Below are 57671 nucleotides of genomic sequence, written 5' to 3'. Positions count from 1 at the left end.
ACCGATCTGCAGGCCACTCTGAACCAGAAGCCGTTCTCGACCCGACGCGCGTGCCCGGGCTGCGGCCAGAGCTTCCCGGAACCTGATCCACGGATGTTCTCCTACAATTCCAAGCACGGCTGGTGTCAGAGCTGCTTCGGGACAGGTGTCCGACTCAGTGGCTTCGATGCGGACCAATCGGGTGAGGAGACCATCTGGAACGAAAGACAGAGCGACGAACTGCAAATCTGCGACAGCTGTCATGGCACCCGGCTCAACCCGGTCTCCCGGGCGGTGCGATGGCGCGATTATTCAATCGCGCAGCTGGCACAAATGTCAGTTCGCGAGGCTCAAGTCTTCTTCACGGGCCTGGGGCTAACGGGCAGAGACGCGCAGATCGCACGTGACATTCTGAGCGAGATCCAGGCACGGCTGAGTTTCATGCATGAGGTGGGGCTTGGATATCTGGCGCTAGACCGGGCCGCCCCCACGTTATCCGGCGGTGAGGCCCAGCGCATCAGGCTGGCGGCCCAGCTCGGCTCCAACTTGCAGGGCGTCTGCTATGTGCTCGATGAACCCACCATCGGGCTGCATCCACGTGACAACCGTATCCTGCTCAACGCCCTGCAGCGCCTGCAGAACAATGGCAACACGCTAGTGGTGGTCGAACACGACGACGACACGATCAGTCGCGCTGAACACATCATCGACATCGGACCCGGTGCGGGCGTGCGAGGCGGACAGGTCGTAGCGCAGGGCACCCTGGAGGACATCAAGGCGAGCCCGGACTCAGTCACAGGCCGTTATCTTCGAGATCCCCTGCGTCATCCGATCGAACCCAGACGCCCAGTCGATAACGCCGCTTCGTGGATCGAAATCCAGGGAGCCTGTCTACACAACCTGCGTCATGTGAATGCCAGGGTGCCACTTGGACGACTGACCGTCGTGACCGGCGTCTCCGGTTCAGGCAAGTCCACTTTGGCACGTGACGTGCTGCTGACCAATCTGTCTCGCGCACTCGGCGCACCGGACGGCAAGCCGCAATGGACGGGTTGTGAGCGAGTCAGTGGCTGGGATGCGGTCGAGCGGGTTCTCGAGGTTGACCAGACCCCCATCGGCAAAACACCGCGCTCATGCCCAGCCACCTATATCGGTTTCTGGGACGAGATCCGCAAGCAGTTTTCAGAGACACAGGAAGCTCGTATGCGGGGCTGGAAATCCAGCCGTTTCTCGTTTAATTCCGGAGACGGACGTTGTCCGGTCTGCGAGGGCCAGGGAATGAGAACTGTCGAGATGAGCTTTCTGCCGGACGTCAAAGTTCCTTGTGATGCCTGTGACTCCGCGCGCTTTAACCCCGACACACTGAGTGTTCAGCTACGCGGCAAGAACGTGGGCGAAGTCCTCAACATGGAGGTCGATGACGCGTTGAATTACTTCACCGTACATCCCAAAGTCCTCAACCCGTTACAGCTGATGCAGGACGTGGGCCTAGGGTATCTCACGCTCGGTCAGCCCTCCCCCACCTTGTCTGGAGGCGAAGCGCAACGAATCAAGCTAGTCACCGAACTGGCCAAGGCACGTGTGAACAAGGCATCGAGGCAGCCAGTGCGGGCCAGCCGTGCGCCGAACACGCTCTACGTGCTCGACGAGCCGACGGTCGGGCTTTCGATGGCCGATGTTGAAAAGCTGATACACGTCCTGCACCGCCTGGTCGAGGCCGGGCACACGGTTGTGGTCATCGAACACAATCTTGATGTCATCGCCGAGGCGGACTGGGTGCTGGATCTTGGCCCGGAAGGTGGAACCGAGGGCGGTCAGCTGGTTGCACAAGGATCGCCCGAAACACTTGTTCGCGACTATTCGGACTCACACACTTCACATGCCCTCAGACCGCTGCTGGAGAAGGTTACGTGATCTGCTGGTTTGAAGACAGGGCGAACGGCTCGCGAATCGCCCTGGAAGGATTTGTCGAGCGTATCGGCATTACCCGCGCCGAAGACATTCAGGACTCACTGGCTCGTATCGAACATGCTCAGGCCAGCGGGCACTGGGTCGCGCTGGTCATCGAATACGAGTTTGGGCAATGGCTGGAACCATCCATCAGAGAGGGCGAGTCAGATCTTGATGGCAGTCAGCCTGCGGACGTTAATGCAGAGCGACTGACTGCCCTGGTATTCAAGCGTTCCCGCACAGGGTCGATTGCAGCCATGAATGATCGGGCGGGCACCCTGAAAACCCCGGTAGCCACCACTGCAGCGGATCAGACCACCCGGGCAAGGCCTGTGTCCGGGCAGATTGTTCGTGCCAGAACCGGTATCGCCGAAACGGATTATCTCGGTATGGTTCAAGAGATCCGTGCACTGATCGCAGCCGGCGAGGTTTACCAGATCAACGCAACGTTCCCGATTCATGTCGAGACAATCGGGTCGACGCTCGATTTGTACAACTGTCTCGCTGCGACCAGCCAGGCCAGGCATTGTGCCTACATCGAAGACCCGCAACGAGGCAGAACCATTCTGTCGCTTTCCCCGGAGCTGTTCGTGTATCGGGAAGGGAATATGCTTGTCACTCGACCGATGAAAGGAACGGCTCCGCGTGTGCAAGGTGATGTGAAAGCGGATCAGGCAATGGGTGAGAGTCTGCGCAACAGTAGCAAGGACAGAGCAGAAAACCTGATGATCGTGGATCTGTTGCGCAACGATCTGGGCCGTCTGGCGGTAACCGGCAGTGTCACAGTCGATCCGCTGTTTGAGCTTGAAGCGTATCCGAGTGTCTGGACGCTGACATCCACCATCAGCGCGCAACTCAAACCTGGGTGCAGTCTGCTGGAGACTCTGCAAGCTCTGTTTCCCTGCGGGTCCATCACCGGCGCCCCCAAGATTGCTGCCATGCGCCACATCAAACGACTTGAAAGGCGAGATCGCGGGGTCTATTGTGGCAGTGTCGGCTGGCTCGCACCGGATGGCCGGATGTCACTGAACGTAGCCATTCGCACGCTGGTGATTGATCGCGACGGCCAGGGTGTCTACGGAGTCGGAGGCGGTATCGTCTACGACTCTATCCCCGAGAACGAATGGCAGGAATGTTTCTGGAAGGCAAGAATCCTGGGCGTGAATTGTGAAACCTGAACTGATTGAGACCATGCTTGCGGACCCGCAAGGACGTATTGCCTTGTGGGATCTGCACATGCAACGGCTTGAGGGGTCAGCCCGGGTACTGGGGTATGTCTGTCCCGACCCGTCTGCGCTATGCAGCATCGCCAGAAAAGCTATCGACCAGGCACAGACCAGTGACGCCAATACCCGAGGCTCAACCGATGCAGATGCCGGTTGGCGAGTACGGCTTTTAATGAGCAGCACAGGGAGCGCCACCGTCACCGTCACGCCCCAGCCAGCCCTGACCTCCAAACCGGGGGTTGTCCTGTCCGCATATGCGCTCGACAGTTCGCAGGGCTGGTTGCGTCACAAAACTACACATCGTCCCTGGTACACCAGCGCAACCGCCTGGCTGCAACGCAGACCGGACTACTTCGATGTACTGTTCTGCAACGAACGGGGCGAACTCTGTGAAGGCAGTCGCAGCAATGTCTACCTGAGAATCGATGGTCAATGGCTGACTCCTCCTCTTTCAAGTGGCCTGCTGCCCGGGGTCTGGCGCCGCAAGCTGCTCGACGAGGGCCAGGTCAGGCAAGCCATCCTGCCGGTTTCATACCTGACGGCAGATGCCACGGTACGTCTGTCAAACGGTCTTCGTGGCTGGTTTGATGTCCGACCCGACCTGACTCTGAAGGCATCCTGAACCATGCTGGCCGCCATTCTCGGTATTGGACAGATTTGTTCCTGGGGAACGCTTTACTACAGTTTTCCGCTGATCGTGCTCGGCATGGAGCAGGACCTGGGCTGGACCAAGGCACAACTCTATGCTGGCGCAACACTGGGCTTGCTGGTCACAGCCATGCTGAGTTACCCGGTCGGGGTTGGTATTGATCGCGGCTGGGGGAAATGGATCATGGGAGGCGCCTCGCTTGCCGCCATGGCCGTACTTGGCTGGTGGTCTGTCACGGAAAGCCTGCTCGCCTTTTATGTCATCTGCGCCCTGTCTGGTGCGGTTCAGGCCGCCATCCTGTATGAGCCCGCGTTTGCCGTGCTCGCTCGTCGGGTCGGACCTGCCAACGCCCGCGGTGGCATCACTCATATCACCTTGTGGGGCGGATTTGCGTCAACCGTATTCGTTCCTGTCACCGGTACTCTCATCACCCATTTCGACTGGCGCACAACCCTGCTGTTGCTGGGTCTGGTCAACGTTGTGTACGGGCTGATCTACCTGGCCACTATCCGGCCCGACAAGGACATCGAACACGCACAGAACGCGCAGATGCGACACGAGCATGCCATGCGTGACCGGCAGATCGTCAGAGACAATCTGCGCAGCCGGTTGTTCTGGATCCTGCTCATCGCGCTGACCGTTTACGCCGGAAGCTTCTCGGCTTTCACCTTTCACATGTATCCCATGCTTCAGGAGAAAGGACTGTCTGAGTCCGATGTGGTGCTGGCGATCGCCGTCATCGGTCCCGCCCAGGTCGTGGGACGGATTCTGATTACGGTCTTTGCCAGGGAGATGCCCTTGCGTATCGTGGGTGCGATTCTGATCGGCGTGTTCCCCGTGACCTTTGCACTTCTCTACCCTGCCATCCTTAGTGTCTGGACAGTAGCTATCTTGTTCGCAGTCTACGGTCTGGTCAACGGGATCTTCACGATCGTACGCAGCTTTATGGTGCCGGAAATGCTTAGCAAGCACGCTTACGGTGCATTGAACGGCATCATCAACGTCTGTGCCACGATCGCGCGCGCGATCATGCCCCTGGCTGCCGCCTGGATCTGGGAGGCTGGCCAGTCGTATCAGCCCGTCATTGCAGCCATAGCAGGCCTGAGCGTGTTGCTGGCCGCCACTTTCTGGCTGGCAGTATGGTGGTCCAGACCAGCCCGGATCAGTCAGTCCCAGCCGCGCCAGCCCACATAAGCCTTGGGCAAAGGTCTGGCATAATCGCCACGCTTGGACGTCCCCACTTTGAGGGTGGCGAGCGCCTGCGCAAAAGTCACGGCTGCAGCCACCCCGTCAATGACTGGAACGCCGAGCCGCTGCTGCATAGTCTGGCAGGCACTGGCCATGCCCGCACACCCCAGAACAATCGCACCACTTCGGTCTCGCTCAAGCGCCTGCTCGGCCACCTGCACCATCTGTTCAAAAGTCTCGCCATTGCAGTCTTCCAGCTCCAGCACTGGAATGTCGGTTCCGTGAATGCCACGGCAGGCACGTCCAAAACCGTAACGCTGGACCAGATGTTCGGCAATGATGCAGGTTCGCGACATCGTCGTCACAACCGAGAATCCTGTAGCGACCATGCTTGCCGCATGAAACGCTGCCTCGGCAATGCCCAGAACCGGTGCATCACTCGCCTCGCGCGCACCATCAAGGCCCGGGTCACCGAAACACGCGATCACGATGCCATCGGGTGACCAGTCCCGGGCATCACGTACTTGTTCAACCACGGCTGCCGCAGCAATCACCTCATCAAAATGTCCTTCGATTGATAGCGGTCCGAACGCGCCGGACACTGTCCGGATCTCGGTACCTGCCGCAGCAATCGCGCGTGCAGCGACATCAATCGAGTGGGTCATTTCGACCGATGTGTTGGGGTTAATGACAAGCAATTTCAAGTTGGACTCCAGTCAGAAAGGTCAGGGGCACTCCGGTCATTGGCACGGTTCTTGCTGCATCGCAAACGCCACGGGGGATTTATTCATGCAGGCTGCACTATGCATCAACCCTGGTGAAGCGTAAAGAGGTGAATGCAAGCCTGCCCAGCCTCTGCAATCTGTTCCATCCAATCAATCTGGAGAGCTCATGAAATCGACATCACCCACTCACCGCCGCACATTCGGACCACTGCGACTGGCTGCGATTTGCGCCGCACTCATGGCCGTTACGGCGGGCCCGGTCGCCGCACAGGAGAAAGTACTGCGTATCGGCATGACTGCAGCAGACATTCCCCGCACACTGGGTCAGCCCGATCAAGGCTTTGAAGGCAACCGGTTTAGCGGCATCCCGATGTACGACGCGCTGACTCACTGGGATCTGTCGAGTTACGACAACCCGAGTGTACTGATTCCGGGCCTGGCGACCTCCTGGCAAGTTGATCCGCAGGATCAGACCAAGTGGATCTTCAAATTGCGCGACGGCATTAAATTCCACGATGGATCGCCGTTCAACGCCGATGCGGTCGTCTGGAACGTACAGAAAGTGCTGGACCAGAACGCACCACATTTTGATGCAAGTCAGGTGGGTGTCACTGCTTCGCGCATGCCCACACTACGCAGTGCGCGCAAGATTGATGACTTCACTGTTGAACTCACCACGAGTGAACCAGACTCGTTCCTGCCGATCAACCTGACCAATCTGTTCATGGCATCACCGACGCACTGGCAGGCCAAGTACGACGCGGTACCCGCTAATGTGACCGACCCATCCGAACGTGCCAAGCAGGCCTGGATCGCTTTTGCCTCAGATGCATCCGGAACAGGCCCATTCAAAATGGATCGTTTTGTCCCGCGTGAACGCCTGGAGGTTGTCGCCAACAAGGATTACTGGGACCCCAAGCGCACGCCCACCCTTGACCGGGTGATCATGATCCCGATGCCTGAAGCCAACGCGAGAACAGCTGCGCTGCTCTCCGGGCAGGTCGACTGGATCGAGGCCCCCTCCCCAGACGCCATTCCGCAAATGGAATCACGCGGGTTCAAGATCTACAGCAACCCCCAGCCACACGTCTGGCCCTGGCAACTGTCGTTTGTCGAAGGCTCACCCTGGAACGACAAGCGTGTCAGGCACGCAGCCAATCTGTGCGTGGATCGCGAAGGGCTGAAGACACTGCTCGGCGGACAGATGGGCATCCCCAAAGGAACGGTACCGCCCGGACACCCATGGTGGGGTAATCCGACGTTTGACATCCGTTACGACCCGGACGCCGCCAAGAAACTGATGCAGGAAGCTGGCTACTCGGCGGACAAACCGATGAAGACCAAGGTACAGATCTCGGCATCCGGTTCAGGTCAGATGCAGCCTCTGCCCATGAACGAATACGTCCAGCAGTCCCTGAAGGAGTGCTTCATCGACATCGAGTTCGATGTCATCGAATGGAACACCCTCTTTACCAACTGGCGCAAAGGTGCCAAGGATCCGTCGGCCAACGGTGCCACGGCCACCAACGTGAGCTTCGCGGCCATGGATCCATTCTTTGCAATGGTACGTTTTTCCAGTAGTGGTGCCTTGCCTCCAGTGTCGAATAACTGGGGCTACTTCACCAGCCCGGAGCTTGACGAACTGATCGCCAACGCCCGGACGACCTTCGAGGACGAGGCCCGTGACGCGGCACTGGCCAAGCTACACGCCAAGATCGTCGAGGAAGCCCCCTTTGTCTGGATTGCACACGACACTGGACCTCGCGTCATGAGCCCGAAAGTGCAAGGTGTAGTCCAGCCCAAGAGCTGGTTCATCGATATCGCACCAATGTCGATGCAGTAGTAGTGACCGGAACAGGGCACTCGCCCTGTCCGCCCTGGCGGGCACTTGCCCGTCAGGGCTCTGCAGGACGTCATGGTCCTGCCTGACTTGTCAATTCGAGGTACCCCATGCTGAATTTCCTGATCAGAAGAATCATCTACACCGTGCCCATCATGCTCGGTGTCGCACTGGTCTGCTTTGCGCTGGTTCACCTGTCACCCGGTGACCCCCTGGTTTCTATCCTGCCTGCCGACGCGTCTGTTGAGTTGCAAAACCAGTTGCGCCAGCTCTACGGTTTCGATCGCCCCCTGTATGAACAGTTCATCTCCTGGATCGGACGAGCATTGCAAGGAGACCTGGGAACCTCGATCGCTACCGGACGCCCAGTCACACAGGAAGTGATGACGGCCGTGGTCAACACCTTGCGACTGGCATGGGTCGCAACCCTGATCGGCTTTGTGCTCGGCTGTCTGTTCGGGTTTGTAGCGGGCTACTTCCAGAACTCATGGATCGACAAAGCCGCCTCGGCTACTTCGGTTCTAGGTGTGAGTGTTCCACACTACTGGCTGGGTATGGTTCTCGTGATCATCTTCAGCTCCACCCTGATGTGGCTGCCACCCAGTGGTGCGGGTCCAGGCGGATCAAGCGACTGGCAATGGAACTGGGTACACATCCAACACATCATCCTGCCCGCCATCACCATGAGCGTGATCCCCATGGGAATCATCGCCCGCACCGTTCGCGCACTGGTCGCTGAAATCCTGAACCAGGAATTCATTGTTGGTCTGCGCGCCAAAGGACTGACAGATCTGGGTATCTTCTGGCACGTCGTCAAGAACGCAGCTCCCACCGCACTGGCCGTGATGGGCTTGCAACTCGGCTATCTGCTGGGAGGCTCCATCCTCATCGAGACCGTGTTCTCCTGGCCGGGAACAGGCCTGCTGCTCAATTCAGCCATCTTCCAGCGTGATCTGCCTCTGCTCCAGGGAACGATTCTGGTGCTCGCAACGTTCTTCGTTGTGCTGAACCTAATCGTGGACACCATGCAGAGCATTCTTGATCCGCGCATCGCGCGTACCTGACCCAGATTCACGGAGAAACTGAAATGAACTCACTCAGTGTGACGGTCAATCCGTCCAAGGTTCCCGAGCTGGTCTTCGAACGATCTGCCGGCTACTGGGAAAACGTCGTCAAACGACTTCTGCGCGACCCGGTCGCTATGGGTGCCGCTCTGGTGATTCTGGCGCTGATCACCATGGGCATATTTGGCCCCTGGCTAGCTCCTGATGATCCGTATCAGAGCTCGATCATGAAACGCCTCAAGCCGATCGGCTTTGAAGGTCACCCACTGGGCACAGACGAACTGGGTCGCGACATGCTGTCACGACTCATCGTGGGGGCACGACTGTCGCTTTTCATGGGAATCACCCCGGTAATCTTCGCATTCGTGATCGGGTCAGTGATCGGCATCATTGCAGGCTACGCCGGTGGCTGGATCAACAGCCTCATCATGCGCACGATCGATGTGTTCTACGCGTTCCCGTCGGTGCTGCTGGCCATCGCACTCTCGGGCGTACTCGGGGCAGGCATCACCAACTCACTGATCTCGCTCACGCTGGTGTTCATCGCACCGATTGCGCGGGTGGCAGAAAGCGTAACCACGCAGATCCGAAGTCGCGACTTTGTGGAGGCAGCCAGAGCGTCTGGTGCCAACGCCATGACGATTGTGCGGGTCCACGTGCTGGGCAATGTACTCGGACCTATCTTCGTATATTCCACCAGTCTGATCGCAGTGTCCATGATTCTCGCATCAGGACTGAGCTTCCTTGGGCTTGGTGTCAAACCGCCAGAGCCGGAGTGGGGCCTGATGCTCAACACGTTGCGCACGGCCATCTACGTACAGCCATGGATCGCTGCACTGCCCGGCGTGATGATCTTCATCACCTCAATCGCCTTCAATCTGCTGTCTGACGGGCTCAGAAGCGCCATGGAAATCAAGGACTGATCATGAAACCAAAACATCCGGATTATGGTGGACCAGGACAGCCACTGCTGCACGTCAAGAACCTGGTCAAGCACTTTGCGCTCAACAAAGATTTTCTGGGGCGTCCAACCGGCGCTGTCAGAGCGGTCGATGATGTGTCATTCGATGTCCTCAAGGGCGAAACGCTTGGCGTAGTGGGTGAATCGGGCTGCGGCAAATCCACCACAGCCAGACTGCTGATGAACCTGATCGACCGGGACCGGGGGGACATTGTGTTCGATGGTCTGACAGTCGGACGTGACCTGAACCTTAAAACATTCAGACGTCAGGCGCAGATGGTGTTTCAGGACAGCTATGCGTCTCTTAATCCGCGTCTCACCATTGAAGACTCGATCGCATTTGCACCCCAGGTCCATGGTGTCGGCCGCAAGGAATCCATCCAGCGAGCCCATGACCTGCTCGCGCGCGTCGGCCTCGAACCCAGACGGTTTGCGGCACGCTATACGCACGAACTGTCAGGCGGTCAGCGTCAGCGGGTCAATATTGCCCGGGCGCTGGCCTTGCAACCGCGACTGATCGTGCTCGATGAAGCAGTATCAGCGCTGGACAAGTCGGTTGAAGCGCAGGTCCTTAACTTGCTGCTGGACCTGAAGGAAGAGTTTGGGCTGACCTACGTCTTCATCAGTCATGACCTCAATGTCGTGCGGTACATCTCTGACCGGGTCATGGTGATGTATCTCGGCCAGATCATCGAGATCGGTGATTGCGAAACGATGTTCGAGTCGCCAATGCATCCGTATACCAACGCTCTGCTGTCGTCTATCCCGTCACTGGATCCAGATAACCGGACTGAGGAGCCACCACTCACTGGCGACCCACCAAATCCGATCAACCCGCCAGCCGGGTGTCGCTTTCATACGCGCTGCATCCACGCCCAGCCCGCCTGCCAGCAGGCGCAGCCCGAACTGCGAATGCATAAGAACCGCCAGTCTGTTGCGTGTCTGATGTACGAACCCGATAGTGATTTCGTGCATAAACGCAAACCTGAACGCATCAAGGAGCCAGCATGACAACGGATCTCGCCTTCATCAAGATCGAAAACCTGAACATCACTTTCAATGCGGGCAAGAAGCCAGTCAAAGCCGTTGACGGCGTCAACCTCAGCGTCAAGCGTGGCGAAGTCATCGCACTGATCGGTGAGTCAGGTTCTGGTAAAAGTGTCACATTGCGATCGGTCCTCAAGCTGCACCCGCCGCGGCGCACGCAGATGCAAGGACGCATCCTGGTGGACGGGCAGGATGTCATGACGCTCTCGGGCAAGGCGCTGGCTGACTTTCGTGGCAGCAAGGTGTCAATGATCTTCCAGGAGCCTTTGCTGGCACTGGATCCCGTTTACACAGTCGGCGAGCAGATCACCGAAGCCATTCGCCGCCATGACAACGTAACCCGTGAAGAAGCCCTTCAGCGGGCACTGGATCTGTTCGAACGGGTCCGGATCCCGAGTCCGCAACGCCGACTCAATGCTTATCCGCACGAGATGTCCGGGGGCATGCGCCAACGCGCCATGATCTCGCTAGCGCTTGCGAGCCGACCCAAGCTTCTGCTTGCGGACGAGCCCACAACTGCACTTGACGCGACTGTCCAGATCCAGATCTTGCTGCTGTTACGGGAACTCCAGCGTGAGCTCGGCCTGTCGGTCATCTTTGTGACCCATGACATCGGCGCGGCGGTCGAAGTAGCTGACCGAATCGCCGTAATGTATGCGGGACGAATCGTAGAGGAAGGCCCGGTTCGGGAGATCATCCGGCATCCGGCGCACCCCTATACCCAGGCATTGCTCAGGAGCGCATCGCATGGCGGGTTCGCCAAAGGCGAACGACTTGAAACGATCGCCGGATCCCCTCCCGATCTGGCTAACCTGCCAGAGGGCTGTTCGTTTGCTCCTCGCTGTCCCAGGGCAACTGAACAATGTCGTCAGATTGATCCGCAGGAAACCTGGATCGATGACACTCACCGGGCACGCTGCATCCGCATCGAATCGGTATCAGAGGCAACCACAGCAGCCGTCTGAAAATGCCGCACTACCAGTACGTACCAAGCAGCACGACAGGCCGGATGGGCTCACTTTGCGCCCATCCGGCCCATCTAACGCGCGACACTCTGCGAGGATCCGGACTGCGCCCGCACCGGAAGCATCAAGGTGATAAGCCAGCACAGACAAAGCATGATGGCTGACCCCGATAGCGACAGGACCAGTCCGCCCCACTGATAGAGCAGACCGGATAACAGCGTCCCCATCAGTCGTCCTGCTGCGTTGGCAGCGTAGTAGAACCCCACATCTTCAGCGGCCTTCTCTGAACCCGCATACGCAAGAATCAGATAGGAATGCACCGACGAATTGACTGCAAACGCAAACCCGAATATTCCGAGACCCGCCACCACCCACCACTCAAGATGTGCAACGTTCTGACTGACCAGGACTGCAAGTGCGATCGGCACAATGGCCAGCAAGCCCGACCAGAGCCTGGCAGCTGGCACTTCTGCTGACAGGCCGTCCTGACTACGCCGCACCAACTGCGGTGCAACAGCCTGCACCATTCCGTATCCGATCGTCCAGACAGCAAGAAAGGCACCGACCATGGTGAATGTCCAGCCAGATGCATACAAGAATACCGGCACACCGACCACAAACCAGACATCTCTTGCGCCAAACAGGAACACCCTGGCAGCAGCAAGCAGATTGATGGCGCGATTCTTGGCAAACAGTTCACGGGCAGTCGATGAAGCCTTGCTGCGCCCCATCAACGGCGGCAGTTGCCAGATCACGCCAGCCAGCACGACAAGCAGTCCTGCAGCCATCGCCCATAACGCACCAGAAAACCCGAGCACCTGGAGCAGCAATCCACCCAGAAAGAACCCAATTCCCTTCATGGCGTTCTTGCTGCCCGTAAACCACGCTACCCAGCGAAACAGCTGACCTTGTGCCTGACTGGCCGTGATCTTGATTGCTGATTTGGAGGCTGTCTTGGTCAGGTCTTTGGCCACACCGCAGATGCCTTGTGACATCACCACCCAAACAACTGAAAGCGTCACTGACCACTGAGGCGACAGCGCGGACAGACATAGAAAGCCGGCAATCTGCAAAGACAGGCCAATCTTGAGCATGCGTGTGATGCCGTACCGGGTCGCCAGCCAGCCACCAATCAAGTTTGCCAGCACCCCGGCAAACTCGTACAACAGGAACAGAAAGGCCAGCGTGAACGGAGAATAGCCAAGCTGGTAGAAATGCAACAAAACCAGCATGCGCAACGCGCCGTCCGTCAAGGTGAATCCCCAGTAGGCACCCGTCACGACCGCATACTGCCGGACCGCGCCGCGGTCTGGCCCAAGCTCGGACTGGCTCATGACAGGCCCTGCTCGCGGATATAGCCTGCCAGGTCGACCATTCTGCAGGAGAATCCCATCTCGTTGTCATACCAGGCATAGACCTTGAGCAGGGTGCCGTCCGTGACCATGGTGGACAGGGCGTCCACAATCGAACTCCGGGTGTCGCCAGCGTAGTCTGCGCTGACCAGTGGCCGCTGCTCATAGCCCAGAATGCCGGCAAGCGCCCCTTCTCTGGACGCGCTCATAAACAGTGCGTTGACCTCCTCGACCGTGACATCCCTGCGCATCTCGAAGACACAGTCCGTGAGCGAAGCGTTCAGTACAGGGGCACGGACCGCATGTCCGTTGAGTTTTCCTTTGAGATCGGGATAAATCAAGGCAATAGCCGTCGCGCTCCCGGTCGTGGTCGGTGACAGGCTCTGCATGGCACTACGTGCTCTGCGCAGATCCTTGTGCAATGCATCGACCACCACATTGGTATTGGTCGGATCATGAATGGTCGTGATCTGCCCGTGACGAATCCCGATCGAGTCGTGAAGCACCTTGACCACGGGCGCGAGGCAGTTGGTGGTGCACGAAGCAGCCGTCACGATCCTGTCATGGCCCGGCTGATACAAATCGTGATTGACGCCGTACACGATGTTCAGAACGCTTCCTGTCTTGACCGGGGCGGCAACGATGACCTGCTTTGCACCTCGATCCAGGTGCCCCTGCAGATCTTCCGGGGACAGGAACTTCCCGGTGCACTCCAGCACCAGATCGACCCCAAGGTCGCCCCACGGAATCCGGGAGGGATGGGCAAAGGATGAATAACCAATGTGTCGCCCTCCGAGTTCAATCAGATCTGGTTGCGGGGCGTGGATGTCTTCACGCCAGCGACCTTGAGTCGTGTCGAACTCAAGCAGATGAGCGACTGCCTCGGCACCGCCCTTGATCTCGTTGACATGGACGACATCCAGACGCTGCGTCAACCGTGGATCCTCAGCAGGACGGTTCACACCACCGAGAGCGGCCCGCAATGCGAGCCGTCCGATTCGTCCCATACCATTTATTCCTACGCGCATCCTGGAACCTCCGTTTCGATTCATGATCGGGTATGCCTTGCCAGATTCGATTCAGTCCGGACGATGAATAGTGATCGCCACGACCTCTCTTCGACATTTCGATAAAAGTAGAAGTTTATACAAATCCGCTTGAATTCTTGTGACATTTGCATGACAACGAAAGCAATGAGCCCCCTTCCGGTTCGTGTCGCCAGCCGCATCAGGCGCGTCCACCCACTCTGGTAATCTTTCCATCAAGCAAAACTGATACGAAAAGAACACGTCACGGGTCACGCGAAGCAGAGCGTCATGGCCATGTGCCCATTAAAATGCGCACATGAACAGCGAACCCACCCGCCACACACAACAACCCTTACTTGCGATCGCCATGATCGTCAGGAACGAAGCCTCCAATCTGGCTGCCTGCCTGGAGAGCTGCCAGGATCTTGCCGACGAGATCGTGATTGTGGATTCGGGTAGCGAGGACAACACAGCCGAGATCGCCCATCGTTTCCCGAAGGTTCGGTTTTTTGAGCACAACGCCTGGCGGGGGTTTGGTCTGCAGCGCCGGACCGCGCAGGAACATATCCAGGCGAAGTGGGTGTTCTGGATTGACGCAGATGAGCGCGTCACTCCGGCGCTTGCTGCATCTATCCGCCAAGTCATCCATGAACACAGCACGAATGATTCCGACACAAACCAGACGAGTCCATCTGGCCCGCGCCTGTTCAGTGTCAACCGGCTTTCCTGGGTGTTCGGACGGTTCATCCGGCATAGCGGGTGGCACCCGGACTGGGTGGTGCGACTCTACCAGACTGACGCTACACAATATTCGGATGACACTGTGCATGAGCATGTTATGAAACCAGCGAATGCGACCATCATCAAACTGGATGGAAACCTGCTGCACTATACCTACCGGGATCTGCAGCACTATCTGGTCAAGTCTGCACAGTATGCCAGCCTGTGGGCGCAACAGCGGGCATCGCATGGCAAGAAGGCGAGCCTGGGACAGGGCGTGATCCATGCGCTCGGATGTTTCCTGAAAATGTACGTCTTCAAGGCTGGCTTCCTGGACGGCAGGCAAGGACTGCTCCTGGCGCTACTCTCTTCGCATTCCACATTCGCAAAATACGCCGATTTATGGATTTGCCAACAACCAGACTCAGAGAAACCAGGCTCGGCAAAGCCAGGCAAACCGCACTGACAGGCTGAACCGTCCGAACGCTCTGTCAGTAGTCATTTCGGTGAAGCAGGAACGGCGCTGAGCCACTGAACGATGTTCTGCGCAACAGACGGCATATCCAGACCGGCGAACGAGTCAGGGCCTTTGTCCTGTTCCGCCTGAACCGAAAAATGACGTCCCCGGGAGTTGAGTGGCTGCCAGCGCAGTGCCGTTCCTGAACGACGCGCAGGGAAAAAACCCACTGTCGGCACATCGAGCGCACCGGCAATATGTAGTGGGCCTGTGGATCCAGATATAAAACAGTCGGCGTTGGACAAAGCCAGCACCAGCCCTCTGAGCCCCTGATCCGAAGGCAGCACGGATACGGGGACGTGGCGGGCAAGCAAAGCGCTGTTCAGACCGCCAACGGCCGCCTGCTCTTGCGGTCCGGCAGACAGAAGAATCTGCCAGCCAGGCAGCTTGAACGAGATTTCAGCAACCAGTACCTCATACTGGGCTATGGACAGATTGACGGCCGAACCTCCAGAACCTGCATGCACGACCATCCATCGATCCTGCATGGAGAACCCCAGCTGATCGGCAATCTGCTGACGGGCTGCGCTGCGCTCATCAAACGCCACCTTCATATACGGGGGACGAAGCGATCTGAGCGGCAACTCGTGATCCTGCAAAAATCTGGTGGCCAGCTCCAGGTTGTACTCCCACTCTGGTTTGAGCGAGCGCGAACGACGCTGAACCAGACGATGCGTGTAGAGAAACTGTGCCAGCTTGGTCGCAGGCGCCAGACGATACGGGATCTGGGCATGTCTGAGCGTGACACCATTGCGCCAGTTCGAAAACAGTGCAATGGCAGCATCCAGATTCAGCGCCTTGAGCGCATCGACCATTTCCTGCTGCCTGGCCAAAGGCGCTTTAGGCCCAGGATCAATCACAACGTGTGATACCCAGGGGCACATTCTGGCCAAATCAGCCGTGTACTCGGGAACCAGCACTGATATCTCGCACTGCCCTGACTGCGCAAGCAAGGCCATGGCTGGCCAGGCAAGCATGAAGTCGCCAATCTTGTCATTGCGAACCACCAGCACCCGTTTCATCGGCAAATTTTTCTCATCCAGTGCTCTTTAAATAAAGACAACCTGCTATCGTCAAGTCTGATCATAGCGAACTTCCGGGGCTTGCACAGCGCACAGACTTGTACGGCGACAGGGCATGTCAGCATTGATCATCCTTGCTAACGGAGTACGCGCAAGGACTTGACCTCGATTTCTTTCAGACGCCCGTCATCAAAATCGATTTCGCCCCATATTTCGACCAGAGTGTTCTCGTCTACCGACTGAGCGCCAAAGACATCATCATCGATCTCCACCCGTAACTCACCAGATTCGTCAGCAAAGGTGTAGTTATCGTCCCCGATACGATTGACCACACGCCCCCGCAAAAGTACCTTCTGATCATCGCGCCCGGTGTCTTTAACCCACTGGACGGTGCGGACCGTCTCCTGGGCGGCGGGAGAGCGGCTTGCGGCGCGACTCTCTGATGCACTGGGGCCCTGGTACTGCGCCATGACGCCTGAACTGAAGGCGATGATCGTCGCTGCTGCACTACCGGTCAGGACGGTTCGGAATGATATTCGCTTCATGGAATTCTCCTTAAAATCAATCAATCGAACAGATACCAGAGAGTCTGACCACTCGCATCTGGTGCGCTAAACCTGCTCTCTTTGCCTGTTCGGTCACACAGTGTTTAGCCTGGCATGCCACGTACCGTGATCTCGTCCAAAGACAGGCAAGCGAGGCGACGCCAGGGTAGTAGTCAGGTAACTTTTAGAGAAGACATCGGGACGCGAGTTCCATGCAAATTCTCCGGGAGGTCGGGATGGATGTCAGGATTGATTTCGCTATTTGCAGAACACATCAGCGAACTCATGCCCAGTCAGACCTCGCTTTCCCAGTCGCATACACGGTTACGGCCCAACTGCTTGGCCTTGTAGAGCGCCTTGTCGGCACGCTTTAACAACTCGTCCGGACTCTCAGCAGTCACAACAGCCAGTCCGATACTAATCGTGATGCGAATAACTGCATTGCTTGTCACCACTTGTGAAACCTGAACCGCTTGACGGATCCGCTCGGCAACCAGCCTGCCGTCTGCCTCGTCAACCGCCGTAAGCAAGATCGCGAATTCCTCGCCCCCTAGCCTGCCAGCCAGATCATGCGCCCGGATCTGCGCTTTGAACGTCGAGGCGAGGTGCTTGAGCACCTGGTCTCCGTCCGCATGCCCGTAAGTATCGTTGACTTTCTTGAAATGATCGATATCAAGCATCAGAATCACCCCGCGGCTGGCATGTCCATCCTTGCCAAGGGTCTGCACATGGCGAGTCAGTGCTTGCATGAAACTGCGGCGATTGGCCAGTCCGGTCAGCGGATCGGTCATTGCCAACTGGTTAAGCCTGTTCTCGTGCTGCTTACGTTCGGTGATGTCCCAGACGAACCACACGGTTCCGAGATTCGTGTGTTGCTCGTCCTTGGCAATTTCCAGATGCTCCAGCTCCATAAAACTGCCATTGCCATCGTTGACCTCGATGGTGTTGTTCTCGCCCCGTCGTGCAACACGAAGACTCTCGTGATGCCACTGAGCCCGATCAGACCCGATCAGATCCTCAAGCCCTTCGTGCGAAAGACCGACCATACTTTGAGGAGAAATGCTCAAGCCCATCAGATCACACCAGCGCTCATTCGCAAACACGATGCGCTCGTCCGCATCCTCGATCAACACCCCGCCAGGAAACCGTTGCAACAGCATTCTGAGACGCTGTCGCTCTGTACTCAACGCCTGATCGGCAGCATGGCGTGCCGTAATGTCGGTCATGGTCCAGATGATCGGACTATGTGGATCTGACGTATCCTGCAAGACGCCGTGCATGTCGAACCAGCGGATGGTTCCCTCGACATCACGCAACGGAAAATCCATCCGCAAGGCTTTGCTTTCGCCCAGTTGTACGTAAGCCTGTGCCATCATGCGCTCATGATCGTCGTCAATATGCAGCGAACGCAAATCAAGCCCGGTAATGCTCACTTCTTGCGGGAGAAACAACGCCTTGAACTGCTCGTTGGTCTCAATCACTTCACGGCGGTGATTTATAAGTGCGATTGCGGCAGGGCTTCGATTCAGGAGCGCCTGACGCAACTGCTCCCCGGCGACGCGCTCGGAGATATCGCTCAATATGCCGACAGTCTTGCGGGGTGAACCATCATCGTTCCACTCGACGACCCGCCCCCTGGCCTGCACCCAGAGCCAGCGCTGATCGAGTGTCTGCAATCTGAAATCCATCCAGATCACATCATGACTATGCCTGGAGAACAGTTCCACCGCTTCTCTGGACAGTCTCTCTACATCCTGCGGATGAATAATCGTCAATAGATCGTCAAGTGCTGGTTGCTGCCAGCGGGCTCCCACATGACCAAGCAACTCCCGGATCCGCTCATCCCAGGTCGCCACATCCGCATCATGATCGTAGGACCACAAACCGTCATGCACCGCTTGCAGCGTAAATCGCAAATGCGCTTCGTTGGCTTTGAGTGCTTCTGCCACTTCCCGATCTGTTGTGACGTCCTGGAGATAGCCGTGCCAGATCACCGACCCGTCTTCGAGTCGCTCCGGTCTCGAATGTCCCGAGATCCATCGCACCTGTCCATCTGGCCGCACCACCCGGTATTCGGTGTGCCATTCATAAAGCGTCCTGGCCGATTCTTCGATGGAGTCCCTGACACGTGCCACGTCCAGAGGATGGATGGCCTTGAAAACCTCATCAGCCGTCATGACCACCTGATCAGGCGAGACACCATAGATTTGCCTGATAGCGGGACTGGCAAACGGAAAGCTGAACTGACCCTGCGGGTCGCGCCTGAACTGGATGACCGCCCCCGGTATTTCCGCCACCAGTTTACTGAGTTGATGACGGATCGACTCTTCGGCTTGCTGGGCATTCTTGCGCTGGGTAATGTCCTGTTTGACACCCACCATCCGGACAGGACTGCCTTGCTCATCCCGTTCAACCACCTCGCCCCGGTCAGAGATCCAGACGGTCGATCCGTCGTCCCCGATGACACGATATTCGGCGTCATACAACCCGGCCGGATCCGCCAGACTAAAATGCAGTGAGGCGACAGCCCTGCTCCTGTCCTCCGGATGCAGACGGTCCATCCAGTCCCTGGAGGACTTCACTCTGGATGCATTATCAAACCCGAACATCACCGCCCAGGCACCATCGACAGTGAGTTCGTCGTCCGTGACCTGCCAGTCCCAGGCTGCAAGCCGTCCCCCTGACAAAGCGAGTTTGAGCCGCAACTCTGCTTCCTTCAGGCTCGCCGTCTGACGACTTCGCTGAATCCACATCCACAACACAATCCCGATCGCCAGAACGAGTGTTGCGCTGCCAATTGCATTTTGTTCGATACTCTCGCTGATCGCCTGCTCAGTCACATCCAGTGACTTGTCAGTTCCGTAACCGACGGCCAGTACAAACGGATAATCCTGACCACGCCACCAGGCGTACAGACGTTTAACGCCATCGACAGCGGCCACCACTTCATACGCACCTTCCCGGGATTCGGGATCCGTCAGGAAAGGTCTATCCGGTGGTAATCGTGTTCCGAACACGCCCTCAAGCTCACGCGACCTGGCGATATAGGTACCGTCGCTACGCACGATCAGCGCAACATCATCCTCATCCGGGAACGTGGACGCCAGTGCGGCTGAAAGGTGGCTGGCCGAAACAGCCAGGACCAGCACGCCGCCAAACACGCCATCCTTCCATAAGCCACGGGTGAACTGGACTGTCCAGGTATTCGAGATGCGCCCCAGTATCGGTTCGCTAATGTAAAAGGTGCTTTCATCGCCACCCAGGTGAACCTGAAAATGCTCTCGGTCTGCAATGTTCACCGGACGCTGGCGGTCAAGTTGGACCGGACCATCCGTTAGTTGCGAATAGACCACTTCACCTTGCGCATCAGCAACAGCAATCTGAACGAGCGCATCCTGAGGCAGCGTTCGCATGGCAACCCGAACAGACCGGTCAAAGAATGCCGGATTATCCGACAGCCACGCTTCGGTGAGTTGAAGCGAGAAATAATCCAGCTTGCGAAATAGTGTGTTGGCCTGCAAGGACAGAGCGTGCGCTGTCTGACTGGCAAGGCGCAGCGTGTCATGTCGAACCTGACTGCGCATCGTGTCGTAGGACGCAAACAGATGCGCCCAGTACGCGATCAGCAGAATCAGGAGCACGGCCGCCACCAAGACTGGATAGAGGGCAAGCTTCTGTCGTTGCGTCTCGAGTTTGTTCATTTGCCTCAGGCGTGAGATAGCTGGCTGACAGCCGATGCGTGTGAACGTACCGTGTCGGCCTGATTACAACTGAATGCTCTCTGCAGCAAGAAGCGCGTGTCTGTCATCAACTAGTGAATACGTAGCCTTTACATAAGTATACGTTAATGCAAACACAAAACACCGGCATTATCTCGACGAGTGATGGCTAAGCCCCTTTGGCTTGTGCGAATCCGTGAGGGTCATGGATCACTGCAATCACACCGTCAATGACGAACTGCACGGCCATGCAGACGAGCAGAAATCCCATAATTCGTGAGATTGCTTCCACGCCGTCCTGACCAATCAGCGCCACAATCCGGTCAGCAGAACCCAGACATACATAGAAAAGCAGCCCCAGTAGCAGCGCAATGATGATGGGTACGACCATCAACATCCACCCGGGGTAAATCGACTCGACCGAGTGAACCTTCGAGGCCGCGCTCATGATCATGGCCATCGTGCCGGGTCCCGCAGTTCCTGGCATTGCCAGAGGCACAAAAGCCAGATTGGGAACTGTCTTGCCTTCAACTGAATCCATTGCGCTATTCGCTTCTGGAATCTCGGCAACAGACACTGAGGGAAAGAGCATCCGGAACCCGATATAGGCAACAATCAGACCACCCGCAATTCGCATTCCAGGCAGTGAGATCGAAAACGCAGAGAGAATGAATGTCCCGGCGTAATAGGTCACCAACATGATCGCGACAACATATATCGCTGCCTGGCGAACCTGCCGTGCACGCTCGAAGTGCGAGAGGTCCTTGCCCAGAGCCAGCAGCAAGGACATGGATGTCAGCGGGTTGGACAACGGCAGCATCATCACCAGACCCAGGACGATCAAATGGGAAAACATCCCTATCGATTCCATGGCGATCCCTTCTAAATCAAATTTGGACCCACCCATTTTACGGAGATAACGGCAGCTGAACAGGGATCACTGCAGATCAGCGTGGATGGGGCGTTCAGAATCGCTCACGCACCCTCATGCCCTGGCGAGTGACCGGGAGGAAACGCACTCTGCCATCGCCTGGCAATGTCGCTGCGGGTTGCGAGCCAGAACACCGACTCATCCGCCAGATAATCCAGAATCTGTGTCAAAGCTTGAATCCGGGCAGATCGACCAATAATCCGAGTATGCAGACCAATCGTGATCATGGAGGACCGGCCATAGTGCTGCGCTTCGTACTTGAGTCGCGCCAGTGAATCGATCACGTACCCTGAAAAATCCTGCGCTCGTACAAAAGCCGGTGCCTCGCCAAAGAACCGCATGTCGTTGGTATCGAACTGGTAGGGAACAATCAGTAGCGGGCCCGATTGAGTCCGAACCGAGTACGGTAGTTCATCGTTGTACGCGTCACTACTGTAGAGCAGTCCTAGCTCACGCGTCAGATCGACAGTTCTGGGCGTGGCACTTGATTTGCAATGCCAGCCCAGCGGCCGAGCCCCACAGGCGCTCTCGATTGCGTTCAACGTTGCCACCATCCAGTCACGCTCGCTCGCCTGATCCATGCCGGCAGGTGACTTCCATAGCCAGCCATGACCGCACAAGTCATGCCCGCGCCCCACTGCGTCGCGCAAGATCTCGGGACAACGTTGCGCAAATCGACCACAGACATTCAGTGTTGCCCTGACAGACCGGCGTTCAAACTCCTGCATCACCCGCCAGTATCCAACCCGGCTGCCAAACTCGAAGCTGGACTCCCGACACAAATCCGGATGATCGACAATCTTGCTTTGCACTTCATGTCCGGGCTCGTTGGCAGAATCACCATCGGCAAGGCTCAACTCCGCACCTTCCTCCAGGTTGACCACGAAGTTCACGGCAATCTTGCTTTGACCTGACCACAGGATCTGTGGCCGACTCCCGGCATACCCGAGAAAGTTACGACGATCCATTATGTCCTCCAACCCACAGGACCCTAAGAGCACGCGTCACTTTAGAGAGTCCGGGCTTCACGTTGAAGCTTGACATCGACGCATGCTCATTCAAGACCCAGATAACGCGAGTCATCTGTTGTATCGACTCTCGCCGGGAACGTATCCGGCCCAATCGTGCATCTTAGCGAGCGCTTGTATATCTTCTCGACCGCATTGAGAACGGGCCGCATTTCGTGCTCTGCTTGATCAAACTGGCTCACAAGCAGCTGATACTCTCGCTCAATCTCGGAAAGAATCTTTGCCTCATTGATCTGTGCCAGACGACCGGCATGCATGACGATGCGGCCATCAACCATCGAGAACGCAACACCCGCTCCCCGCTCAGCGTAGACGAGCTGCCTGATCGGGTTAGAGAGCGGTGTGAATGCAATCGTGTCAATCCTACAAGCGAACAGATCTGCCCGAGCACCGGGTTCAATCACACCAAGCGAATCACCAAATCCCAATGCTTTGGCCCCTCCCTGAGTGGCTGCAACAAGTGCTTCCCGGGCCGAAAGCCATCGACCAGGATCGTGTCCTCGCAACTTGGATATCCCTGCTGCAGTGCCCAGAACATTGAGCATGTTTGAGGTCACGGTCGAACATGAACCATCCGAACCAAGACTGACATTGACGCCAGCCTTCAGCAGCTCACGGACAGGCTGTATTCCGGAGCCAAGCAGCAAGTTGCTCCAGGGGTTATGCTGTGCTGTCGCGCCATGCTCGGCAAGCAGATCGATCTCTCGCGGATTCAGCCAGACGGCATGTATGAGGCTGGTCGAAGGCTTCAGAAACCCAATGCTTGCCAGATACTCCACCATGGGCATACCGTATAGCAACTCGCCTGTCACGACTTGAAGTCGGGTTTCCTGGACGTGTGTGATCACGGGAAGATCGTATTCATCGGCCATCTGGCGAATTCGAAGCAGAAAGTCCTGCGAACAACGTTGTGGCGCTGATGGTGCCAGCAACAACGCAACTCTTGACTCCTTTGGATGATGGCCAGCCTTGACCCGACGTGTGATGAGATCGAGATAGTCATCACTTGCAGGGCGTCGGGCCGAACGCAGTTCGCTCAGGAGTTCTGCATCAAAGGCATCCTCCACGAACGGAAAACTGTCGACGACCGGCTTGTCCATCATGGAGAAGCCTACCAGGGCACGCACCCCTGAATCTTCGTATGCTTGAAGCACCGCATCGAGTCTTTCCTCGTCCAGCGCTGGCCCCACGGCGAGATCGTCAACCAGCGTCGTACATCCACTGCGGATCGACTCGATCGCACCGATCATCGTGCGCAGATAGATCTGCTGTGGAGTCAACGTAACCGGTGTACGGGTTCTCACCAGATTCATCCAGAGTTCCAGCGGCAGGTTTTCTGAGCGACCACGCTGAAAATGCTCATGCGAATGCTGATGACCATTGATAAGCCCAGGGCAAAGGATATGTCCCTCCAAATCCACCACCTCGTCTGCCATCACGGAAGAACCGGCTGGAACAATGCTTTCAATCCGGTCACCACGAATCAGCACATCGTGCCGCCCCCCCTCATCAACAAGCCCTTTTCCCTGCAGCACTCTCGCGCCTCGCAGCAGGGTTGTCCGGTTTGATTTCGTCATATGTCACTCTCCAGAAACTCTCATCGAATATGGCGTGAAACGCCGATCAGACGCTCCATCACCAACATTAGGACCACCGTGGCACCGATCAGGACACCGGAAACGGCCGCTGCGCGCACATCCAGGTTTGACTCAATGATGTGCCACATACGAATCGGGAGAACCTCGCTGCGAGCGTCCGAGAGAAACAGCGAGACCGCTACGTTGTCAAACGAGTACATGAATGCGATGAACGCGCCGGCGGCAATCCCAGGCAGGATCAACGGCAAAGTCACGGTCCGGAATGTGAAGCCGCTGCTCGCGCCAAGACTACGCGCGCTCTCAAGGAGCGATTTGTCCAACTGGACCAGACTCGCCGAAGTTGTTCTCACAATATACGGTGCGGTAATAGCGACGTGACCGATGATAAGTGTCCAGAATGACAGCCCGAATCCGGCCAGATTGAACAGCATCAGTAGTGCAAGACCAAGCGCGAGCGTTGGAAGCATCAGCGGAGAGAGAAACATGGCTTCCACCGCTCTGGCCCACTGCTCGCGGCGACGCGCTAGGGCCAACGTGGCTGCAACAGCAAGAACGATCGATATACCAGTTGAGATGGAAGCCACCTTCAGGGATAGCACAATCGCATTCAGGATCTCAGGAGATTGCGTCCACAGCGCCTCATACCAGCGCGTGGAATATCCGGGAGGTGGGAATCGGAGAGAGTACGAACTCGTGAAAGATGCCACGATGACCACGACAGTGGGCGCCAGCAATAAGACGAGCGAAAATACCGCCAGTATGCCAAATACCCACACAAACGAATGCCGCTCAAAGCAAGATACCCATGAACCTGTGGCAACTCTGGATTGTGTGCTTGTAATGTCAACCATTAACGAACCCCTTGCTACGACGACCAAATGAATTGACCAGAACGACAATCGCCATCACGGAGATCAGCAGCACCACGGCAATGGCAGCAGCAAATGGATATTGATTCGCCTGAATCGCCTGCTGATAGATATAGAACGGCATAAATATCTGTTGCCCACCGCCCACCAGCGTCTGGGTGACAAATGCACTGACCGAGGATGCGAACACCAGCAGACTACCTGCCAGCAAGCCTGGCACAGATAGCGGAATAGTGACCTGCATGAAGGTTCTCCAGTGCCCTGCCCCTAGCGCCAGTGAGGCTTGCCGTAGGTTGGAATCGACACTCATCAAAGCAGTGATCAGCGGGAGCACCATTAGGGGAAGCTCGATCTGCGCCAGTGCCACGGTCACTGCACCCGGTGTGTAGAGCAGTCGTAGTGGTTCCGTAATAATCCCCAGGTCCATGAGAGACGTGTTAATGATCCCCTGACGACCAAGAATCACGACCCATGCAAACGTCCTGACCACCGAACTCGTGAGCAGCGGCAACAAGATCATCAACATCAACAACCCCTGAAAACGTCGGGGAGCGCTGACATAGGCGTAGGCAAGCGGGTAACCGATCAGGATCGTCAGCAAAGTGACCTTCAAGCCGAGCAGAAGCGTATTGCCGAGAACAGAGAGGTTGAAACCATCGCTAAAGAAAGCGATGTACTGACCGATTCCCATTACATCCAGCGAATTGTCATTGTGAAGGCTGACAAAAGTCAGCAATACAAACGGGGCAATCACGAAAACCACAAAAAAAAGAGCGAGTGGGATAATGAATGAAACCGGTGCATCCAGACGTATTGCATGTGCTGGTCGATCAGTATCAGTGGATAAGGTAGCCATGATGTCCCTCAATCGGCGAAGACACTAACGGGAGAACCGTCTCGAACCCGTGCGACGACCTGGTCGCCAACCGCGATTCTTGGAACGCCATGTGTACGGGGAACAACGACCTTGATACCGGGCGCGTCCTGTCTGGACAGTTCATACACCAGAGAGGGTCCAAGTGGCAAAACCATCTCGACCCTGGCCATCAGACCATCCACGCGGTAGACACCGCCCGCTTCAACGGGCTCGATCGCCAGATGTTCCGGCCGTGCAGCAAACAACACTGACCCTGGACGCGAGCAGGGGCCAGGGTGACGAATGGCCAGCCGGGCTTGTCCTTCACTTTCCTGAAACTCGTACATCCCGTCGGCGCGTGGAACAAGCAGACCCTCAATCATGTTGGCGGTGCCAACAAAGCCCGCCACAAACCGGGTCGCTGGCCGGTCGTAGACAGCCTCCGGCGAATCAAATTGTTCAAGTACCCCGGCATTCATGACCGCGATCCTGTCAGCCATCGACATAGCCTCATCCTGATCATGCGTCACGATCAAGGTGGTGATACCCAGTTCTCGCTGGATTCGACGAATTTCGATTTGCATGTCGAGACGCAGATTTTTGTCTAACGCCGCAAATGGCTCATCCAGCAGTAGCACACGAGGATGCACTGCAAGTGTGCGTGCAAGCGCCACCCGCTGTTGCTGACCGCCTGACAGCTCTCTTGGGTAGCGCCGAGCATAAGCATCCATTTGCACCATTTCGAGCATTTCATGCACCGTTTGATTGACCTCGCGCTCCGAAGCTCCTCTGGCTCGTAGCCCATAGCCAACGTTCTTTTCAACGGTCATGTGCGGAAATAGTGCATAGCTCTGAAACACAATGCCCGCACCTCGCTCGTTTGGTGCAAGCCTGTCAACTTGCTGTCCACCGATCCTGACGGTGCCACCTGTCTGCGTAATCAGACCAGCAACAATTCTCAGAAGAGTCGTCTTGCCGCAACCGCTCGGCCCAAGCAGAGCGACCAGCTCTCCAGGGTTGATTTGCAAATCAACGCGATCCACAGCAATCGACTCACCATAGCGGTGCAGCACGCTTTCAAGTTCGACCGAGACACCGCTCAAAGACTGTTGGCCTAGTTTAGACATCCGGGATTCCATTTCATGTTCTGAGAACTCACAGATCAGTCCAAAGCAAATGGTGTGCCACCTTCCCGCTATTTACCGGTCCTGTCTCGGATCCGAGGATGTGGCGACCCACAGTCAGAATCGGCCACCACATAAAGCCAAGGTAGACATGTTCAATCCGGAATCAATGTCAGCGGGTGGAGTTGGCACGACTTTTGCATGAAACACACGTGACGAGTGCAGCCAGTCACTCCAACTCAATTCTTTAAACGGAGTCGTTCATGAACCGAAATACATTTAATCGACGAGATTTTCTGAAGCTTTCATCGGCAGGGATCGTATCGATAGGACTACCCGGTAAATTCGCTTTCGCACAGCCGGCAACAATTTCTGCGACAACGTTCCCGGGTGCCTGGGAAACTGCGCACAGGAGCATTCTCGTTCCCGCCTATACCAAAGCGACCGGTGGTTCCACCAACCTGGTCGCGTCGTTGGCGGTCGATACCGTTTCAAAGCTTGTTGCTGCCCGTAATAATCCGCCATATGACGTCATCATTCTGGATGAAGGTCCTTATCTTGCCGCACTGGAACACGACATCTTCGCGACAATCCCGACTGACAAGCTCCCAAATCTCAACGACATTCCAGAGAAATTCATCGACCCACGAGGCACCGGTGTGTTTGTGTCTGGACAGATCATCGGCATTGCCTACAACACAGAGAAACTCAAAGAGCCACCCACCTCCTGGAACGATCTTCTCAAACCCGAGTACAAGGGGCGTGTCGGCCTGGCTGGGATGGGATCCACATTGATGACAGCCTGGATGGTCGAAATGGCGAGACTAAACGGTGGAAGCGAATCAAACATGGAGCCAGCATTCGAGTTTGTGAAGCGGCTTCTACCCAACGTCGGTGCGGTGGCCGCCAACCCTGGCGCACTCGCCAGTTTGTTTCAGCAGGACGAAATTGACATCTCGATCCACTACAACAATAACGTTGGTGACCTACAAAGCAAAGGCGTTCCGGTTGCCCTAGCAAAACCCGATACAGGATGGGTTCACATCAAGAGCACCATGCATATTCCGAAAAACTCGAGAAATGTGGATCTCGCTGCGGCCTACATCAATGAAGCGATTAGCCCGGCAGTTCAGAATCAGATGGCGGCCGCACCATACATGCTCGTTCCCACCAGCACCAAAGCCACATTTAGCCCTGAGCTCGAGATGTACGCCACCAGCATGGAGGATGTCGAGAACATGAACGGTGTTGACTGGGAAACATTGAACCCTAGACGAGCCGAGTATATTCAGCGGTTCAACCGAGAGATCAGTAACTGAACAGGAAATTGTAGGTGAGGGTTCCTGCATGCATCTGGACGAGCACGCGGGAACCCTGTCCAGCCTTCTTCTCTACTTCGACGCGCCGTTGGAATCGACGAGCGTCGCTTAGGTGATTAAACACGATAATTCCAGACGGAAATGAAGTTAAACCTGACTCAGTGCAGGTGAAAGTGGTGTCACTGACTACATTGAGTGGTCATCCCGTTTACTGCGAAGAGACGCGCCGTCAGTTTGAGGGTCAGAAAAAATCCTAGTTTGCCCCTGCTTTGCCTCCATACACCCCTGAAAGCACAAAGGGCTACAGCTTCTATACTGTAACCCTTTGAATTATTTGGTCGGGGCGGTGGGATTCGAACTCACGACCCTCTGCTCCCAAAGCAGATGCGCTACCAGGCTGCGCTACGCCCCGAAGACGTGAATCATAGCAGAAAACAGAAAACTTGCCCGACAGAGCGCGTCACTAATCCCGTATCACCTTGAATTATGCACGACAGCCTCCAACTATGTCGCCAAAATCCAACAATCACCACATGACTTCACAAGAACCTGACCGGCTTATTTATCCTGCAACAAGGTCACGAGCTGGTCCTGCATCACGTGCGGTTCACGCCGACTTCGTACCTTGCTGTAAGTTCCATCACTTTGCTGCACCCAGGCGCGAACGTTGTCACGCAAGGCTAGCGTGAAGGCCTCGTTGATCACGCGCTTCTTCAAAGCAGGGTTGAGGACTGGAAATGCCAGTTCGACTCGTCTGAAGAAGTTTCGGTCCATCCAGTCTGCAGAGGAAAGGTAGACGCGCTCCTTACCTCCCGCGTAGAAATAAAACACTCTGGAGTGCTCCAGAAACCTTCCAATGATCGATCGCACCCGAATGTTCTCGGACAGACCGGGAACCCCGGAGCGCAAGGCACATGCGCCCCGCACAATAAGGTCAATCTTTACACCTGCCTGACTGGCACGATAAAGCTCGGAGATGACCTGAGGTTCGAGCAAAGAGTTCATCTTGGCCTTGATGGACGCACGCTTTCCGGCCCTGGCGGCATCAGCTTCGGCGCGAATCATATCCACAATCGATCCGTGCATGTTGAACGGCGACTGAAGCAGAAGACTCAGCTCGCGTCGCGCCCCGAGACCTGTCAACTGGGCAAACACCTTGTCCATGTCTTCACACATGGCGGGATTCGCAGTCATCAGTCCAAAATCGGTATACAGCCGAGCTGTCCTCGAATGATAGTTACCCGTTCCAAGATGGCCATACCGCTTGATGCCACCCTTCTCTCTTCGCAGCACCAGCAACATCTTGGCATGTGTCTTGTGCCCGACAACACCATATGACACATGCGCACCGACCTCCTCCAGACGCGCCGCCCAGTTGATATTAGTCTGTTCGTCAAACCGGGCCATCAACTCCACAATGACCGTGACCTCTTTGCCGGCCCTGGCTGCTGCGATCAAAAGCTGCATCAACTCTGAGTCCTCACCCGTCCGATAGATCGTCTGCTTGATCGCGACGACATTCGGATCACGCGCGGCGGCTGTCAGCAAATCAATCACTGGCCGGAACGACTGATACGGGTGGTGCAAAAGTTGATCACCCCTGGTCAACAAATCAAAGATCGCGCCGTCCCGGACCGTGAGTCCTGAAAATGCCTTGGGAATGGCCCCGCGACTATCGGGAAAAAGCAAATCAGGTCGATCAACCTCCTGACAAATCTGCATCAGACGCGCAAAGTTTGCCGGGCCTGACACGCGATAGGTATCTTCCTGCTTCAAGCCAAATTCTTCGTGCAACAGTCCCTCAATCTCGGGAGGTGTACCTTGGTCGATCTCGAGTCTGACGGCAGAGCCAAAGTTTCTCTGCGAAAGCTCGCCCTGAAGGGCAAGTCGCAGATTGGTCACTTCTTCTTCATCGACAAACAGATCACTGTTACGGGTGACCCGCCATTGATAGACACCCCGGGAAGTCATACCAGGAAACAACTCACCCGCAAACGCCCGGATCAACGATGTCAACAAAATAAAACCGTGAGGCAATCCGGAGATCTCAGGCGGCATTCTCACCACCCTGGGCAATGCCCGAGGGGCTTGCACGACCGCAACGCTCGCCTTGCGGCCAAAAGCATCTTCACCAGACAACGGCACAAGGAAGTTCAGGCTTTTGTTATAGACCCGAGGAAACGGATGAGCCGGGTCGAGTCCGATTGGCGTGAGCAGTGGCATCATGTCTCGCACAAACAGATCGTGCGCCCACTCCCGCTGGGTTTCATCCCACTCGTGAGCGTGGTGAAGATAAACCCCTTCCTTTCTGAGATTCGGCAAAACTTCTTCGTTGAAAAGCCCGTACAGACGCGCAACCAGCGAGTGCACATCTTTCTGAACCAGATCGAACGCCTGCCCGGCAGTCAACCCGTCGGGCCCCCTCATCGTGGGGTGCAATCGCATCTGCTCCTTGAGGCTCGAGACTCGAATCTCAAAGAACTCATCCAGATTGGAGCCCACGATACACAGGTAACGCAATCGCTCCAGCAAGGGGGTGCCCGGATCATGTGCCATGGCCAGCACCCGCTCGTTGAACTGAAGCAACGAGAGTTCGCGATTGAGGAACTCGACTGAAGTCACTGGCATCTGCGCCATCTTGCGGGCTTGCTGGGAGGCTGTTTTGCGGGAGTTTGAGACCATATTAAAACCATCATTCAATTACATTCCTTTTACCCGAAATCCTGCGACATGGACAGTCAGCATGCGGTGTTCAAGCCACCTCTGCCTGATTCTCACCAAGTGCGCCAGCAGGACGTCATCTGATGCATCTATAATCGGCTCATCTTGAATACCGGGGTTCTTATGGAACACCTTCTGGCCGCCGTAGATATTGGTTCCAACAGTTTCAGGCTATCAATCGGGCGCGTGCACGAAGAGCACGGGGTTCGACAGATTTACCAGATCGACCGCATGAAGGAGACGGTGCGTCTGGCAGCCGGTCTCGACCAGAACAAGATTCTGAGCGAAGACGCCATTCAACGGGCAGTTGCCGTCCTCGAACGATTTGGTGAACGACTGCGCAGCTTTCATCCAGACAGAGTGCGTGCGGTTGCCACCAACACTTTCAGGGTCGCCCGCAACACACCTGAGTTTCTCCCGCGCGCAGAAGCCGCACTCGGATTTCCGATCGAGGTCATTGCGGGGCGCGAGGAAGCGCGACTGATCTATGCAGGCGTGAGTCACACGCTCCCCCTTTCCGACCATCGCAGACTGGTGATTGACATTGGCGGGGGATCTACCGAAGTGGTTATTGGCAAGCATGACGAACCCCTGCTGATGACTTCACTCTACATGGGTTGCGTCAGCTACAGTCGACGTTTCTTTCCGGATGGTTATATTGATGATCAGACCATGCGTATGGCGATCACGGCTGCACGTCGAGAAATAGAGGTCATCACCAAGCCATACCGAAAGCTTGGCTGGCAGCAGAGTTTTGGGTCCTCCGGTACCGCCAAAGCACTGTTTGCAATCCTGACAGAAGGTGGCATGTCCACAGATGGCATCACGCGCGATGGACTCGCCAAACTGCGACAAAAGCTGGTCAAGGCAGGTAAGGTCATTGCGCAGGAACTGCCTGGCATCAAGCTTGAACGCTCGGACGTGCTCCCAGGTGGCCTGGCCATCATGAGTGCGTTCTTTGAAGAGCTCGGTATCGATGACATGAAGACGGGTGACGGAGCCCTCAGGCTCGGCGTACTCGTCGATCTGGCTGGACGCGAAGGTCTCCATGACCGTCGTGACGAAACTGTCAAAGTGTTCATGAAGCGGTATCACGTTGATAGTCGACAAGCTGCAAGGGTGAAACAAACAGCCCTGAGCCTGTTCGACAGTCTGTTCCCTGATCTGCCCGCGCAAAGTGAGCTGCGCCACTGTCTGAGCTGGGCTTGTGATCTGCATGAGGCAGGAATGTCCATCGCCCAGGCGGGTTACCACAAGCATGGCGCCTACATTCTGACCAATGCGGACATGCCAGGATTTTCCAGGGTCGATCAGGGTCTGCTGGCCATGCTTGTGATGGCTCATACCGGCAAACTCTCGAAGGTTCAACCTCAGGTCCGGACCCGCGACCAATGGGTCGCCATCCTCGCACTGCGCCTGGCCGTGCTTTTGTGCCGTAGGCGCGAAGAGTTGAACCGACTCGCCTTATCCGTGAGCGTCAGCAACACATCCATTGTCACCAAAGTCGACAAGACCTGGCTGGATGAGCACCCCTTGACAGATTATTCTCTGCACGGCGAGGAGGACGAATGGGATAAAGTTGGATTTCAGTTTCAACTGATTCCGGTTTGACCACCACACCCTGGCGCCCCACATTCCCGTGGCAAAGCGCGTCACTCGAATCCGAAGTGCTTGCGATAGCGCACACCCATCTGGCTGACTGATAGCAGCATTGGAAAGTCTGCTGTATTGAAATCAGGATCCCAGGCAGGCTGACCACACACCCGCGCACCCAGTTTCAGATAGCCGCTCAGCAGAGCAGGAATAACACCCGGCAAGTCGTCATCAATCTGCTCCACCGGATAGCGATGATGGGGCACAACCACCGGTTCTTCATCTGCACCACCAAGATGTTCACGAACACTGCGCCAGACTTGTGCAGCACTGACACCGTCATCTCGCAAACTCACGCTCGCACACCCAAAAACGTGCTCGTAACGTCCCTGTTTCAGAATTTCCGCCAGCCCGGACCAGAGCATCATCAACACCGCGCCATTTCGATACTGCTCATGGATGCAGGCACGGCCGAACTCGACTAGGTGGCCCTTTACGATGCCAAGTCCAGACAGGTCAAACTCCTGCTCGCTGTAGTAACCACCCGCACGTTTGGCTTGATGGGGCGTCAAGATCCGGTACGTCCCCACAACCTCATCTGATAACAAGTCCTTCACCATCAAATGGTCGCACCACACGTCAAACGTGTCCCTGTCGAGACCGGATTGATTCAACGACGCCCCATACTCTGAAGAAAAGACGTTATATCTCAACCGTCCGATCGCATCGAGCTCACGGTCAGACTGGGCCAGACCTACCACCAGATCACCAGGCCGCTCCCCTCCGTGGCGTTTGCGTTGCGCTGCAGAAGGCAGGGTAAAGATGCTGGCACGACTGTTTACAAGTTCAAGCATACGGTCCTCACTCGTTCAATGAACGAAGTGTGGACGATGCTCGTGTCACCCTCTTTACAAAGCCGTTACATCTCCATGACAGTCAACTGCCTGATACGGCTTGTGCAACATCCGGGAGAAATACCCGTCCGCCAACGCGATGTCAGCAAACAGACAAAAGGTTACGCCAGACTGTCCGCGAGTTCCCGCGCACAGCGATGGGCCATTCCATCATCAACGGCTTCGACCATCAGACGCAACTTGGGCTCCGTACCCGAGGCCCTGATCAGCACTCTTCCATTAGCACCGAGACGCTGTTCTACATCAGCCGTTGCCTGCCTCAAGCCTGCGTGGGACTTCCAGTCCAGCCCTGGCTGAATCGGAACATTGATCAAAACCTGGGGCAACATGGTGAGATCAGATACCCAGTCCGACAGATCTGACTGATAGCGGCATAACGCTGCAAGCACCTGCAAACTGGCAATGATTCCATCGCCAGTGGAGTGCGCATCCAGACACAGCAGGTGACCAGAACTTTCTCCACCGTACAACCAACCACGCTCGCCAAGCTTCTCCATCACATAGCGATCGCCAACGGCCGCACGCTCAAACGGGATGTCCATGGTTTTAAGGGAAAGTTCCAGACCGAGGTTGCTCATGAGTGTGCCAACCACACCCGCCACCGGCTGTCGCATGGCCCGCTCTCTGACCATTGCAAAGAGCAGTTCGTCGCCGTTATATACACGGCCGGAAGCGTCCACCATCTGAACCCGGTCTGCATCGCCATCAAGCGCAATACCGTAGTGGGCCCCTTTTTCTCGTACTTCCTTTACCAGCCTTTCCGGGTGCATGGCACCAACATCGCGATTGATATTGAATCCATCCGGTTCGACTCCGATGGCATGCACGGATGCACCCAGCTCTTCGAATACGTGTGGGGCAATATGGTAGGCGGCTCCATGAGCAGCATCCACAACCAGCTTGAGTCCATTCAAATCAAGATCGGACCCAAAAGTACCTTTACAAAACTCGATATACCGTCCGGATGCATCAGGAATACGGCGTGCCCGTCCCAGCTTATCGGACGATACGCACTGCATCGGCTCCTCAAGCGCAGCCTCGATACTGAGTTCGAATGAATCTGGCAGTTTGGTTCCTTTTGAAGAAAAGAACTTGATGCCATTGTCCTGGTAGGGATTATGCGATGCACTGATCACGACACCTGCGGACAAGCGCCATGCGCGAGTCAGGTAGGCGACAGCTGGCGTGGGAATCGGGCCAGCAAGCAACACATCGACGCCCGCCGAGGCAAACCCGGCCTCCAGGGAGGATTCAAGCATGTACCCGCTTATTCGGGTGTCCTTGCCGATCAGTACCGCTGGTCTGCCTTCGCCCTTGTAAGAACGACAAAGCACCTTTCCCGCCGCGTAACCCAGGCGAAGCGCAAACTGCGGATTGATCACGTCGCTGCCAACTGTGCCTCGCACCCCGTCCGTCCCAAAATACTTTCGACTCATCTCGTTTCCCCGATACCCTTCTCAATCGCTTCCCATACCCTGATCGCATCAATCGTCTGTTGCACGTCGTGCACCCGGATAATCTGCGCACCTCTGGCAACTGCAGCAAGCGCAGCAGCCAGGCTACCCGCCAGTCGCTGATCGACCGGACGCCCCGTCACTGCCCCAATCATGGACTTTCTCGACACCCCGATCAACACCGGATACCCCAGATCCACCAGTTGTTCCAGATCTCGCATCAGGTCGTAATTGTGCGCGACTGATTTTCCGAACCCAAACCCTGGATCCAGTGAAATGCGATCACTTGCAATGCCGAGCGACTCCAGCGCACGTGCAGAATCCTGCAAGGAACGAACCACATCCCGGGTCACATCATCGTAATGTGGTGATTGTTGCATAGTACGAGGCTCGCCCTGCATGTGCATCACGCACACGCCACACCGGGGATGAGCTGCAACGATCTCCCGCGCAGACGCTTGCCTGAAGCCGGAAATGTCGTTAATGATGTCTGCGCCTGCTTCGAGCACCGCGCGCATGACCGCCGGCTTGCAGGTGTCAACTGAAATGGGAATGTTCGAATCTCGCAGAGCCTCCACAACGGGGAGTACGCGAGCAAGCTCTTGCTCGACCGATACGGGTTGCGCACCGGGTCGGGTCGACTCACCGCCGATGTCGATGATGTCCGCACCCTGCTCGATCAAATTGAGCGCATGCTCAATGGCTGCCTCGACAGCACCGTGCTGTCCACCATCAGAAAAAGAATCGGGGGTGACATTGAGCACCCCCATCACGACCACCCGATCCAGTTCAAGATCGAAGCGGCCACATCGCCAGACAATACGACTCATGCAGTGTGTTCCGGTCAGACAGCCTCGGCAGGATTCTCACCGCTTGAAGGCTTGGGAGCCGGTGGAGGCACATTGCTGGATGAGTCCACGGTCTGAGCCGGCTCTTTGGGCGGTCTCGGAGGACGGCCTTCCATGATGTCGCCGATCTGGTCGGAGTCAATGGTTTCCCATTCGAGCAACGCCTTGGCCATCGCTTCCACCTTTTCGCGATTCTCTTCGAGAATCCGACGGGCCACGTTGTACTGTTCGTCAATAATCCGGCGAATCTCAGCATCCACTTTTTGCATGGTTGCCTCAGAAACGTGAGTCGTCTTGGTCACGCTGCGACCCAGAAAGACTTCTCCTTCATTCTCGGCATACACCATTGGACCGAGCTCTTCGGTCATACCGTATCGAGTCACAATGTCACGGGCGATTGCCGTCGCACGCTCAAAGTCGTTCGATGCACCAGTTGTCATCTGGTTCATGAAGATTTCTTCTGCAATCCTGCCACCAAAAAGCACTGCGATCATGGAGAGCAGACGGATCTTGTCCATGCTGTAACGATCCGATTCAGGCAATTGCATAGTCACGCCTAACGCCCGTCCGCGAGGAATAATGGTGACCTTGTGTACCGGATCTGTCTTGGGCATCAGATGCGCAACAATGGCATGCCCCGACTCGTGGTAGGCAGTGTTACGACGCTCCTCTTCAGGCATAACGATCGAGCGACGTTCAGCGCCCATGATGATCTTGTCTTTGGCGCGTTCGAAGTCCGACATATCAACCAGACGACCGCTTCGACGGGCAGCAAACAACGCTGCCTCATTGACCAGGTTTGCCAGATCGGCACCCGAGAAACCGGGTGTTCCTCGCGCGAGCACCATCGCTTCCACGTTCTGAGCGATCGGAACCTTGCGCATATGAACCTTGAGAATTTGCTCGCGACCACGGATATCTGGCAGCGGCACCACCACCTGACGGTCAAAACGACCTGGACGCAACAAAGCAGGGTCAAGCACATCGGGACGGTTGGTTGCAGCGATCACAATCACGCCCTGACCTGATTCGAAGCCGTCCATCTCGACCAGCATCTGGTTCAGTGTCTGTTCACGCTCATCGTTACCGCCACCGAGTCCGGCTCCACGCTGACGACCCACCGCATCGATTTCGTCAATAAAAATGATGCAAGGCGCGTGCTTCTTGGCGTTTTCGAACATGTCGCGTACGCGAGCAGCACCCACGCCAACAAACATCTCGACAAAATCTGAACCCGAGATACTAAAGAACGGCACCTTTGCCTCGCCAGCGATGGCTTTAGCCAGCAGCGTCTTACCCGTACCCGGAGAGCCAACCATCAGCACACCACGCGGAATGTGGCCACCGAGCTTCTGGAATTTGGTCGGATCGCGCAAGAAATCAACCAGTTCCTGGACGTCTTCCTTGGCCTCATCGCAACCGGCCACGTCAGCAAAAGTGATCGAATTCGTGCTTTCGTCAAGCATGCGGGCACGCGACTTTCCGAAGCTGAAAGCACCGCCTTTACCGCCACCCTGCATCTGCCGCATGAAAAAGATCCACACCGCAATCAGCAGCAACATGGGGAACCAGGACACAAAGATGCTCATCAGTAAAGATGGTTCTTCACGCGCCGAACCCGAAACCTGTACGCCCGCTTTCATCAGATCCGACACCATCCACAGGTCACCCGGAGAGGTAATCGTGTAAGGCGCACCGCTCTCGGGAGTGACATGCAGCACATCTCCCTGAACGTCAACCTTGCGGATCATGCCCGACTGGGCATCCTGCATAAACTGGGTGTAACTCACTGTCTGCTGAGCTGCCGGGCGCCCATCGAACTGCTTGAAGACGGTGAAAAGCACAAGCGCTATCACCATCCACACGGCTATTTTTGAGAACGAATTGTTCACGTTCCTATCTCCTGCTCAACACGCCCAGCCTGACGCCAAATGGCCAGGAATTTTCAAGTCTAACTTTTTGATACTTCATTCTACCCGCTTTGGCAAGATTAATTGCCGATCAACCATCTCGTCGGCCCAACTAAACCGGACCGACACCATCTTTCAAACCTCTCGCCACGATGAACGTCTCGGACGATTTATCCCGGGACGCCTTGGGCTTGCGTTCGACCACACGCTTGAAACGACGCTTGAGATCTTCGACTGTCTGAGAGAATCCGCTTCCATGAAACGCTTTCATGATCAGCGCACCATCGGACTTCAAATGTGAGACAGCGAAATCAGCTGCCAGTTCGCATACATGCTGAATTCTTGCCGAGTCTGCACTGGCCACCCCCGTCAAGTTGGGGGCCATATCGGAAATAACAAGGTCAACCTGTCGCTCACCCACTTCTCTGGCTAGCTGCTCAAGCACCTCGTCCTCGCGAAAATCACCTTGAATGAACTGCACACCCGGAACAGGCTCCATCGGCAGAATATCCAGTGCGATGATCGCGCCGCGAATCTGGTCGCCCTTCCCTGACAGGCGCTCGCGTGCGACCTGGGACCAGCTGCCGGGTGTCGAACCCAGATCCACCACCAGGTCCCCCGGACGCATCAGCTTTTCCTGATCCAGGATCTCAAGCAACTTGAATGCAGCACGTGCCCGATAGCCTTTCTGTTGCGCCATCTTGACATAAGGATCATTGATATGCTGCATGACCCATTCTTTTGAGAACTTTTTCTTTGCCATCCCTTACAATTCATCCATGAATATCACCACGCTAACAAGCCGGGCACGACGAGAACTCCGTGCTGCTGCCCACCCTCTTCGCCCTGTTGTCCTGATCGGCGATCAGGGACTGACCTTACCCGTTCTCAAGGAAATCGATCTCGCGCTAAAGGCACACGAGCTCATCAAGATTCGCGCGTCCGGTCAGGAACGCGACGAGCGTGAAGAAATGCTTGCCAGGATCTGCGCCGAGCTCGCATGTGAAGCCGTTCACCATCTTGGCAAAACGCTAATCGTATACCGAGTTGGACCGCAGCAACGCTACGCAGTAGAGGCAGGTGAACCGGCCAGGGCCGAGAAACGCAAAAAAGAAGGTCCGCACACACCCAAGAAACTGGCAGCACAAGGCATTGTTCTCAAAAAAACAGCAGCCGGAAGACGTCCTCGCAAGACGCAGGAAGCAGAAGAAGTCCGGGTTTTTTCTTCTGAAAGAACCCCGCGGCCAACTAGTCGTGTCGGCCGTAGCGTAAAAAAGACCGCCTCAAGGACGATCCGTAAAAGTGCGCTAAGCCTTCGATCCGGCGCTAGACGCAGGGGCTGAGACAGTTCACTGCCAGCACTGACGAGGCCTTCGCTCCGTTTGCGTTGCCCTCATGACATTCGTCAGAGCTCAGAGATTTCCTCTCTGAGCTCACTTTCAAGCATCCCCATGAAACGCAGATGAACTGATCACTTATAGCTCAGGCCGACGATCTCGTACTCTTTCACTCCAGAAGGCGTTTGAACCTCTGCAACGTCACCCGCCCTGCGACCGATCAGTGCCCTGGCAACTGGACTCGAGACAGAAATCATGTTCTTTCGAATATCAGCCTCAAGGTCACCCACGATCTGATAGGTCACTCTGACCTCGGTATCAAGGTCTTCGATTTCGACCGTAGCACCAAACACAACGGCTCCATCCGCATTGAGCTCCGATGGCTCGATGATCTGGGCATTGGATAAAGCCCCCTCGAGCTCACTGATCCGCGCCTCCACAAAGCCTTGACGCTCCCGGGCCGCATCGTATTCCGCGTTCTCCGACAGATCGCCCTGGGCCCGAGCCTCGGCGATCGCATCGATCACGGCTGGACGCTCCACATGCTTCAAACGATGTAGTTCTTCACGCAAACGTTCCGCACCGCTGGCGGTAATAGGTATGGCTGACATGGCAAAAAATCCTAAAAACCAAATCCTGAAATCCAAAACAAAACCCCGGTCGTCAAAATGAACCGGGGCCAACTAATTGAGTTGAACTTTCAGACAATTAATGCAATCGAACGGTGAACCGGTCCTGACGTGCATTTAACTGCCAGTCGTCCAGCATCAAATCTCGCGTATGTAGAATCGCACACGACAATCGAGTGACTCTATTGTGGTCAAAACTGCGACAAATAGCAAGTCCGTCCAGTGGCGACCCGTTTCCGGCGTCAAACACTCAGGGCTTGCCGGTTTCAAGTCATCGCTCGCTGCTGGTGGACGAGATGAATATTTCGGATGACCCGTATAAAAATCTGTGCAGACCTGTTTCAGATGGAGACTGCCCACAGGCCTGGAGCGCCAGGTCCATCGTTAGCCGCAAAGCATCAACACCGCCTGGGCGCCGCACCATGCGACAGCACGCACTGACCAGCCTCCTGTGAGGCAAACTGTCACGCCGTGGATCACGAAAGCGCTTGCGCTTCATCAAGAGAAGCCAAGCACATCCAGCTGGGTTTGCCTTTTATTGGGCGATGATACGGGTCACAGGCTTAACAGTGTCGAGCAAATGCATTTGCACCCCGAATGGCGCAATTCACAGAGCACTGACCGCCCCGAGTCTGTGAACGCAAGCATGCTACGTCTTTTACCAGGAAATATGTTTATGCCTGTGATGAGTTGTTCCACAAAACGTTTAGCGATCGCTGAAATACAATTCAGGACATATCAACATTTGCCGACCGGTTCATTGAGAACAGACTCCGGTCACACGGCCCTTGATTTATAAAAATTTTCAAACTCTTGAAGCCCCTCTTTACGGGGATCAGACATGGATAACCAATGAGCGCTTTTAATCACGAGAAGGTTTTGACCGTCCATCACTGGACTGACAAGCTGTTTTCTTTTACAACTACTCGCGACGCTTCACTGCGATTCAGCAACGGCCATTTCACAATGATAGGCCTTCAGGTCAATGGCAAGCCGCTTCTGAGAGCGTACAGTATTGTCAGTGCAAATTACGAAGAACATCTCGAGTTTCTGAGCATCAAGGTTCAGGATGGTCCGCTGACCTCACGTCTGCAGCACATTCAGCCCGGAGACGAAATCATCGTCGGTCGCAAGCCAACTGGAACGCTCCTGATCGATTACCTGCTTCCAGGCAAACGGCTGTACCTGCTGAGTTCGGGAACCGGTCTGGCACCCTTTCTGAGCATCATCCGTGATCCGGCCACTTTTGAGAAGTACGAACAGGTTGTACTGGTGCACAGCGTTCGCGAAGTTGCTGAACTGGCCTATCATCAGTACCTGACAGAAGAGCTACCACAGCACGAGTTGCTGGGAGAAATGATTCAGGAACACCTGCTGTATTATCCGACCGTCACCCGGGAACCATTTCACAATCAGGGACGGATCACTGACCTGATCGAAAACGGCAAGCTGTTCCAGGACCTCGGGATCCCGGCGTTTGACCCCGAGATCGATCGAGCCATGATTTGCGGCAGCCCGGCAATGCTGCGTGACTTGAAAGAGATGCTCGAGCAACGCGGGTTCAAGGAAGGCAACACGTCCAGGCCGGGTGACTTCGTGATTGAACGCGCTTTCGTTGAACAATAGACGCCTATGGGACGCACAGCCAGCACAGTGAACAACCCTTCCTCCTCTGCGAGCGAGAAGGTGTCCACTCGCGACCGAATACTACAGGCCGCAGTCGACGTATTCGCCAAGTATGGCTTGGCGGGCGGCAGTGTTGACAAGATATCCAAAGCGGCCAACTCCCATGACAGGATGATCTACTACTATTTCGGTAACAAGGAAGGCCTGTTTGTTGCTGTTCTCGAAGAGATCTATCGCAGGTTCAACGTGGCAGAGTGTCAGATCGAGATCATTCCGGATGATCCCCTGGCCAGCCTGAAGCGCATGATCCACTTCATCATTCACTATTTCCGGGATCACCCTGAATTTGTGACTATTCTTAACAGTGAGAACTTGCAACGCGGGAAGCACGTCAGCAAGGCACGGTCCACACAGCGGTATTCGATCATCGCAGTCGGTGCGATCGATACCGTCATCCGGCAGGGCCAGCAACAAGGGCTGTTTCGACCAGAGATCAGGGCGCGCGATGTGTACCTGATGATTTCCTCGCTTGGCTACTTTTACCAGTCAAACCGGTTCACGCTATCCGAGTTTCTCGGCGAACGACTCGAAGCAGACAGTGCCTTTGCTCAGTGGGAGGATTTTGTGACCGACGCGGTCTTGCGCACTGTGCTAAAAAAAGAAACTTGACCTACCAGCATCCTGTCACAGTCCTTCCGGAAGCATGACCGGAAGGACACACCACCAACAGTTTCCATTTTTCGACTCAATTAACAGGAGTTGAGAAGAAATGGTCGCATTAAAGCTACAATATCGATATGACTGAAATTCTGATCATCCGGCACGGCGAGACACCCTGGAACGTGGAGCGACGCGTACAAGGCTGGCATGACGTGGCGTTAAACGACAACGGACGTGCCCAGGCTACAGCGCTTGGCCGCCACCTTGCACACTTGCAACAGAAGCAAGAGCATGTTCTTGATGCGCTTTACAGTAGCGACCTGACACGTGCGCGAGAGACGGCCGTCTTGCTCGACGAAGCTCTCGGCATTGGCATGGCCCTTGTTCAAGGCGTGAGGGAGCGACGCTACGGGGTACTGGAAGGCCTGCCGTTTGACCGTCTGCACGATCACAACCCGGATGCTGCAAAGATCTGGGCGTCACGGGATCCCGACGGCATGATCGAAGGCGCAGAAACGCTGCGGGAATTTCAAGACCGGGTAGTGACTTCGCTCAATGATCTTGCCAGGAAGCACATCAATCAGAGAATTGCGGTTGTGACACACGGCGGCGCAATGGACATCATCTGGAGACAGGCTAGTGGCATTTCACTGCAGGATCCGCAGCGCGCCAAGTTGTTGAACGCCAGTATCAACCGGATTAGCATTGAAAACGATCAATGGCAGGTGATACAGTGGGGCGACGTCGGTCACCTGTCCCAGCAGTCTGGCCACGACGTCACAGTCTGACCTGACGGAAGTTCCTGCGATCTCTGGCAACCATAGCAAGACGCTCGTGAGATTCCCAGCCTCATTTCCTGACTTTATCCGAGAAGTTCTTGACTGCAGCTGACAAGCGAGGCTTACGCGGTGCGTTTCTCGCCAGGCGATCATAAACCCAGTCCGGCAAAACAGCCATCAGGCGTGACACAATCGCCATCTGCCAGGGAATGACTGCATAGCGCTTCCTGTTACCGATCGCGCGTGCACAGCGTTTTGCAAACTCATCGGCCGACAGAAGAAATGGCATGGAATACGGGTTGTGCGCGGTCATTTCTGACTCCACATATCCAGGCGCGACAGTCACCACATCCACGCCAGTGCCAGCCAACTCGACCCGCAGGCTCTCGCAATAGGTCTTGACGGCAGATTTTGAAGCGCTGTACGCACCCGCCCCTGGCAAACCACGCACGCCTGCAACACTGGCAATCCCTACCAATGTGCCACATTTGTGTGATTTCATGACCGGGATAAACGGCTCAAAAGTAGCCATCATCGCCATGACGTTAATCATGAAGATATCCCGGAAGATCTCAAAATCCTCTCCCGTCTCAGTCAACGTTCCGGCACTGACCCCTGCACTGGCAATGACGATGTCAACCTGCCCCACCTCGTCAATAAACTGGCGAGCAGCTGCGTGCAGGGCGGATCTGTCAGTCACATCAACCGGGTAGGCTTTGTGACCACTTCCAGGCAGTCGGGCAACCATCTCACCGAGACGATCTCCTCGCCGCGCGACCAGCCCGAGCGTATGCCCTTGCAAGGCATATTCAAGGGCAAGCGCCCTTCCAATACCGCTGCTCGCACCCGTAATAAAGACCGCCATTGCCATTCTCCTCTTTCCAAGAGCACCCTCAGGCCACAAGCGAATGACCCATCGTCAATTCGGGGCGTTCATCATTTCGAGCGTCTGCCTGCACCTGACTCGTAGCGAATGTTTCGCCTTCTGAACGAAAAAAACAGAGTGGGCCCGTAGAGGGCCCACTCTTATTCCATCAGGCTGAATCGTGCGCCATTAACCGTGCAGTTGCTGGTGCAAGCTTTGCAACGAGTAAACCTTCAGCCCACCACCCTTGCGGATGTACTGCATACCTTCCACTGCAGCCCAGGCACCCGCGATAGTTGTGTAATAGGTCACGCCTGCCCCAAGCGCCTGTGTGCGAATGGCACGGGAGTCAGTGATCGCATTTCGACGCTCCTCAACCGTGTTGATGACCAACACGATCTCTGCATTCTTAAGCATGTCGACAACGTGCGGGCGACCTTCTGTCACCTTGTTGACCACAGTCACAGGAATACCTGCGTCCTGGATGGCAGCAGCCGTTCCACGCGTGGCCACAATGCTGAAACCGAGCTCATGCAGACCGCGTGCAACGTCAATCGCACGCGGCTTATCCTGGTCCTTGACACTGACAAACACAGTCCCGGACAACGGCAGCTTGACACTGGCCGCCATCTGCGACTTCACGAAGGCCTCTCCGAAGCTCTCACCGACACCCATCACTTCGCCAGTCGACTTCATCTCCGGTCCAAGAATCGTATCAACACCGGGGAACTTCACAAAGGGGAACACAGCTTCCTTGACACTGTAGAAGGTGGGTACGACTTCCTTGTCGATTCCCTGGGCCTCGAAACTGATGCCAGCCATCGCTCGTGCAGCGATCTTGGCTAACTGCAAGCCCGTGGCCTTGGATACGAATGGCACGGTTCTGGACGCACGCGGGTTGACTTCCAGCACATACACATCGTCACCTTGAACAGCAAACTGCACGTTCATCAGTCCAGTAACACTCAGTGCTCGAGCCATAGCTGCAGTCTGCCGTTCGATCTCGCTGATAACGGTCGCTGGCAGCGAGTAGGGCGGCAGGCAGCAAGCCGAGTCTCCCGAGTGAACACCTGCCTGCTCGATATGTTCCATGACGCCGCCGATAAAGACCCGCTGGCCGTCACACAGGCAGTCCACGTCCACTTCGATGGCGTTGTTCAGGAAACGGTCCAGCAGCACTGGCGAATCATTGCTGACCTTGACAGCTTCTCGCATATAACGCTCGAGATCTGCCTGCTCATGAACGATCTCCATCGCGCGACCACCTAGCACGTAGCTTGGGCGCACGACCAGCGGGTAGCCGATCTCTTGTCCGTAGGCGAGTGCTTCAGATTCGGTGCGTGCCGTACGATTGGCCGGCTGTCTCAGACCCAGTTTGTTCAGCAGCTTCTGGAACCGTTCGCGGTCCTCGGCGACATCGATCGAATCCGGGCTGGTACCGATGATGGGCACACCGTTGGCTTCAAGCGCACGCGCAAGCTTGAGCGGTGTCTGACCGCCATACTGAACGATCATCCCGACTGGCTTTTCCTTATGGACAATCTCGAGAACATCCTCAAGCGTCAATGGCTCGAAATACAGACGATCCGAAGTGTCGTAGTCGGTCGAAACGGTTTCCGGGTTGCAGTTGACCATAATGGTCTCAAAACCATCTTCTCGCAACGCCACCGCGGCATGCACGCAGCAATAGTCAAACTCGATACCCTGTCCGATCCTGTTCGGGCCACCGCCCAGAACGATGATTTTCTTACGATCGGTCGGATCTGCCTCGCACGCCTGTTCGTAGGTCGAGTAAAGGTAAGCGGTACTGGTCGCAAACTCAGCTGCGCAGGTATCGACCCGTTTGTAGACAGGGCGCACATTGAACAGATGGCGAACCTTACGCACTTCACTTTCTGTCGTGTCGAGCAAAAAGGCCAGCCGACGATCAGAGAACCCGCGACGCTTGAGCTCGAGAACCGTTTTGAAATCCAGGTCGGCCAGCGTGCGCTGCTCCAGAGCCAGCTCGATATCCACGATCTCCTGGATCTGAGCCAGGAACCATGGATCAATGCGGGTCAGCTGATGTACTTCTTCAAGCGTGAATCCCTGCGCAAAGGCGTCACCGACATACCAGATCCGCTCTGGACCCGGTTCGGCAAGCTCAACCTGGATAGTCTGACGGTCAGTGGTCATCTGGTTCAGACCATCGACACCGATCTCCAGTCCACGGAAGGCTTTCTGCAGCGACTCCTGAAAGGTTCTGCCGATTGCCATCACCTCTCCGACCGACTTCATCTGGGTCGTCAGACGAGCGTCGGCCTGCGGAAACTTCTCGAACGCAAACCGCGGTACTTTGGTGACAACATAGTCAATCGTCGGCTCAAACGACGCCGGTGTCGCACCACCTGTAATTTCGTTCTTGAGCTCATCCAGTGTGTAGCCAACTGCAAGGCGGGCCGCCACCTTGGCAATTGGAAACCCCGTTGCCTTGGAGGCCAGGGCCGAAGAACGCGAAACCCTGGGGTTCATCTCGATGACGATCATCCGGCCATTGTCCGGATTCACGGCAAACTGGACGTTCGATCCACCTGTGTCAACACCAATTTCACGCAGCACCGCGATCGACGCGTCACGCATGATCTGGTATTCCTTGTCAGTCAGCGTCTGTGCAGGCGCAACCGTAATGGAGTCACCCGTGTGAACACCCATCGGATCCAGGTTCTCGATCGAGCAGACAATGATGCAGTTATCCGCCCGGTCGCGTACAACCTCCATCTCGAACTCTTTCCAGCCAAGCAGTGACTCCTCAATCAGGAGCTCATCTGTCGGCGAGGCTTCAATTCCGCGACGGCAGATTGTCTCGAACTCTTCGGCGTTGTAGGCAATTCCACCACCTGAACCGCCAAGCGTGAAGCTTGGACGGATAACGGCCGGAAAGCCGCTGGTACCGGTTTCCTGGGCAATTCGGCGCTGTACTTCCCAGGCCTCATCCAGCGTATGCGCCACACCTGATTTGGCTGATTCAAGCCCGATTGCGGCCATGGCCGTCTTGAACTTCTGGCGGTCTTCGGCTTTCTCGATCGCGTGTGCATTGGCACCGATCAGTTCGACGCCGTACTTTTGCAGTACACCGTGACGATCCAGGTCGAGCGCGCAGTTCAGTGCAGTCTGCCCACCCATGGTCGGCAGCAGAGCGTCAGGCCGCTCTTTGTCAATGATCTTTTCAACGGCTTCCCAGGTAATCGGCTCGATATAGGTTGCATCGGCCGTTTCCGGATCGGTCATGATAGTGGCCGGGTTGCTGTTGACCAGTATGGTGCGATAACCCTCAGCCTTGAGGGCCTTGCAGGCCTGTGCACCGGAGTAGTCAAATTCGCAAGCCTGTCCAATAATGATCGGACCTGCTCCAATGATGAGAATGCTTTTGATATCTGTACGTTTGGGCATGATGTCTCTTACTTTGACGGGTTGGCCATCAGGCCCATGAACTTGTCAAACAGCACGAGGATGTCGTGCGGACCCGGACTGGCCTCTGGGTGGCCCTGGAAGCAGAACGCTGGCCGGTCTGTCAGCTCGAAGCCTTGCAGCGTGCCATCGAACAGGGACACATGTGTGACCCGGGCGTTAGCTGGAAGGCTCTCGGCATCCACCGCAAAACCGTGGTTCTGCGCCGTGATGAAAACCCTGCCCGAAGCCAGATCCTGCACAGGATGGTTGGAACCGTGATGGCCGGTTTTCATCTTCACGGTCCTGGCACCGAGTGCCAGGCCCATTATCTGATGGCCAAGGCAGATTCCAAAAACTGGCAGTTTTCTTTCCAGGAATGTTCTGGTGGCTGCAATGGCGTAATCACACGGATCCGGATCACCAGGACCATTGGACAAAAATACGCCATCCGGATTGAGCGCCAGCACCTGCTCGGCGGTGGTCTGAGCCGGTACCACGGTGATACGACAACCTCGCTCGGACAGCAGGCGCAGGATGTTGTATTTCACCCCGAAATCGTACGCGACGACATGAGGCCCATCTGTCTTGCCTTGAGCATATCCGGCTCCGAGTTGCCAGACCGATTCGGCCCACTCGGCAGTACTCGACGCGGTGACCACCCTGGCAAGATCCTGGCCGGCCATGCCGGGAAACTCCCGCGCAAGCGCAAGCGCTCGTTCAGCATCCTCTCCGACCAGAATGCACCCGCCCTGGGCACCTTTCTCTCGCAAAATGCGGGTGAGTTGTCGGGTATCGACTCCCGCGATGGCAACAATAGACTGTGACTTCAGGTATTCTGGCAGTGATTCTGTTGCCCGAAAATTGGATACACGCAGCGAGCAGTCACGAATAACCAGACCGGCCGCATGTATCTTTGCGGACTCGATGTCTTCCTTGTTCACACCCGTGTTTCCGATGTGGGGATACGTCAGTGTGACGATCTGACCGCTGTAACTCGGATCCGTCAGAATTTCCTGATAGCCTGTCATGGCTGTATTAAAGACAACCTCGGCTACGGTGTGTCCATCCGCGCCGATTGATCGGCCCTGAAAGATGGTTCCGTCTGCCAAGGCTAGAATTGCTGGAGACTGCCGGTCGGCATCTCCGGGAAATATGGATGGCAGCACGCTCATGACCCCGGTATCAATTTCAACATTCAAACCTTGTAAGTATAACCGCCGATGGATAATTTGCTCGAAACTCTGAAGCGTCACACAACAGTTGTGGCCGACACAGGTGACTTTGAAGGCATGAAACAGTTTCAGCCGACGGACGCCACCACCAATCCGTCCCTGATTCTGAAAGCCGCCAAACTGCCAGCCTATGAACCACTACTCAAGGAATGCCTCAGGCATCGCGGATCTCTCTCGATCACAGACTTGACAGACGAGCTTCTGGTTTCATTTGGGATCGAGATCCTCAAGATCGTGCCGGGCAGAGTATCCACAGAAGTAGATGCCAGACTATCGTTCGACACAGCAGCGACCGTCGAGCGTGCACGCAGTCTGATCAAGCGTTATGAGTCTCGCGGGATCCAGCGCTCGCGTGTACTGATCAAGATTGCATCGACATGGGAAGGCATCGAGGCAGCACGAATCCTGCAGGCCGAAGGGATCTCATGCAACCTCACCCTGCTGTTTTCTCTGGTGCAGGCCATCGCTGCAGCACAGGCAAGCGCGACCCTTATTTCGCCGTTTGTCGGCAGAATTTACGACTGGCACAAGAAAGCCGCCGGCCAAGCCTGGGATGAGCAGGCCAATTCAGGGGAAAATGACCCGGGCGTGCAATCTGTGTCGCGGATTTATGCCTATTTCAAATCCCACGGCATATCCACCGAAATCATGGGGCAAGCTTCAGAAACACCGGGCAGATTCTGGCACTCGCCGGATGTGATCTGTTGACGATCAGCCCTGAATTGCTGAGTGACCTGGCATCCAGGACAGATGCCCTTGCACCACGCTTGACATCTGACTACGCGCGCCAAAACAAACCGCAGGCGGTCACGCTGAACGAAGCACAGTTTCGGTTCCTTCTGAATGAAGATGCCATGGCAACAGAGAAACTGTCAGAAGGCATTCGAGTGTTTGTGAAGGACTCCATTGACCTCGACAAGCTAATGCAAGGCTAACCCTCAGGCCTTGGCCAGTCACCGTATTAGCTGGTGTTACCAGAGTGCCCGTGAAGGCGAGGCTTGCGGGTGTTCGTGCCCTGTCTCAAACATGAACAGGAAGCCGCAGACAGAGCGACCCCGGTCACTGAACCGGGTGGGCGCCGGCGCTCAGGCAGCACGTTGGTACATTGCCTGAATGCCGATTCAAAAGTAAACCGTCAGGAAGCCGCGGCTCAAAAACCCATGTGCGAGCCACCATTGATGGACAGATGCTGACCCGTAATGAACTCCGCAGCACCCGACAAAAGAAAGGCGACTGACTGAACAGCCTGCTCAGGTGACAGGAACGCCCCCATCGGTACCGCGCTCAAATATTTGTCACGGAATTTCTCGCCACGAATGACCTCGGTCATCTGGGTTTCGACCACACCGAAGCAGACACTGTTAACCCGGATGCCGTAGCGCCCCCACTCCTTGGCCGCAGTCATGGTCATGCCCAGCACGCCGGACTTCGCCGCCGCATAGTTAATCTGGCCCATTGAACCACGTCGCCCTGCATCGGATGAAATATTCACGATCGCTCCCGGACGGGCCTCTCCCGCCTTGGAGCTCGCAATCATCTGAATACCTACTGCCTGCAGGCAGTTAAATACACCGGTCATGTTCACATCAACGACTTCCTGCCATTGCTGTGCGGTCATTTTTTCGATCATCGCGGTGCGGGTGATTCCGGCATTATTCATCAACCCATGAATGCCACCGAACTCCTTGACAGATTGCGAAACTGCCAGTTCCACGAAATCACGATCCGTCACACTACCCTGGGCAATCAACGCGTCTGGAAATTGCTCCTTGAGCAGCGCAACCCCTTTGTCACCAATTTCGACCAAGGTCAGATTTGCCCCAAGATCTCGCATCAACCCGGCCGCGGCCAGACCAATCCCCTGGCCAGCCCCGGTAATCATGATGTTCTTGTTGCTCAAGTCGACTAATGTTCTCATTTTGAGGTCCCCTCCGTTCATCAGAAAACATCAGCGTAGAGGGTCACCTGACCCGGGTCAACAGCGCGCCGACCTGGCACACGCAATAGACGTCACCAGTAACCCAGCACTTTCCACCAGGCCCCGCCAAGCAAAATCCAGACAGTGAGGTTGACGACACTGACAATAAAGCCGGTTTTCCACCATTCACCCAGCGTGGTGTATCCGGACCCAAAAATGATCGGTGCCGTGCCAGTACCGTAGTGTGTCAGCGACATCATCAGCGATGACGAGTACGCCAGAATCAGGCCCAGCAACATCGGCGGAGCCCCCAGCGCAATGCCGGCCGCAAAGAAAGCCGCGAACATCGCAGTGATGTGCGCGGTAGTACTAGCAAAGAAATAATGAGAGTAGACATAGACCAGAGCCAGGATCAGTGTACCAGAGACCCAGCTGATGCCCATGCTGTCAATGCCACTGCCCACTGCCAGGGCAAGCCACGACACCAGACCGAGTTTGCCCAGAAAACTCGCCATCATCACAAGCGCAGAGAACCATATGACCGTATCCCATGCCCCCTTGTTTTTCAATACATCGTCCCACTGCAGAACACCTGTGACAAGCAGAATCGCCAGTCCGACGAAAGCGGCTGTGGTCGGACTGATCGCATACGTGCCACCCAGGATCATCGCTGGTACGCCAGCCCACATGAACAGCAGCAGCCCAAACACACCGAGGGTGATTTTTTCCGGGAAAGACAGCGGGCCAAGATCACGCAACCGCTCCCTGGCAAACTCTGGTGCATCTGGCGTTTTTTTGATCTCGGGGCATAGATCACGTAGATCACAAGCGGAACAAGTATCAGAGAAACGACTGCCGGAACAAAGGCCGCAACTGCCCACATCATCCAGGACATCTGAAAAGACGGATCGGTACCCTGATAGATCAGCGTGACAATCAACGGGTTCGGTGCGGTTGCCGTGATGAACATCGCCGACGTGACCGGGTTGATGTTGTAATTGACCAGAGCAAGATAGCGGCCAATCTTTTCTGTGGAGCCGCGTTCGGGCTTCGAACCGAAGCTGTCGGCAATGGAGCGCATGATGGGGTGGATAATTCCACCCCCACGAGCCGTGTTGCTAGGCGTGACTGGCGCCAGAATTGTCTCGGTCACCGCGAGCGCATACGCGATGCCCAGTGTGCGCTTACCAAAAAGCGAAATCAGGTAATACCCGATTCTCGCACCCAGTCCGGTCTTGTTCAGACTGTAGGAGATCATGATCGAGATACCGATCAGCCAGATCAGGTCGTTTGAGAACCCGCTCAGCGCGTCCGCCAGAGCCGCTTTGGGATTGCCCGGATTGGTTACCTGGGTCAGGGCAACCAGCGCAATGGCCACAATCGAAACCGCGCCAATCGGCAGTGCCTTGCCAATGATGGCCGCAATAGTCCCGACAAACAGCGCCAGCAAGCGCCAGGCATTTGGCGCAACCCCCTCCGGGACAGGAATCACAAACCAGATGACAAGCGTGATGGCCACGGCCACCAGTGCAGGGACAGGCTTGACAGGTTCCAGGGTGACTGCCATGTGTGAATACTCCGAAAGTAGCCGATTGACTTTATCGCGTGATAAAAGATTATCAGGCTGAGTGATCAGAACATGAAGTTGAAGGAATGCAGAGATCACATCCCGGAACCAGTATCCAGGACCTCAGTTCACTTTACGCCTGGCCGCAAAAACAACCTTTGATCCAAGTCACCTTAACGCGACACGCGAGGTGACGGCAATGTCTTGACGTCCTGTTCAGACCTGGAATTCGCCGAGGTGCTCTCGCACTCCAAAAGTAAAGTATATCTTTATTTAAAGACAGGCCGCCAAATCACCTGTCAACCTGAGTCAGGCAGGCTTTCTTTCCATCATCGCCCAGGCAACAGTACCAGCATCGACATACTCAAGTTCACTCCCGGCTGGCACGCCGCGAGCAAGCCGGCTGACTTTCAGGCCTCTGGCTCGCAGAGCCTCACCCAGATAGTGTGCCGTGGTTTCACCTTCTGAAGTGAAATTGGTGGCCAGAATCACCTCTTCAACACGCCCGTCGCTGACGCGATCAAGCAGGCGCTTAAGATTGAGCTCCTGCGCGCCAACACCCTCTAGCGGCGCGATGCGGCCCATCAGGATGTAATAAAGCCCAAGGTAGTTATGGGTGGCTTCAATCGAGTTCTGGTCAGAGGGTGTCTCCACAATACAGAGAAGGCTCTGGTCCCGCCCGGAGTCAGAGCAGACCACGCAGATGGGCGTCTGGCTAAACCCGTTACATCGCTCACAGTGCACCAGACCTTCAATCGCATCTGACAGCGCCCGGCTCAAGGCACGGGCAGCTTGTGGATCATTCTGCAGCAGGTGATAAGCCATTCGTCTCGCCGTGCGAACGCCAACGCCAGGCAGCGCTCGCAAAGCCTTGACCAGATCCGTCAGTGGCCCTGGTTCAGACATCGGGGCGTCCATATCAGAACGGCAGCTTCATACCCGGTGGCAATGGCAGACCTGCCGTGACAGACGCCATTTTCTCCTGCGATGTTTCTTCAGCCTTGCGCAGTGCATCGTTAAAAGCAGCCGCGACGAGGTCTTCGAGCATGTCCTTGTCATCGGCAAGCAGACTCGGATCGATCTCGACTCGGCGCACATCGTGACGACAAGTCATTGTCACTTTGACCAGGCTGCCACCGGACGCACCTTCAACGGTGATGTCGGCCAGCGCTTCCTGAGCCTTTTTCATATTCTCCTGCATTTGCTGGGCCTGACGCATCAGGCCAGCCATTTGTCCTTTCATCATGCTGTAGATTTCCTTTCGTTAAACTGCACCCGGTTACGACGGGACGGACATTACACACTGGCACCTGATCCTGCGGGGCGAACGGACCCCGGAACGATTTGTGCACCCATTTCCTGCATCAGTGTCTGTACAAAAGGATCAGTTTCCAGTTGCTGACGAGCCTCTTCAAGACGCCGCTCGGTCTCCAGATCAGCGATCTGCTGAGCAGTCTGGGCCGACCCCAGTTCACCAACAGTGATCTCCAGTCGAACCGGTTTGCCCAGTTTCTTCTGAACCGCACTTTCGAGCCGCTGAACGTGAGATCCTCTGGCAATTGCTCCCGCTTGCACAAGCAGGGTCAGACACTGTTCATTCGCACTGACACATACCGACTGCATCGCCAGCTGGCGAGCCATCCCGGAGACTGAAAGACCTGCTGCCAGCGTCGACCATTCCCGCACAACAGATTGTAATGACGGAAACCCCTGTTCACCGGACGGGCCGGATGATTCAGACAACTCGGGGACTTCCGGCTCAACAAACACTTCCTGCGATTGCTGCGCACGACGGTCACGCGGGTCGCCATCATCGCTCAGGGCAGACAATCCGGCAGCACGCTGATCGACTGGCGCAGCACCGGATGTCGGGAGACTCTCGAAACTCACCTGCGGGGCATCTTCCCACGGAAGCAGACTGTCCTCACCATTATCATCAGGCTCAGGTGGCAACACCTCATCATATCGAGCATCATCAGGCGGTGCGACCGGTGGTGGTGCATCTGCCTGATCATCCGAATATGTTGAATATGTCGCCGGTGCGCCGGTCGCAGGCACTTCCTGCCGCACAGGTTCACCCCCGACTGCAAATCAGAGGGATCTGTCAGTCCCGCTCCGGAACTCAGTCTGGCCTGATCATTTGATTTTCCTGGCGCCGGGGCGTCCTGACGGAAAAGCTGCGTATCTTTCGCCTCTCGAATCGCAACCCCCACGAAATCCTCTGCGGACTTCTCCTGTTCACTGGCGTCGGATGGAGGGACTGGATGAACTGGAGTCGCTGCTACGAGGCTTGGGGTTGGATCTGCCGGGGTCGTTGAGGAGTCTGGCGTCTCAAGCACGGTCGACCCTGATGCCGGAGCCGATAATCGCTCAGTATTCTCCGCTGTGCTTGCCAACCCGGTCGGCTTACTCGACTCGACTGGCTGGCTTGTCTTCAGTGGCGCACTTTTTTTTTGTGGGTCGACCAGCGAATCCACAAAACCCAGCATCCGCAGACAGATCATCACAAAACCGGCAAACTCGTCCGGTGCCTGGGCCAGTTCCTGTCGACTGTGAACGCAAACGGTGTAAAAAAGCTGTACCAGATCGGCGGGCATCTCGTTTGCAAGATGCTGCACCGCATCACGCACCGTCTCGTCTTCGAGCTCGCAGGTTCCAACACGCTGGGTGATTGCAATTCTGGATAGCAGAATAGCCAGGTCAGCCAGTGCCGCTCGCAAGGACAGTCCCCGCTCGGACAATCGTCTGGTCACCTCAAGGACCTGAGGTGCGTCGCACTGATAAAGGGATTGCAACAGCTGCACCAGTAGCGTCTGATCAACCGAACCCAGCATGCTGCGAACCGACTCGAGCGTCAGGTCACCCGAGCTAAAGGCAATCGCCTGATCCGTCAGCGACAGGGCATCCCGCATGGATCCTGATGCAGATTGACCGATCAGTCTGAGCGCGAGTGACTCGAACCGGACATTCTCCTGCTCGAGGACCCAGGCCAGGTGCGATGCAATTGACTCCGGCGCCATCTGCTTGAGATTGAACTGCAGACAGCGACTCAGGACGGTTGGTGGAATTTTCTGGGGATCTGTGGTCGCAAGAATGAACTTTACGTGGGGCGGAGGTTCTTCCAGGGTCTTGAGCATGGCGTTAAACGCATGCCCCGAAAGCATGTGAACCTCGTCGATCATGTAGACCTTGAATCGCGCAGCCGTCGGCGCATAAACCGCCTGCTCGAGCAACTGCGTCATTTCATCAACGCCCCGGTTGGAGGCCGCATCGAGTTCGACATAGTCCACGAACCGTCCGGCATCGATCTGCGTACACGCAGCACATTTGCCACACGGATGCGCCGTAATACCTGCTTCGCAGTTCAGGGATTTGGCAAGGATACGGGACAGGGTCGTTTTGCCAACACCGCGAGTGCCGGTAAAAAGCCAGGCGTGATGGAGTCGCTGGGTCGTGAGCGCGTGTGTCAAGGCGCGAACCACATGATCCTGGCCCACCAGACTTTCAAAATCGCGTGGTCGCCACTTGCGGGCTAGTACCAGATAACTCATATGGCCTTCACTTGGCTGACAGCAGCATAGATGGCGAGCCTGACTCCGGCACTGATTCGGCACGGCTATGGCTGCTTCGTTCCCGACCTGACCAGGTTCACCGCTGAACCATGCGGAGGGGCCCGCCACCCCGAATTCTAGCAGGCTTGCAGAAAAACGCCTCAAGCAACGTTCAGAAACTCATCTCAACCCAGAGATCGTCAACCGGAAAGTAAAGCGCAGCCTTGGCATCTCTTCCGTCAAATGCACGTAACTGGTCAACATATCGCAGCATCTGTGGCCGATAGCGCACCATCATGCGCTCTTTGAACATATCTTCAGTTTCGTCCGGATGCCGGCTGGATGTCTTGTAATCAACAACCAGCCAGTGACTACCCTGATCAATCGCCAGGTCCAGAACAGACACCACTTCATCATGATCTACAAGCGACCATTCAACCCTTGCCTGAGGCTGCGAGAGCAACCACTTCCCGCGCTCGCTTGACACCATTGCCTCAAGCCCGCTGATGACCTGTTGCGCGGCTTTCTCACGCAATGCAACCGGCATGCCCAGGCGGGCAAGTTGTGTCATGACTTGTCCAGGCCCTGGCAGCTCTGGTGAACTTACCCCGCTAAAGCGTGCAAACCATGCATGCAAGAGGGTGCCAATCAGACGATCAGGACTGTCCTGCGCGGGCCACGCTGCAAATCCATAGCTTTCATGCTGGGCCAGTACCTTGTGCGTTTCCAGTCGTTCAGGAAGGCTCGCTCTGCGGATCATCGCTGGTGCACGCCACCCCGGTCCAGAAGATGACGCATCCCCGGTTTCAGACTGCCCCCGCAATCGCTCAACAGCTTCATCCTGAATCGCCTGCGGACAAAATCCCCACAACTTGCCCAGCAAGGACTTCTCGGAAACCTTCCTGATCCCTCCTGACTTGCTGTCGATGCTGATGCGTGCAACCAGATGCAGTGCCTGTCTTGCGCGGGTGGCCGCAACATACAAAAGTCGATCTGTCTCAAAATCCTGCCTGACAGCCTCTCGCTTGCCAAGATACTGTGCAATCGGGTCCTGTTCCTGCTGTGCGCTGGCTTTAACCGGACCAAAGAGAACCCGTGAACCAACTTGCTCAATGCGCACCAGCGGGGCTTGATCGTTTCGAGGCGACCGTTCGAGCCCCATCAGAATGACCTCCTCGAACTCAAGCCCCTTTGCCTTGTGCATGGTCATGATTTCGATGGCTCGGTCACTGGTCGCAACCGGCGTTGCAAAGAGCTTGCCCAGATGCTTTTGTAACCGGTCCATGTCCAGATGGCTATGCTCGGCCAGACCGTCCATCAGGTTAAAGACCGCCTGGGCATCCTCAAGGTCTGATGCATCACTCACCAGCCCTGGACCGCCAAGCGTCATCCAGAGCGACTCCAGTCGTGCCGCAAATGGCTGGTGACCATCATCATGCAAAGCATCAAGCAAGACAGGCGCGACAACTCGTAAACGTTGACGCTGCTGCGGCTCCATTCGTTTCTGAAACGTCTCGTCCCGGATCCAGTCTGCTAGCACCTGCACCACGGTGTGGCGCGGCCGCTTCCAGAGCAAGGCATGCAGACTGGAGAGCGTCAGCCCGCACCACGGTGCTCTGAGCACGGCGATCCAGGAGGCGCGATCGGCCGTATGCACCATCGCGCGCGCCAGCGCAACCAGGTCCATCACGACAGGGCGATCCCCGAGTGGCTCGAGATCAATCGCCCGGGTCGGCAGTCCCGCTTTGCGCAAAGCCAGCGTCACCCGTCCAAGGTGCGACCGGGCTTTGACCAGAATGGCTACTGGCTTGTCCGACTCGGCATGGGTTTCCCAGGCCGACCTCGCAAGCTCGAGAACTTCCTGCTCGATCGCCTCATCATCACCCTGAAGATGCCAGCTGACTGCCGGCTTCCCGGACGGGGGATGCCAGGCAACCGAGGGGCTGTAGCGAATCGCTCCCATCTCGTCTGAGTCTTCGTCAGGCAGCACCCGGGAGAAGACCTCGTTGACCCACTGCACAATAGAGCCACTTGAGCGGAAGTTTTCTGTGAGTTGCAAGCAAGCCAGATCCACTTCACCAATTCCCAGATCACGGACCTGCAGAAACAGGCCTACCTCCGCCTTTCTGAACCTGTAAATGGACTGCATCGGATCGCCCACAATGAAAAGCGTCCTGTCATCGCCTGGCTGCCAGCCAGAAATCAATGTCTCAAGCAGGTCCAACTGGGCTTTGCTGGTGTCCTGAAACTCGTCAACCAGAAGATGGGAGATCTGCTGATCCAGTCTGAGCAGAAGATCGCTTGGGTCATCCGCATGCCCCAGCGCCTGGGTCGCGCGCTGAGCCACCTCAATGAAATCGACTTCAGCTCGCGCAGTGAACTCCAGCTGAAGTTGAGCCACCGCAAGCATGAGCAC

44 protein-coding genes, 1 tRNA gene, 1 other RNA gene and 2 pseudogenes (2 of these 48 only partly in view) are annotated in these 57671 nt (G+C 56.1%); 17 read left to right on the top strand and 31 right to left on the bottom strand.

Going from position 1 to position 57671, the window contains the following annotated elements:
* The 4 genes in view from uvrA to DBV39_RS18090 are tightly spaced (at most 3 nt apart) and all read left to right on the top strand, a layout consistent with a single transcriptional unit that may run on beyond the window.
* On the top strand, positions 1-1893 hold the end of the coding sequence (uvrA, locus tag DBV39_RS18105; protein ID WP_108622791.1) for an excinuclease ABC subunit UvrA. It extends 3738 nt beyond the left edge of the window; the window shows 1893 of its 5631 coding nt (coding positions 3739-5631); its start codon lies beyond the left edge, outside the window; the stop codon is at positions 1891-1893.
* Positions 1890-3107 (top strand): aminodeoxychorismate synthase component I, encoded by a 1218-nt coding sequence (gene pabB, locus DBV39_RS18100; protein ID WP_108622790.1) that lies wholly within the window; start codon positions 1890-1892, stop codon positions 3105-3107. The genes uvrA and pabB overlap by 4 nt, the downstream gene beginning before the upstream one ends.
* Positions 3097-3777 carry an aminotransferase class IV gene (locus tag DBV39_RS18095; protein ID WP_108622789.1) on the top strand — a complete coding sequence of 227 codons (681 nt, stop codon included), beginning with the start codon at positions 3097-3099 and terminating at the stop codon, positions 3775-3777. Before pabB ends, DBV39_RS18095 begins: the two co-directional genes overlap by 11 nt.
* A gap of 3 nt (positions 3778-3780) precedes the next feature.
* Positions 3781-4998 carry an MFS transporter gene (locus DBV39_RS18090; protein WP_227870704.1) on the top strand — a complete coding sequence of 406 codons (1218 nt, stop codon included), beginning with the start codon at positions 3781-3783 and terminating at the stop codon, positions 4996-4998.
* Here DBV39_RS18090 and DBV39_RS18085 read toward each other — a convergent pair.
* Positions 4971-5696 carry an aspartate/glutamate racemase family protein gene (locus tag DBV39_RS18085; RefSeq protein WP_227870703.1) on the bottom strand — a complete coding sequence of 242 codons (726 nt, stop codon included), beginning with the start codon at positions 5694-5696 and terminating at the stop codon, positions 4971-4973. The two genes, DBV39_RS18090 and DBV39_RS18085, sit on opposite strands and share 28 nt — an antisense overlap.
* A 259-nt stretch (positions 5697-5955) precedes the next feature.
* On the opposite strand from DBV39_RS18085, the gene DBV39_RS18080 reads away from it, so the two are divergent.
* The 5 genes from DBV39_RS18080 to DBV39_RS18060 all read left to right on the top strand — a co-directional run bounded on the left by DBV39_RS18080 (position 5956) and on the right by DBV39_RS18060 (position 11594).
* Complete coding sequence (locus tag DBV39_RS18080) at positions 5956-7560, top strand: ABC transporter substrate-binding protein (RefSeq protein WP_227870943.1); 1605 nt, start codon at positions 5956-5958, stop codon at positions 7558-7560.
* A gap of 107 nt (positions 7561-7667) precedes the next feature.
* Entirely contained in the window at positions 7668-8621 is a 954-nt protein-coding gene (locus DBV39_RS18075) for an ABC transporter permease (RefSeq protein ID WP_108622787.1), read from the top strand.
* Positions 8622-8644: 23 nt separating this feature from the next.
* Positions 8645-9544 carry an ABC transporter permease gene (locus tag DBV39_RS18070; RefSeq protein ID WP_108622786.1) on the top strand — a complete coding sequence of 300 codons (900 nt, stop codon included), beginning with the start codon at positions 8645-8647 and terminating at the stop codon, positions 9542-9544.
* A gap of 2 nt (positions 9545-9546) precedes the next feature.
* The gene (locus tag DBV39_RS18065) at positions 9547-10593 is read left to right on the top strand and encodes an ABC transporter ATP-binding protein (protein WP_108622785.1); all 1047 of its coding nucleotides are present in this window, start codon (positions 9547-9549) and stop codon (positions 10591-10593) included.
* Positions 10590-11594, top strand: coding sequence for an ABC transporter ATP-binding protein (locus DBV39_RS18060; RefSeq protein WP_108622784.1), 1005 nt, complete (start codon positions 10590-10592; stop codon positions 11592-11594). Before DBV39_RS18065 ends, DBV39_RS18060 begins: the two co-directional genes overlap by 4 nt.
* A 74-nt stretch (positions 11595-11668) precedes the next feature.
* Here the strand turns inward: DBV39_RS18060 and arsJ are convergent, their stop codons facing one another.
* Positions 11669-12928 (bottom strand): organoarsenical effux MFS transporter ArsJ, encoded by a 1260-nt coding sequence (arsJ, locus tag DBV39_RS18055; protein WP_108622783.1) that lies wholly within the window; start codon positions 12926-12928, stop codon positions 11669-11671.
* Entirely contained in the window at positions 12925-13974 is a 1050-nt protein-coding gene (locus DBV39_RS18050; protein WP_108622782.1) for an ArsJ-associated glyceraldehyde-3-phosphate dehydrogenase, read from the bottom strand. Before DBV39_RS18050 ends, arsJ begins: the two co-directional genes overlap by 4 nt.
* A 316-nt stretch (positions 13975-14290) precedes the next feature.
* On the opposite strand from DBV39_RS18050, the gene DBV39_RS18045 reads away from it, so the two are divergent.
* Positions 14291-15160, top strand: coding sequence for a glycosyltransferase family 2 protein (locus DBV39_RS18045; protein WP_108622781.1), 870 nt, complete (start codon positions 14291-14293; stop codon positions 15158-15160).
* A gap of 32 nt (positions 15161-15192) precedes the next feature.
* On the opposite strand, the gene DBV39_RS18040 is transcribed toward DBV39_RS18045, so the two are convergent.
* From DBV39_RS18040 to DBV39_RS18000, 9 genes are all read right to left on the bottom strand, one after another.
* Positions 15193-16233, bottom strand: coding sequence for a glycosyltransferase family 9 protein (locus tag DBV39_RS18040; RefSeq protein ID WP_108622780.1), 1041 nt, complete (start codon positions 16231-16233; stop codon positions 15193-15195).
* 137 nt (positions 16234-16370) lie between these two features.
* The gene (locus tag DBV39_RS18035; protein ID WP_108622779.1) at positions 16371-16778 is read right to left on the bottom strand and encodes a YgiW/YdeI family stress tolerance OB fold protein; all 408 of its coding nucleotides are present in this window, start codon (positions 16776-16778) and stop codon (positions 16371-16373) included.
* A gap of 293 nt (positions 16779-17071) precedes the next feature.
* Positions 17072-20479 (bottom strand): PAS domain-containing protein, encoded by a 3408-nt coding sequence (locus DBV39_RS18030; protein ID WP_108622778.1) that lies wholly within the window; start codon positions 20477-20479, stop codon positions 17072-17074.
* A 187-nt stretch (positions 20480-20666) separates the two neighbouring features.
* Positions 20667-21353: a MarC family NAAT transporter gene (locus tag DBV39_RS18025; RefSeq protein ID WP_108622777.1), complete on the bottom strand. Its 687-nt coding sequence runs from the start codon at positions 21351-21353 to the stop codon at positions 20667-20669.
* A 119-nt stretch (positions 21354-21472) separates the two neighbouring features.
* Entirely contained in the window at positions 21473-22396 is a 924-nt protein-coding gene (locus tag DBV39_RS18020; RefSeq protein WP_108622776.1) for a polysaccharide deacetylase family protein, read from the bottom strand.
* Between the two features lie 86 nt (positions 22397-22482).
* Complete coding sequence (locus DBV39_RS18015) at positions 22483-24033, bottom strand: amidohydrolase family protein (RefSeq protein ID WP_108622775.1); 1551 nt, start codon at positions 24031-24033, stop codon at positions 22483-22485.
* Positions 24034-24053: 20 nt separating this feature from the next.
* Positions 24054-24905 (bottom strand): ABC transporter permease, encoded by an 852-nt coding sequence (locus DBV39_RS18010; protein WP_108622774.1) that lies wholly within the window; start codon positions 24903-24905, stop codon positions 24054-24056.
* Entirely contained in the window at positions 24898-25779 is an 882-nt protein-coding gene (locus DBV39_RS18005) for an ABC transporter permease (RefSeq protein ID WP_108622773.1), read from the bottom strand. The genes DBV39_RS18010 and DBV39_RS18005 overlap by 8 nt, the downstream gene beginning before the upstream one ends.
* An 8-nt stretch (positions 25780-25787) precedes the next feature.
* Complete coding sequence (locus tag DBV39_RS18000; RefSeq protein ID WP_227870702.1) at positions 25788-26906, bottom strand: ABC transporter ATP-binding protein; 1119 nt, start codon at positions 26904-26906, stop codon at positions 25788-25790.
* A 260-nt stretch (positions 26907-27166) separates the two neighbouring features.
* Between DBV39_RS18000 and DBV39_RS17995 the strand changes: the two genes are divergently transcribed.
* Entirely contained in the window at positions 27167-28222 is a 1056-nt protein-coding gene (locus tag DBV39_RS17995; protein WP_108622769.1) for an ABC transporter substrate-binding protein, read from the top strand.
* A gap of 335 nt (positions 28223-28557) precedes the next feature.
* On the opposite strand, the gene DBV39_RS17990 is transcribed toward DBV39_RS17995, so the two are convergent.
* Both DBV39_RS17990 and ppk1 read right to left on the bottom strand, forming a co-directional pair.
* Positions 28558-28634, bottom strand: a tRNA-Pro gene (locus DBV39_RS17990).
* A gap of 146 nt (positions 28635-28780) precedes the next feature.
* Positions 28781-30850, bottom strand: coding sequence for a polyphosphate kinase 1 (gene ppk1, locus DBV39_RS17985; RefSeq protein WP_265416069.1), 2070 nt, complete (start codon positions 30848-30850; stop codon positions 28781-28783).
* Between the two features lie 216 nt (positions 30851-31066).
* Between ppk1 and ppx the strand changes: the two genes are divergently transcribed.
* Positions 31067-32554 carry an exopolyphosphatase gene (ppx, locus tag DBV39_RS17980; RefSeq protein ID WP_108622765.1) on the top strand — a complete coding sequence of 496 codons (1488 nt, stop codon included), beginning with the start codon at positions 31067-31069 and terminating at the stop codon, positions 32552-32554.
* Between the two features lie 41 nt (positions 32555-32595).
* Here the strand turns inward: ppx and DBV39_RS17975 are convergent, their stop codons facing one another.
* The 5 genes from DBV39_RS17975 to DBV39_RS17955 all read right to left on the bottom strand — a co-directional run bounded on the left by DBV39_RS17975 (position 32596) and on the right by DBV39_RS17955 (position 38425).
* Positions 32596-33390 (bottom strand): GNAT family N-acetyltransferase, encoded by a 795-nt coding sequence (locus tag DBV39_RS17975; protein WP_108622763.1) that lies wholly within the window; start codon positions 33388-33390, stop codon positions 32596-32598.
* 161 nt (positions 33391-33551) lie between these two features.
* A complete protein-coding gene (gene glmM, locus DBV39_RS17970; protein WP_108622762.1) occupies positions 33552-34886 on the bottom strand; it encodes a phosphoglucosamine mutase in 1335 nt (444 codons plus the stop codon).
* A complete protein-coding gene (gene folP, locus DBV39_RS17965; protein WP_108622760.1) occupies positions 34883-35734 on the bottom strand; it encodes a dihydropteroate synthase in 852 nt (283 codons plus the stop codon). The genes glmM and folP overlap by 4 nt, the downstream gene beginning before the upstream one ends.
* A gap of 14 nt (positions 35735-35748) precedes the next feature.
* Positions 35749-37644 carry an ATP-dependent zinc metalloprotease FtsH gene (gene ftsH / locus DBV39_RS17960; protein ID WP_108622759.1) on the bottom strand — a complete coding sequence of 632 codons (1896 nt, stop codon included), beginning with the start codon at positions 37642-37644 and terminating at the stop codon, positions 35749-35751.
* Between the two features lie 130 nt (positions 37645-37774).
* Positions 37775-38425: an RlmE family RNA methyltransferase gene (locus tag DBV39_RS17955; protein WP_108622758.1), complete on the bottom strand. Its 651-nt coding sequence runs from the start codon at positions 38423-38425 to the stop codon at positions 37775-37777.
* Between the two features lie 16 nt (positions 38426-38441).
* Here DBV39_RS17955 and DBV39_RS17950 point away from each other — a divergent pair, with 16 nt between their 5' ends.
* A complete protein-coding gene (locus DBV39_RS17950; protein WP_108623372.1) occupies positions 38442-39005 on the top strand; it encodes a YhbY family RNA-binding protein in 564 nt (187 codons plus the stop codon).
* Positions 39006-39133: 128 nt separating this feature from the next.
* Here DBV39_RS17950 and greA read toward each other — a convergent pair whose 3' ends face one another.
* Positions 39134-39610: a transcription elongation factor GreA gene (gene greA / locus DBV39_RS17945; RefSeq protein WP_108622757.1), complete on the bottom strand. Its 477-nt coding sequence runs from the start codon at positions 39608-39610 to the stop codon at positions 39134-39136.
* 870 nt (positions 39611-40480) lie between these two features.
* Here greA and DBV39_RS17940 point away from each other — a divergent pair.
* The 3 genes from DBV39_RS17940 (at position 40481) to DBV39_RS17930 (ending at position 42702) form a co-directional block, all read left to right on the top strand.
* A complete protein-coding gene (locus DBV39_RS17940) occupies positions 40481-41254 on the top strand; it encodes a ferredoxin--NADP reductase (RefSeq protein WP_108622755.1) in 774 nt (257 codons plus the stop codon).
* A 6-nt stretch (positions 41255-41260) separates the two neighbouring features.
* Entirely contained in the window at positions 41261-41923 is a 663-nt protein-coding gene (locus DBV39_RS17935; protein WP_108622753.1) for a TetR family transcriptional regulator, read from the top strand.
* A 128-nt stretch (positions 41924-42051) separates the two neighbouring features.
* Positions 42052-42702 (top strand): histidine phosphatase family protein, encoded by a 651-nt coding sequence (locus DBV39_RS17930; RefSeq protein ID WP_108622750.1) that lies wholly within the window; start codon positions 42052-42054, stop codon positions 42700-42702.
* A 61-nt stretch (positions 42703-42763) separates the two neighbouring features.
* On the opposite strand, the gene DBV39_RS17925 is transcribed toward DBV39_RS17930, so the two are convergent.
* The 3 genes from DBV39_RS17925 to carA form a co-directional block, all read right to left on the bottom strand.
* On the bottom strand, positions 42764-43558 hold the full coding sequence (locus DBV39_RS17925) for an SDR family oxidoreductase (RefSeq protein ID WP_108623371.1): 795 nt from the start codon (positions 43556-43558) through the stop codon (positions 42764-42766).
* A gap of 189 nt (positions 43559-43747) precedes the next feature.
* Complete coding sequence (carB, locus tag DBV39_RS17920) at positions 43748-46987, bottom strand: carbamoyl-phosphate synthase large subunit (protein ID WP_108622748.1); 3240 nt, start codon at positions 46985-46987, stop codon at positions 43748-43750.
* A gap of 8 nt (positions 46988-46995) precedes the next feature.
* Complete coding sequence (carA, locus tag DBV39_RS17915) at positions 46996-48153, bottom strand: glutamine-hydrolyzing carbamoyl-phosphate synthase small subunit (RefSeq protein WP_227870942.1); 1158 nt, start codon at positions 48151-48153, stop codon at positions 46996-46998.
* A gap of 54 nt (positions 48154-48207) precedes the next feature.
* Between carA and tal the strand changes: the two are divergent.
* Positions 48208-49154 (top strand): annotated as a pseudogene (gene tal / locus DBV39_RS17910) (transaldolase).
* A 215-nt stretch (positions 49155-49369) separates the two neighbouring features.
* Here the strand turns inward: tal and DBV39_RS17905 are convergent.
* The 8 genes and pseudogenes from DBV39_RS17905 to DBV39_RS17870 all read right to left on the bottom strand — a co-directional run.
* Positions 49370-50137, bottom strand: coding sequence for an SDR family NAD(P)-dependent oxidoreductase (locus tag DBV39_RS17905; protein WP_108622745.1), 768 nt, complete (start codon positions 50135-50137; stop codon positions 49370-49372).
* 92 nt (positions 50138-50229) lie between these two features.
* Positions 50230-51704, bottom strand: a pseudogene (locus tag DBV39_RS17900) (DASS family sodium-coupled anion symporter).
* A 309-nt stretch (positions 51705-52013) separates the two neighbouring features.
* A complete protein-coding gene (recR, locus tag DBV39_RS17895; RefSeq protein ID WP_108622743.1) occupies positions 52014-52622 on the bottom strand; it encodes a recombination mediator RecR in 609 nt (202 codons plus the stop codon).
* 1 nt (position 52623) lies between these two features.
* Positions 52624-52950, bottom strand: a complete 327-nt coding sequence (locus tag DBV39_RS17890; protein WP_108622742.1) for a YbaB/EbfC family nucleoid-associated protein — start codon at positions 52948-52950, stop codon at positions 52624-52626.
* Positions 52951-53000: 50 nt separating this feature from the next.
* Positions 53001-53594, bottom strand: a complete 594-nt coding sequence (locus DBV39_RS17885) for a DNA polymerase III subunit gamma/tau C-terminal domain-containing protein (protein ID WP_108622741.1) — start codon at positions 53592-53594, stop codon at positions 53001-53003.
* Positions 53591-55255, bottom strand: coding sequence for a DNA polymerase III subunit gamma/tau (dnaX, locus tag DBV39_RS17880; RefSeq protein WP_108622739.1), 1665 nt, complete (start codon positions 55253-55255; stop codon positions 53591-53593). The genes DBV39_RS17885 and dnaX overlap by 4 nt, the downstream gene beginning before the upstream one ends.
* Positions 55256-55284: 29 nt before the next feature.
* Positions 55285-55382: signal recognition particle sRNA small type (gene ffs / locus DBV39_RS17875), an RNA gene on the bottom strand.
* A gap of 45 nt (positions 55383-55427) precedes the next feature.
* Positions 55428-57671: the 3' portion of a UvrD-helicase domain-containing protein gene (locus DBV39_RS17870; RefSeq protein WP_108622737.1), read on the bottom strand. 1086 nt of this gene lie beyond the right edge of the window; the window shows 2244 of its 3330 coding nt (coding positions 1087-3330); its start codon lies beyond the right edge, outside the window; it ends in the stop codon at positions 55428-55430.

The sequence above is a fragment of the Orrella marina genome (genome assembly GCF_003058465.1).
In the GTDB taxonomy this organism is placed as follows: domain Bacteria; phylum Pseudomonadota; class Gammaproteobacteria; order Burkholderiales; family Burkholderiaceae_B; genus Algicoccus; species Algicoccus marinus.
The sequence above is the reverse complement of the archived record's forward strand: the minus strand, read 5'-3'. Positions and strand labels throughout refer to the sequence as shown.

Coding starts and splice junctions, on each gene's coding strand:
- DBV39_RS18090 (WP_227870704.1), top strand. CDS start 3,781: ATGCTGGCCGCCATTCTCGGTATTGGACAGATTTGTTCCTGGGGAACG.
- DBV39_RS18080 (WP_227870943.1), top strand. CDS start 5,956: ATGGCCGTTACGGCGGGCCCGGTCGCCGCACAGGAGAAAGTACTGCGT.
- DBV39_RS18075 (WP_108622787.1), top strand. CDS start 7,668: ATGCTGAATTTCCTGATCAGAAGAATCATCTACACCGTGCCCATCATG.
- DBV39_RS18070 (WP_108622786.1), top strand. CDS start 8,645: ATGAACTCACTCAGTGTGACGGTCAATCCGTCCAAGGTTCCCGAGCTG.
- DBV39_RS18065 (WP_108622785.1), top strand. CDS start 9,547: ATGAAACCAAAACATCCGGATTATGGTGGACCAGGACAGCCACTGCTG.
- DBV39_RS18060 (WP_108622784.1), top strand. CDS start 10,590: ATGACAACGGATCTCGCCTTCATCAAGATCGAAAACCTGAACATCACT.
- arsJ (WP_108622783.1), bottom strand. CDS start 12,928: ATGAGCCAGTCCGAGCTTGGGCCAGACCGCGGCGCGGTCCGGCAGTAT.
- DBV39_RS18050 (WP_108622782.1), bottom strand. CDS start 13,974: ATGCGCGTAGGAATAAATGGTATGGGACGAATCGGACGGCTCGCATTG.
- DBV39_RS18045 (WP_108622781.1), top strand. CDS start 14,291: ATGAACAGCGAACCCACCCGCCACACACAACAACCCTTACTTGCGATC.
- DBV39_RS18040 (WP_108622780.1), bottom strand. CDS start 16,233: ATGAAACGGGTGCTGGTGGTTCGCAATGACAAGATTGGCGACTTCATG.
- DBV39_RS18035 (WP_108622779.1), bottom strand. CDS start 16,778: ATGAAGCGAATATCATTCCGAACCGTCCTGACCGGTAGTGCAGCAGCG.
- DBV39_RS18030 (WP_108622778.1), bottom strand. CDS start 20,479: ATGAACAAACTCGAGACGCAACGACAGAAGCTTGCCCTCTATCCAGTC.
- DBV39_RS18025 (WP_108622777.1), bottom strand. CDS start 21,353: ATGTTTTCCCATTTGATCGTCCTGGGTCTGGTGATGATGCTGCCGTTG.
- DBV39_RS18020 (WP_108622776.1), bottom strand. CDS start 22,396: ATGGATCGTCGTAACTTTCTCGGGTATGCCGGGAGTCGGCCACAGATC.
- DBV39_RS18015 (WP_108622775.1), bottom strand. CDS start 24,033: ATGACGAAATCAAACCGGACAACCCTGCTGCGAGGCGCGAGAGTGCTG.
- DBV39_RS18010 (WP_108622774.1), bottom strand. CDS start 24,905: ATGGTTGACATTACAAGCACACAATCCAGAGTTGCCACAGGTTCATGG.
- DBV39_RS18005 (WP_108622773.1), bottom strand. CDS start 25,779: ATGGCTACCTTATCCACTGATACTGATCGACCAGCACATGCAATACGT.
- DBV39_RS18000 (WP_227870702.1), bottom strand. CDS start 26,906: ATGTCTAAACTAGGCCAACAGTCTTTGAGCGGTGTCTCGGTCGAACTT.
- DBV39_RS17995 (WP_108622769.1), top strand. CDS start 27,167: ATGAACCGAAATACATTTAATCGACGAGATTTTCTGAAGCTTTCATCG.
- ppk1 (WP_265416069.1), bottom strand. CDS start 30,850: ATGCCAGTGACTTCAGTCGAGTTCCTCAATCGCGAACTCTCGTTGCTT.
- ppx (WP_108622765.1), top strand. CDS start 31,067: ATGGAACACCTTCTGGCCGCCGTAGATATTGGTTCCAACAGTTTCAGG.
- DBV39_RS17975 (WP_108622763.1), bottom strand. CDS start 33,390: ATGCTTGAACTTGTAAACAGTCGTGCCAGCATCTTTACCCTGCCTTCT.
- glmM (WP_108622762.1), bottom strand. CDS start 34,886: ATGAGTCGAAAGTATTTTGGGACGGACGGGGTGCGAGGCACAGTTGGC.
- folP (WP_108622760.1), bottom strand. CDS start 35,734: ATGAGTCGTATTGTCTGGCGATGTGGCCGCTTCGATCTTGAACTGGAT.
- DBV39_RS17955 (WP_108622758.1), bottom strand. CDS start 38,425: ATGGCAAAGAAAAAGTTCTCAAAAGAATGGGTCATGCAGCATATCAAT.
- DBV39_RS17950 (WP_108623372.1), top strand. CDS start 38,442: ATGAATATCACCACGCTAACAAGCCGGGCACGACGAGAACTCCGTGCT.
- greA (WP_108622757.1), bottom strand. CDS start 39,610: ATGTCAGCCATACCTATTACCGCCAGCGGTGCGGAACGTTTGCGTGAA.
- DBV39_RS17940 (WP_108622755.1), top strand. CDS start 40,481: ATGAGCGCTTTTAATCACGAGAAGGTTTTGACCGTCCATCACTGGACT.
- DBV39_RS17935 (WP_108622753.1), top strand. CDS start 41,261: ATGGGACGCACAGCCAGCACAGTGAACAACCCTTCCTCCTCTGCGAGC.
- DBV39_RS17930 (WP_108622750.1), top strand. CDS start 42,052: ATGACTGAAATTCTGATCATCCGGCACGGCGAGACACCCTGGAACGTG.
- DBV39_RS17925 (WP_108623371.1), bottom strand. CDS start 43,558: ATGGCGGTCTTTATTACGGGTGCGAGCAGCGGTATTGGAAGGGCGCTT.
- carB (WP_108622748.1), bottom strand. CDS start 46,987: ATGCCCAAACGTACAGATATCAAAAGCATTCTCATCATTGGAGCAGGT.
- DBV39_RS17905 (WP_108622745.1), bottom strand. CDS start 50,137: ATGAGAACATTAGTCGACTTGAGCAACAAGAACATCATGATTACCGGG.
- recR (WP_108622743.1), bottom strand. CDS start 52,622: ATGGACGCCCCGATGTCTGAACCAGGGCCACTGACGGATCTGGTCAAG.
- DBV39_RS17890 (WP_108622742.1), bottom strand. CDS start 52,950: ATGATGAAAGGACAAATGGCTGGCCTGATGCGTCAGGCCCAGCAAATG.
- dnaX (WP_108622739.1), bottom strand. CDS start 55,255: ATGAGTTATCTGGTACTAGCCCGCAAGTGGCGACCACGCGATTTTGAA.